Origin of the sequence: Vibrio agarilyticus (assembly GCF_012641465.1) — a bacterium.
Lineage (GTDB): Bacteria > Pseudomonadota > Gammaproteobacteria > Enterobacterales > Vibrionaceae > Vibrio > Vibrio agarilyticus.
In genome coordinates this window covers 1-57,671 of the sequence record NZ_JABAIK010000016.1, presented here as the reverse complement: position 1 = coordinate 57,671, position 57,671 = coordinate 1, and the positions used below count along the sequence as shown (strand labels likewise).

Annotated in this window: 52 protein-coding genes and 1 other RNA gene (1 of these 53 running past the window's edge); 14 read left to right on the top strand and 39 right to left on the bottom strand. The window is 47.4% G+C overall.

What is annotated here, in order from left to right:
- Positions 1-291: the 3' end of a flap endonuclease Xni gene (xni, locus tag HGP28_RS14745; RefSeq protein ID WP_168837242.1), read on the top strand. 486 nt of this gene lie to the left of the window's left edge; only the last 291 of its 777 coding nucleotides appear in the window; its start codon lies off the left edge, out of view; its stop codon occupies positions 289-291.
- Positions 292-576: 285 nt separating this feature from the next.
- Here the strand turns inward: xni and HGP28_RS14740 are convergent, their stop codons facing one another.
- The 7 genes from HGP28_RS14740 to pomA all read right to left on the bottom strand — a co-directional run bounded on the left by HGP28_RS14740 (position 577) and on the right by pomA (position 7,830).
- On the bottom strand, positions 577-1,104 hold the full coding sequence (locus HGP28_RS14740) for an outer membrane beta-barrel protein (protein ID WP_168837241.1): 528 nt from the start codon (positions 1,102-1,104) through the stop codon (positions 577-579).
- A 500-nt stretch (positions 1,105-1,604) separates the two neighbouring features.
- On the bottom strand, positions 1,605-2,696 hold the full coding sequence (gene rlmM, locus HGP28_RS14735; protein ID WP_168837240.1) for a 23S rRNA (cytidine(2498)-2'-O)-methyltransferase RlmM: 1,092 nt from the start codon (positions 2,694-2,696) through the stop codon (positions 1,605-1,607).
- Complete coding sequence (locus HGP28_RS14730) at positions 2,693-3,088, bottom strand: DUF423 domain-containing protein (RefSeq protein ID WP_168837239.1); 396 nt, start codon at positions 3,086-3,088, stop codon at positions 2,693-2,695. Before HGP28_RS14730 ends, rlmM begins: the two co-directional genes overlap by 4 nt.
- Positions 3,042-3,989, bottom strand: a complete 948-nt coding sequence (locus tag HGP28_RS14725; RefSeq protein WP_168837238.1) for a transcriptional regulator GcvA — start codon at positions 3,987-3,989, stop codon at positions 3,042-3,044. The genes HGP28_RS14730 and HGP28_RS14725 overlap by 47 nt, the downstream gene beginning before the upstream one ends.
- A gap of 394 nt (positions 3,990-4,383) precedes the next feature.
- Entirely contained in the window at positions 4,384-5,832 is a 1,449-nt protein-coding gene (gene thiI, locus HGP28_RS14720) for a tRNA uracil 4-sulfurtransferase ThiI (RefSeq protein WP_168837237.1), read from the bottom strand.
- A gap of 274 nt (positions 5,833-6,106) precedes the next feature.
- Positions 6,107-7,051, bottom strand: coding sequence for a flagellar motor protein MotB (locus tag HGP28_RS14715; RefSeq protein ID WP_168837236.1), 945 nt, complete (start codon positions 7,049-7,051; stop codon positions 6,107-6,109).
- 14 nt (positions 7,052-7,065) lie between these two features.
- Positions 7,066-7,830, bottom strand: coding sequence for a flagellar motor protein PomA (pomA, locus tag HGP28_RS14710; RefSeq protein ID WP_168837235.1), 765 nt, complete (start codon positions 7,828-7,830; stop codon positions 7,066-7,068).
- 289 nt (positions 7,831-8,119) lie between these two features.
- Between pomA and xseB the strand changes: the two genes are divergently transcribed.
- Genes xseB through dxs form a run of 3 tightly spaced genes read left to right on the top strand, consistent with a single transcriptional unit; the run spans position 8,120 to position 11,162 of the window.
- A complete protein-coding gene (gene xseB, locus HGP28_RS14705) occupies positions 8,120-8,362 on the top strand; it encodes an exodeoxyribonuclease VII small subunit (protein WP_168837234.1) in 243 nt (80 codons plus the stop codon).
- Between the two features lie 17 nt (positions 8,363-8,379).
- Entirely contained in the window at positions 8,380-9,264 is an 885-nt protein-coding gene (gene ispA / locus HGP28_RS14700) for a (2E,6E)-farnesyl diphosphate synthase (protein ID WP_168837233.1), read from the top strand.
- Positions 9,265-9,284: 20 nt separating this feature from the next.
- Positions 9,285-11,162 (top strand): 1-deoxy-D-xylulose-5-phosphate synthase, encoded by a 1,878-nt coding sequence (gene dxs / locus HGP28_RS14695; protein ID WP_168837232.1) that lies wholly within the window; start codon positions 9,285-9,287, stop codon positions 11,160-11,162.
- Between the two features lie 180 nt (positions 11,163-11,342).
- On the opposite strand, the gene pgpA is transcribed toward dxs, so the two are convergent.
- The 15 genes from pgpA to vcdP form a co-directional block, all read right to left on the bottom strand.
- The gene (gene pgpA / locus HGP28_RS14690) at positions 11,343-11,849 is read right to left on the bottom strand and encodes a phosphatidylglycerophosphatase A (protein WP_168837231.1); all 507 of its coding nucleotides are present in this window, start codon (positions 11,847-11,849) and stop codon (positions 11,343-11,345) included.
- On the bottom strand, positions 11,842-12,822 hold the full coding sequence (gene thiL, locus HGP28_RS14685; RefSeq protein ID WP_168837230.1) for a thiamine-phosphate kinase: 981 nt from the start codon (positions 12,820-12,822) through the stop codon (positions 11,842-11,844). Before thiL ends, pgpA begins: the two co-directional genes overlap by 8 nt.
- 70 nt (positions 12,823-12,892) lie before the next feature.
- Positions 12,893-13,348 (bottom strand): transcription antitermination factor NusB, encoded by a 456-nt coding sequence (nusB, locus tag HGP28_RS14680; protein ID WP_168837229.1) that lies wholly within the window; start codon positions 13,346-13,348, stop codon positions 12,893-12,895.
- 12 nt (positions 13,349-13,360) lie between these two features.
- A complete protein-coding gene (gene ribH / locus HGP28_RS14675; RefSeq protein WP_168837228.1) occupies positions 13,361-13,831 on the bottom strand; it encodes a 6,7-dimethyl-8-ribityllumazine synthase in 471 nt (156 codons plus the stop codon).
- 174 nt (positions 13,832-14,005) lie between these two features.
- Entirely contained in the window at positions 14,006-15,118 is a 1,113-nt protein-coding gene (gene ribBA / locus HGP28_RS14670; RefSeq protein ID WP_168837227.1) for a bifunctional 3,4-dihydroxy-2-butanone-4-phosphate synthase/GTP cyclohydrolase II, read from the bottom strand.
- Positions 15,119-15,141: 23 nt separating this feature from the next.
- The gene (locus HGP28_RS14665) at positions 15,142-15,807 is read right to left on the bottom strand and encodes a riboflavin synthase (RefSeq protein WP_168837226.1); all 666 of its coding nucleotides are present in this window, start codon (positions 15,805-15,807) and stop codon (positions 15,142-15,144) included.
- A 53-nt stretch (positions 15,808-15,860) separates the two neighbouring features.
- Entirely contained in the window at positions 15,861-16,994 is a 1,134-nt protein-coding gene (gene ribD / locus HGP28_RS14660) for a bifunctional diaminohydroxyphosphoribosylaminopyrimidine deaminase/5-amino-6-(5-phosphoribosylamino)uracil reductase RibD (RefSeq protein WP_168837225.1), read from the bottom strand.
- A gap of 3 nt (positions 16,995-16,997) precedes the next feature.
- A complete protein-coding gene (nrdR, locus tag HGP28_RS14655) occupies positions 16,998-17,447 on the bottom strand; it encodes a transcriptional regulator NrdR (protein WP_168837224.1) in 450 nt (149 codons plus the stop codon).
- Positions 17,448-17,649: 202 nt separating this feature from the next.
- Positions 17,650-18,900, bottom strand: coding sequence for a glutamate-5-semialdehyde dehydrogenase (locus HGP28_RS14650; protein ID WP_168837223.1), 1,251 nt, complete (start codon positions 18,898-18,900; stop codon positions 17,650-17,652).
- Positions 18,901-18,915: 15 nt separating this feature from the next.
- Positions 18,916-20,070, bottom strand: coding sequence for a glutamate 5-kinase (proB, locus tag HGP28_RS14645; protein ID WP_168837222.1), 1,155 nt, complete (start codon positions 20,068-20,070; stop codon positions 18,916-18,918).
- A gap of 256 nt (positions 20,071-20,326) precedes the next feature.
- The gene (gene crl, locus HGP28_RS14640; RefSeq protein ID WP_168837283.1) at positions 20,327-20,716 is read right to left on the bottom strand and encodes a sigma factor-binding protein Crl; all 390 of its coding nucleotides are present in this window, start codon (positions 20,714-20,716) and stop codon (positions 20,327-20,329) included.
- 152 nt (positions 20,717-20,868) lie between these two features.
- Entirely contained in the window at positions 20,869-22,116 is a 1,248-nt protein-coding gene (gene frsA / locus HGP28_RS14635; protein WP_168837221.1) for an esterase FrsA, read from the bottom strand.
- Positions 22,117-22,195: 79 nt separating this feature from the next.
- Positions 22,196-22,660, bottom strand: coding sequence for a xanthine phosphoribosyltransferase (gene gpt / locus HGP28_RS14630; RefSeq protein ID WP_168837220.1), 465 nt, complete (start codon positions 22,658-22,660; stop codon positions 22,196-22,198).
- 288 nt (positions 22,661-22,948) lie between these two features.
- Positions 22,949-24,238, bottom strand: coding sequence for an NCS2 family permease (locus tag HGP28_RS14625; RefSeq protein ID WP_168837219.1), 1,290 nt, complete (start codon positions 24,236-24,238; stop codon positions 22,949-22,951).
- 415 nt (positions 24,239-24,653) lie between these two features.
- Positions 24,654-24,740 carry a small protein VcdP gene (vcdP, locus tag HGP28_RS19510; protein WP_500691551.1) on the bottom strand — a complete coding sequence of 29 codons (87 nt, stop codon included), beginning with the start codon at positions 24,738-24,740 and terminating at the stop codon, positions 24,654-24,656.
- Positions 24,741-25,138: 398 nt separating this feature from the next.
- Here vcdP and HGP28_RS14620 point away from each other — a divergent pair, with 398 nt between their 5' ends.
- Entirely contained in the window at positions 25,139-26,611 is a 1,473-nt protein-coding gene (locus tag HGP28_RS14620) for an aminoacyl-histidine dipeptidase (protein ID WP_168837218.1), read from the top strand.
- Between the two features lie 87 nt (positions 26,612-26,698).
- Here the strand turns inward: HGP28_RS14620 and HGP28_RS14615 are convergent, their stop codons facing one another.
- The gene (locus HGP28_RS14615; RefSeq protein WP_168837217.1) at positions 26,699-27,229 is read right to left on the bottom strand and encodes a DUF3332 family protein; all 531 of its coding nucleotides are present in this window, start codon (positions 27,227-27,229) and stop codon (positions 26,699-26,701) included.
- A gap of 431 nt (positions 27,230-27,660) precedes the next feature.
- Between HGP28_RS14615 and HGP28_RS14610 the strand changes: the two genes are divergently transcribed.
- Entirely contained in the window at positions 27,661-28,728 is a 1,068-nt protein-coding gene (locus HGP28_RS14610) for a succinylglutamate desuccinylase/aspartoacylase family protein (protein ID WP_168837216.1), read from the top strand.
- A gap of 67 nt (positions 28,729-28,795) precedes the next feature.
- Here HGP28_RS14610 and HGP28_RS14605 read toward each other — a convergent pair whose 3' ends face one another.
- Both HGP28_RS14605 and purL read right to left on the bottom strand, forming a co-directional pair.
- Positions 28,796-29,104: a DUF3622 domain-containing protein gene (locus tag HGP28_RS14605; protein WP_168837215.1), complete on the bottom strand. Its 309-nt coding sequence runs from the start codon at positions 29,102-29,104 to the stop codon at positions 28,796-28,798.
- Positions 29,105-29,433: 329 nt separating this feature from the next.
- Entirely contained in the window at positions 29,434-33,327 is a 3,894-nt protein-coding gene (purL, locus tag HGP28_RS14600) for a phosphoribosylformylglycinamidine synthase (RefSeq protein ID WP_168837214.1), read from the bottom strand.
- A gap of 644 nt (positions 33,328-33,971) precedes the next feature.
- Here purL and mltF point away from each other — a divergent pair.
- Positions 33,972-35,552, top strand: a complete 1,581-nt coding sequence (gene mltF, locus HGP28_RS14595; protein WP_168837213.1) for a membrane-bound lytic murein transglycosylase MltF — start codon at positions 33,972-33,974, stop codon at positions 35,550-35,552.
- 397 nt (positions 35,553-35,949) lie between these two features.
- Here mltF and tadA read toward each other — a convergent pair whose 3' ends face one another.
- From tadA to HGP28_RS14565, 6 genes are all read right to left on the bottom strand, one after another.
- Positions 35,950-36,468 (bottom strand): tRNA adenosine(34) deaminase TadA, encoded by a 519-nt coding sequence (tadA, locus tag HGP28_RS14590; protein WP_168837212.1) that lies wholly within the window; start codon positions 36,466-36,468, stop codon positions 35,950-35,952.
- Between the two features lie 109 nt (positions 36,469-36,577).
- Positions 36,578-38,137, bottom strand: coding sequence for an AbgT family transporter (locus HGP28_RS14585; protein ID WP_168837211.1), 1,560 nt, complete (start codon positions 38,135-38,137; stop codon positions 36,578-36,580).
- A 474-nt stretch (positions 38,138-38,611) separates the two neighbouring features.
- Complete coding sequence (locus HGP28_RS14580) at positions 38,612-39,133, bottom strand: type IV pilin (RefSeq protein WP_246225748.1); 522 nt, start codon at positions 39,131-39,133, stop codon at positions 38,612-38,614.
- Positions 39,114-40,400, bottom strand: coding sequence for a hypothetical protein (locus HGP28_RS14575; protein WP_168837210.1), 1,287 nt, complete (start codon positions 40,398-40,400; stop codon positions 39,114-39,116). The genes HGP28_RS14580 and HGP28_RS14575 overlap by 20 nt, the downstream gene beginning before the upstream one ends.
- The gene (locus tag HGP28_RS14570; RefSeq protein WP_168837209.1) at positions 40,397-41,038 is read right to left on the bottom strand and encodes a PilW family protein; all 642 of its coding nucleotides are present in this window, start codon (positions 41,036-41,038) and stop codon (positions 40,397-40,399) included. Before HGP28_RS14570 ends, HGP28_RS14575 begins: the two co-directional genes overlap by 4 nt.
- Positions 41,022-41,522: a GspH/FimT family pseudopilin gene (locus HGP28_RS14565; protein ID WP_168837281.1), complete on the bottom strand. Its 501-nt coding sequence runs from the start codon at positions 41,520-41,522 to the stop codon at positions 41,022-41,024. Before HGP28_RS14565 ends, HGP28_RS14570 begins: the two co-directional genes overlap by 17 nt.
- 150 nt (positions 41,523-41,672) lie before the next feature.
- Here HGP28_RS14565 and HGP28_RS14560 point away from each other — a divergent pair, with 150 nt between their 5' ends.
- Positions 41,673-42,086, top strand: a complete 414-nt coding sequence (locus tag HGP28_RS14560) for a type IV pilin protein (protein WP_168837280.1) — start codon at positions 41,673-41,675, stop codon at positions 42,084-42,086.
- 233 nt (positions 42,087-42,319) lie between these two features.
- On the opposite strand, the gene dnaJ is transcribed toward HGP28_RS14560, so the two are convergent.
- The 3 genes from dnaJ to grpE all read right to left on the bottom strand — a co-directional run bounded on the left by dnaJ (position 42,320) and on the right by grpE (position 46,759).
- On the bottom strand, positions 42,320-43,465 hold the full coding sequence (gene dnaJ, locus HGP28_RS14555; RefSeq protein ID WP_168837208.1) for a molecular chaperone DnaJ: 1,146 nt from the start codon (positions 43,463-43,465) through the stop codon (positions 42,320-42,322).
- Between the two features lie 303 nt (positions 43,466-43,768).
- On the bottom strand, positions 43,769-45,676 hold the full coding sequence (gene dnaK / locus HGP28_RS14550) for a molecular chaperone DnaK (RefSeq protein WP_168837207.1): 1,908 nt from the start codon (positions 45,674-45,676) through the stop codon (positions 43,769-43,771).
- Positions 45,677-46,153: 477 nt separating this feature from the next.
- Positions 46,154-46,759, bottom strand: a complete 606-nt coding sequence (grpE, locus tag HGP28_RS14545) for a nucleotide exchange factor GrpE (RefSeq protein WP_168837206.1) — start codon at positions 46,757-46,759, stop codon at positions 46,154-46,156.
- Positions 46,760-46,904: 145 nt separating this feature from the next.
- Here grpE and nadK point away from each other — a divergent pair, with 145 nt between their 5' ends.
- The 3 genes from nadK to bamE all read left to right on the top strand — a co-directional run bounded on the left by nadK (position 46,905) and on the right by bamE (position 50,218).
- Complete coding sequence (gene nadK / locus HGP28_RS14540) at positions 46,905-47,789, top strand: NAD(+) kinase (protein WP_168837205.1); 885 nt, start codon at positions 46,905-46,907, stop codon at positions 47,787-47,789.
- Positions 47,790-48,019: 230 nt separating this feature from the next.
- On the top strand, positions 48,020-49,684 hold the full coding sequence (recN, locus tag HGP28_RS14535) for a DNA repair protein RecN (RefSeq protein ID WP_168837204.1): 1,665 nt from the start codon (positions 48,020-48,022) through the stop codon (positions 49,682-49,684).
- A 168-nt stretch (positions 49,685-49,852) separates the two neighbouring features.
- Positions 49,853-50,218, top strand: a complete 366-nt coding sequence (gene bamE / locus HGP28_RS14530; RefSeq protein WP_168837203.1) for an outer membrane protein assembly factor BamE — start codon at positions 49,853-49,855, stop codon at positions 50,216-50,218.
- A 105-nt stretch (positions 50,219-50,323) separates the two neighbouring features.
- On the opposite strand, the gene HGP28_RS14525 is transcribed toward bamE, so the two are convergent.
- Positions 50,324-50,638, bottom strand: a complete 315-nt coding sequence (locus HGP28_RS14525; protein ID WP_168837202.1) for an RnfH family protein — start codon at positions 50,636-50,638, stop codon at positions 50,324-50,326.
- The gene (locus HGP28_RS14520; protein ID WP_168837201.1) at positions 50,628-51,071 is read right to left on the bottom strand and encodes an SRPBCC family protein; all 444 of its coding nucleotides are present in this window, start codon (positions 51,069-51,071) and stop codon (positions 50,628-50,630) included. Before HGP28_RS14520 ends, HGP28_RS14525 begins: the two co-directional genes overlap by 11 nt.
- Positions 51,072-51,191: 120 nt before the next feature.
- On the opposite strand from HGP28_RS14520, the gene smpB reads away from it, so the two are divergent.
- Positions 51,192-51,677, top strand: coding sequence for an SsrA-binding protein SmpB (gene smpB, locus HGP28_RS14515; RefSeq protein ID WP_168837200.1), 486 nt, complete (start codon positions 51,192-51,194; stop codon positions 51,675-51,677).
- A 67-nt stretch (positions 51,678-51,744) separates the two neighbouring features.
- Positions 51,745-52,110, top strand: a transfer-messenger RNA (tmRNA) gene (gene ssrA / locus HGP28_RS14510).
- Positions 52,111-52,321: 211 nt separating this feature from the next.
- Here ssrA and HGP28_RS14505 read toward each other — a convergent pair.
- Positions 52,322-53,590, bottom strand: coding sequence for an O-acetylhomoserine aminocarboxypropyltransferase/cysteine synthase family protein (locus HGP28_RS14505; RefSeq protein ID WP_168837199.1), 1,269 nt, complete (start codon positions 53,588-53,590; stop codon positions 52,322-52,324).
- 475 nt (positions 53,591-54,065) lie between these two features.
- Here HGP28_RS14505 and HGP28_RS14500 point away from each other — a divergent pair, with 475 nt between their 5' ends.
- Positions 54,066-55,613: an alanine/glycine:cation symporter family protein gene (locus tag HGP28_RS14500; RefSeq protein WP_168837198.1), complete on the top strand. Its 1,548-nt coding sequence runs from the start codon at positions 54,066-54,068 to the stop codon at positions 55,611-55,613.
- Between the two features lie 49 nt (positions 55,614-55,662).
- On the opposite strand, the gene HGP28_RS14495 is transcribed toward HGP28_RS14500, so the two are convergent.
- Both HGP28_RS14495 and HGP28_RS14490 read right to left on the bottom strand, forming a co-directional pair.
- Positions 55,663-56,259 carry an acetate uptake transporter gene (locus HGP28_RS14495; RefSeq protein ID WP_168837197.1) on the bottom strand — a complete coding sequence of 199 codons (597 nt, stop codon included), beginning with the start codon at positions 56,257-56,259 and terminating at the stop codon, positions 55,663-55,665.
- A gap of 320 nt (positions 56,260-56,579) precedes the next feature.
- Positions 56,580-57,449, bottom strand: a complete 870-nt coding sequence (locus tag HGP28_RS14490) for a 5'-methylthioadenosine/S-adenosylhomocysteine nucleosidase (RefSeq protein WP_168837196.1) — start codon at positions 57,447-57,449, stop codon at positions 56,580-56,582.
- Positions 57,450-57,671: the final 222 nt, after the last annotated feature.

The window sequence follows — 57,671 nt, the reverse complement described above, 5'->3', positions numbered from 1 at the left end:
TTTGGCGTAACGCCAAGCCAATTAACCGATTATTGGGGGCTTACTGGCATCAGCTCAAGTAGCGTTCCGGGTGTACCAGGTATTGGCCCAAAGGCCGCGCGCGCCATTCTGACCCAATTTGACAATATTGAAGCAGCAGCTGATAGCGACGCTTTACCGGAAAAGTATCGCAAAAAATTAATCGAACACCTTGATGAGGCGCGTCGCTGCAAACAAGTCGCGACCTTAAAGTGTGACATTACACTTGGATTCAATTTGCAAGACATTCGTTATGAGGAAAAAGGAAGATAACACACTCTATACTTAAGCAACTTGAAAATGCGGGTAAGCAGAAAGCACACAAGTCTCTGAGCACTTCGTTAATATAGACAGACTATGTGATGAGGTTTGTGAGAGCGAGCTAAAAACGCTGCGACTTCTAGTAAGGCAAGGATATAAGTTATCAATTTTTTGTCACGAATATCAGCATAAGTAAGTCAATAAAAATTTTCAAATCACTTGAACCAAGAAAGTATCCACATCAGCTATCGAAAATTCGAATTTAGAAGCCCCATAAGGGGCTTCCTAATTTATAACTTAAAACTTATACCCTGCACTGATCCCCATTGACGATCCTTCGACACCAGCAACATCATGAGTGACAAAACGGGTCCCAATAAGTACTTTTTCACTAAACAAATAATCAATTCCAAACATAAAGCCCGTATTAGTTTCCTCATCTGAAACAGAGGCATAATTGTCCGACAGTTTGGCTTCTACTGTGGTGAAGCTTAATCCCGATGTTAGTCTGATATTGTTATCAAATTGGTAACCTAAATACATTCCTAACACACTTGTATCTAAGGACAAGTTCACATCCATATAGCTCATGGATGAAGATACCAATTCAGGCATGAAGTAACCACCAATGATTACTCCTTGATTTGTCGTGTAATCGTAACTAACGCTAAAGACAGTATCATCAGAAATATTTGAAATATCACCTGAAACCTTAGACATACCGATGGAAAGCGTATGACCGCTTTTATCTTGAGTTGTACTTTCTGATGCAATTGCTGACGTTGACAATGCCAGCAACACTGACAGGGCTAGTGTTTTTTTCATAATTAAATAACCATATTGTATTAATTTGGTTGAATATTAATATCTAACACAAGAAAGTTAAATAAATATTTAACTTTAAGTGAGAATGACATCAAAACAAAATAAAAACACAACAGACAATTACAAACTTACTATGAAATTCGATTAATTTACAAATTGTAAAATATAAAATAAAACCAAAGACCAGAATATATAAAACAGTTCGCACTTCATTTAATCAAATAATAATCCACTTCATTACTATAAACCACGAGCCATATATAAATAATTAACTTCTATGGGCTATTAGTAACCTTAACGTTGAAGTCATGAAATGAAAAACTATTTGAATATTAGATTGCTATTTGATTACGTAATTTTCTTCGCTTTCAGTGCTGTGAATCGGCACCGAACCCTAAATCTTAAAGCGACTTAGGTATATATCAAACTAGTTATTAAGGATAATGCTAACCTCACCGCACTGTAAAAATGTGGCAAGGTTAGGCACTTTAAAAGAGTAATTAATGAGGCGAAATGTGCGACAGCATTTGAATGTGCACCGTGATCTCTTCTCGATCATGGTACAAATGTTTCGCTTGGAGTTTGAATTTCACCTTGTTCTCAATGAGAAATAGTTTCAAATTCTCGATATCTTGAAGCACTTCGTCATAGCGCCCCTTCATCGGTAGTTTTAAGTTGAAGATGGCCTCTTTCGCCCAGCCTTTCACTAGCCACAATCCCATCAAATGAGCCACGCGCGCTGGTTTTTCGACCATATCACACACAAGCCAGGTTACATTTTTGCGATCTGGCTCAAACTTAAACCCATCGACTTGATGATGTCGAATTTGCCCAGTTTCCATCAAGTTTTCAGCCATCATGCCGTTATCGATACAGTGAACAAACATCGAGCGTTTGACTAATTGATACGTCCATCCGCCAGGGCAAGCACCAAGATCGACGGCCCACATGCCGGAAGCCAAACGCGTGTCCCACTCTGCGCGAGGAATGAAAACATGAAACGCTTCTTCCAGTTTCAGTGTTGAACGACTAGGCGCATCAGCAGGAAATTTTAAGCGCGGAATGCCCATAAAGAAGGCGGAGTTATTCCCAGGATACGAGTAACCAAGATAACAATGGCCGGGCGCAACAAAGCAGATATGCAGCACGGGTTTTTTCGCATGATCTTGCTTATACAGCAGTCCCTTACCTCGCAAAGCTTGACGCATCGGCACAGTAAATTTGCGACAAAACTTAAGCAGTTCTTTAGCTTCGTTGGTATCTGGGGTTTCAATACGCAGTTCACCGCACAACGGAAAATGCTCAACGCCTGCCAGCGTGTCTAAGATCGGCGAAATGCGGTCATCGCTCGGTAAAGATTCAAATTCTGCCGCAACCGCAAACATTTGGCGGGCAAAAATCAGTGATTGAAAATCGAGCTGCTGCGCAAGCTTATCTGCATCCCCCGCTTGGTAGCACTCAAATAATACATATCCCGCATTTTTTTTGACGCGCGGAAAACCGTAGACCTCAAGCTGAGAAGCCTTATCTTGAATCTCCCCCGCGCACTCTTTTTCAAAGCCAGCACGGCAATAAAGCATCAAATGTTTCACTTACTAACCTCACGCATTTTCCAAGCAGCCACGGCAAAAACAATCCACCCAACAACAAATAGCGTACCACCTACAGGGGTAATAAAGGCTATCCAACGTATGTCGGTGAGCGCCAATGTGTATAGACTGCCACTAAAACAAAAGATGCCGATAATAAAGCAAATTGCGGCGATGAAAAAATACTTTTGCCCCTGGGCTCTGGCCTGCAACATTAAAATCGCACACGCAATAATCGCAAACGTATGCCAAAACTGGTACTGCACGCCAGTATCAATAATGGCCAGTTGATAAGCTCCCAATATCGACTTCAAACCATGGGCGGCAAACGCCCCGATTGCCACTGACTTAGCGCCGATCATCGCCGCGATCATCAATAAGAACTGACTTCTCATCTAAAACTTCCTCCTGCTCTTTGCGTGCCGTAGCGAGCATCCAATCACGGAACGTCGCAATACGCCCCATATCCGCTTGCTGCTCATGGCACACGACATAAAATGCGTTTTTTGATACCAATACTTCATCAAACGGCGCAATTAAGCGCCCCGCTTCCAGCTCTGGTTTCGCCAGAACATTATTCCCCAGTGCCACACCTTGACCGTGCGCCGCGGCCTGCAGCACCATGGTCGAATGACTGAATATCGGCCCTTGGTTTACGTTAACCCCTTCAATGTGATACTGCTTCACAAACTGCTGCCAATCCTTGCGAGACGTATCATGAAGTAAGGTGTGGTGACTTAAATCACTTAGAGATTCTAATGGCTTGCTACCCAGCAGTAACGCCGGAGAGCACAGGGGAATCAAAAACTCTTGATACAGCTTATCCGCTCGCAAGCCGGGCCAATGCCCACGCCCATAATAGATAGCCACATCGACATCGTCTGTCAGCGATCCTTCATCCATATCAACCGCTTTAATTCGCACGTCAATGTCGGGTTGCTGCTGATGAAAATGGGTCAATCTTGGCACCAGCCATTGAATGGCAAAGCTTGGTGGCAGACTGATAGTTAATGCCCCTTTTTCACTGCGTTCCAATACCTTATCAGTGGCTTCGCTGATGGCACTAAAAATGTCTTTGATGTCGAGAAAATAACTTTGCCCCTCTTCCGTGAGCAACAAAGAACGATTGCGACGGCGGAACAATTTTAACGATAAGAATTCTTCAAGCGCTTTTATCTGATGACTGACGGCAGCTTGTGTCACATACAATTCCTCAGCGGCGCGAGTAAAGCTGAGATGACGCGCTGCTGCTTCAAAAACGCGCAACGCATTCAGTGGGGGAAGACGGCGAGCCATAACTACCTCAACCATTAGTTTTATTAATCTGAAACATTATAATTTGTCCATTGTCGCGTTGCCAGATTAATTCTATATTTCATCCCGCAACGCTGGCCTGAACGGCTTAGTCGGTTCGCGAAGCGCGGTCCGATTAATTGGCTCATTTGTTGCGATGTTGTGTTTGCAAACTCGTATTTCGAGAATTGGGTAGAACTGCCTCTACCGCAGTGTTTGGTCTGATTCAGACGAAGCATTACTTCCTGTATTTTTTGACTGTTTGTCGATTTCTTATACCGCCTCACCTAGGCGGTATTTTTTTATCTATCGCACAGGCGTAGTAATTCGCGGACATAAAAAAGCGCCGAGTAAACTCAGCGCTCATATATAGGTATCGTTAACGTAATATCATCGATTATGGACGATATACCTTAACGTTGTTAAAACCTTGCTCTTGCAAATACAGCGCTTGAAGACGGCTCATAACGCCACGGTCACAGTACAGCAGATAGGTTTTTGACTGGTCAAGATCGCCAAATTGAGTGCCCAACTTGAAGAATGGCAGATGTTTTACGTCAACACCTTCAATCTCCAGTGGATTTTCCTCTTCTTCATCGGCGCTGCGAATATCAAGCACAATCGCATGCTCTTCCACCGCTTGAACTTGTTCCACTTCCGGTGCAGCTTCCTCAGCTTGCTTGGCGATATCGCGAATGTCCATCTGACGTGATTCAAACACCACTTTCTCCAAAATAGAGAAATCGAACTTCGCTTCTTCCGCTTCAAGCTTCGCCTTAACCGCTTTAACTGTCGGTTTACGTGAAATAACGCCGCAGTACTCAGGCATGGTTTTGGCAAAATCTTCGGTGCCAATCTGACGCGCAAGATTAATGATGTCTTCTTTATCCCAGTTAATTAAAGGACGTAGAATCAATGTGTCTGTTACACCATCAATATGACGCAAGTTAGTCAAAGTTTGGCTAGAAACTTGCCCTAAAGCCTCTCCGGTAACCAGCGCTTGAATGCCTAACTTCTCAGCAATCATGCCAGCAGCACGCATGAACATGCGTTTGAGCACAACGCCCATTTGGCCGTCATCAACTTTTTCTAAAATTTCAGCGACAACCGGTTCAAAGTCCACTGAGATAAAGCGCACTTTGGCCGATGAGCCATACTTATTCCACAAATAGTGTGCAACCTGCTTAACGCCAATTTCATGCGCAGGGCCACCTAAATTAAAGAAGCAGTAATGCACTTTCGAGCCGCGTTTAATGTGCAAATAGCTTGATACGCCCGAGTCAAAACCACCGGAAATCAGGCTCAACACATCTTCTTGGGTGCCTAATGGAAAGCCACCAAGCCCTTTGTAACGCGCAATGATTTGGTTAAGTTTTTCATCCGTCACTTCCACTTTTACCGTCACATCGGGGTTGTGCAGGCTGACTCGCGCGCTCTCCACAGCCTGATTCAGACCACCACCAACGTAGCGTTCTAATTCGATTGAGGTAAAGTCGTGCTTACCACGGCGCTTAGCACGCACAACAAAGCTCTTGTTCTCAATCAATGGGCGATTAAGTTCAAGCACTTGCTCATAAATGTCATGCAGATCGGTAAAGCTTGATTGTTTCACTTCCAGCACATGGTGAATGCCCGGAGTGTGAGTCAAAATTTCCAATACCTCGGCAAAGTAAGTGTCACTTTCTGACGTCACCTCAATGTGATCACGACGGTTAAATACCGCAACCGCCTCAGTACGACTTTTGACGATATTGCGAATATTCGACTCCAAAATTTTGGTGAAACGCTTACGCACGGATTCACTTTTAACAAAAATTTCGGGATGAGGTTTTACAATAAATTTCATATTCTTGTTCGCAGTTGAGTTTCGCAATCACTATGGCAAACGCCACATCTGGCGCGCATTATATACCCAAGATCAGCCAAGATGCGAGTCTCGCAAGTTATCAAGGCGTTGGCACCAAGAGCGTTTACTTTTTAACCAGTTACAATTGGCGTCAGATTTTCGCCACAGAGGTGTAAAAAAAGACGAGCAGTCATACTCGTCTTTTTAATCTTAAATTCAATTTAGTTAAATTCGATTTATACCCAAACAACTTCAAGTGGGACGGGTATAGTTGCTACTGCACAATCGGCACCTCATCACTAAACACCGGCTTACCTTGCATAATGCTAATTTCAACTCGGCGATTCGCTGCGCGTTGCAGATCCGTATCGTTCGGGCCTAGCGGTTCGGTATCCGCCATACCACGGACACGCATGCGCTGAGTATCGAATGCGGGCACTTTTTCCATCTCTTGCGCCACTGAAACCGCTCGCTGAGAAGAAAGATCCCAATTTGAACGATATAACTCCGAGTCCAATATCTGATTATCAGTATGCCCGGAGATACGAATAATGCCGGGAACGTCCTTCACCAACTCGGCTATCTGACGCACTAAAGGGCGAAATTTAGGTTGCAAGAACGCAGATCCCTCAGGAAAGGCGCCTTTTTCTCGCATGCGGATCACCAGTTGCTGACCCAAGTTTTCCAGTTCAATCGCGCCCTGTTCAATCTCACGTTGCAGCGCTTGTTGCAACGCTTGCTGCACCGCTTCAATTTCCTCATTACTGCTTGCTGATTGTTGGAGCTCCATCTCGGAATCAACATTATCGTTATTTTTGGTTGACGTGTCAGACGATTGCCCCCCAGTGAGTTGCCCAGCGTCGCGCTTGGTTCCGCCTGCACGGTCTTCTTCTCCCGCGTGGAATTCCAATGTTTGCTGAGTGATGTCCATGGTTTGCTGCATGATGACATCTATCGGTGTCGGTTCAGGTCGCCCAGGACGAAATTCTTGCGCGATGATGCTAGTGCCTTTGGGTATGTCTTTCACTTCCAGCCGATTTTGAACACCAAACGCAAACTTCATTGACCCTGCGATCTGCTTAAACTTAAGCACGTCCATTTCTGAAAAAGAGAGCAGCAGAACAAAAAAGCACATCAACAAAGACATAAGATCGGAAAAGGTGGTCATCCACATTGGCGCGCCAGGGGGTGGACATTTGCACTTTTGCTGTTCATCCATTGCCTTGCCCTCGCTTAATCGCCATCCACATTCAAACCACGTTTGCTTTCATTGAGGTAGTTTTTAAGATAACTATCAATCACTCGAGGGTTTTGTCCATCTTGAATCGCCAACACACCATCCATAATCAAACGACGATTTAACGTTTCTTGATCACGGCGCAGCGCCAATTTGTCCGCAATTGGGAAAAACACCATGTTCGCTAATACCGCGCCATAAAGCGTGGTGAGAAGTGCAACCGCCATGGCAGGACCAATCGCTTTAGGATCATCCATGTTTGAGAGCATGGCCACCAAGCCAACGAGAGTCCCTATCATTCCCATCGATGGCGACACATCACCAAATGAAGTAAAGACTTTACCCCCTTGAATATGACGCTCTTCTGTTAAGGCAATGTCTTTTTGCAGTGCAGCGCGAACCACATCGGCATCGTGACCGTCCACCAAAAGATCAATCCCTTTTTGCATAAAGCTGTTGGGAATGTCCATCTCTTCAAGAGCCAAAAAGCCGCCTTTACGCGCCGCATCGGCCATTTCAACCACTTTTGCGATAAGCACTTCCGGCTCATCGGCTTTAAAGACAAAGGCTTTGCCTGCAATTTTGGCTGCACCAAAAAACTGGCCGACGGTGAATTTCATCAACACCACAAACGTCGATCCGCCGACCACAATCAAAATGGATGTGACATCGACAAACATTGACAAGCTGCCGCCCAGCACCATTGCCATAATGACAAACGCCAGACCGCCAATTAAACCTATAAGGGTTGCTAAATCCACACCGCTCTCCTGATACTCTTGGACCTAAATAGAGTAATCTTGTTATCGACAACAAAGAATGATCTTTTAGTTTTTTCTTGGCCTACAAGTCACAAAATTTCATTTTAACCAGCGCAAAATCGCCACGACAGAGCATTCACCCAACCCCTTGCAGCAACATGCTCACAACTGATTCACACAGCGCTTATCTTGACTGGCGAAATGATGTTATCATGCGCTCTTATTGGGATTTGCCCCGATTGACGCACTGAAGTAACGTGCGGGCACAACAACTTAGGTGAAATGGAATATGGCGACAAAACGACCAGAGAACATGACATTTGAAGAAACAATCAATGAGTTAGAAACCTTGGTTGTTCAATTGGAAAATGGCGATCTGGCCCTTGATGACGCGTTGAAAAAATTTGAACGTGGCATCAGTCTGGCGCGTGCTGGCCAAGGGAAATTAAGCGATGCCGAGCAGCGAGTACACATTTTACTCAGCAACGATGACTCTGCACCACTCAGTGACTTTGACCCAAACGCCAATTAACGCCAATGAATTCAATCATGCTTGATGCGCTCGCCCACTATCAGCAGCGCAATATCCATCACCTTAATCACTGGCTGGCGCAACTGCCGTATCAAGAGCAATCTCTGCTTAAGGCGATGCACCATGGCCTGTTGCTGGGTGGAAAACGAGCAAGGCCTTTTTTGGTCTATGCCACAGGAAACATGCTCGGTTTAGATGAGCAGTATCTTGATACACCGGCTGCGGCAATTGAATGCATTCACGCCTATTCACTCATTCATGATGATCTTCCCGCCATGGATGACGACGCGCTGCGCCGAGGACAGCCAACTTGTCATATCAAGTTTGATGAAGCGACGGCGATTTTAACTGGTGACGCGCTGCAAACGCTCGCATTTACTATACTGGCAGAGGGTGCCCTTGACGCCAATGCCGAGCCGCAGCGAATTCAAATGGTTCAAGCGCTTGCGCGCGCCTCAGGTGCTGCGGGTATGTGCATTGGTCAAGCATTAGATCTTGCGGCAGAAAATTGTCAGGTCAGCTTGGCAGAATTGGAAGCGATTCACCGCCATAAAACAGGGGCGTTAATCTGTTGCGCTGTGACACTAGGTGCTCTCGCAGCCGGTGAGAAAGGCGTCGCAATTTTGCCACAACTTGCGCGCTATTCAGCGGCGATCGGTCTCGCCTTTCAAGTGCAAGATGATATTTTAGACATTATTAGTGATACTCAAACCTTGGGTAAACCACAAGGTTCGGATCAGGCTCTCAACAAGAGCACCTATCCATCACTGCTAGGGATAAACGGCGCCATCGATAAAGCACAAACTCTGTTACAAGATGCGTTACACGCTTTAGATGCGATTCCCTACAATACTCAGTTACTCGAAGAGTTCGCCCGATATGTCATCGAGCGCAAAAACTAACTCGAACAAAGCGCAGATTTATGACTCTTGATATTTCCAAATACCCCACACTGGCATTAGCAGACGATCCGGACGCATTGCGCCTACTTCCCAAAGAGACGTTGCCAATCTTGTGTGATGAGCTAAGAAGTTATTTGCTCAACTCAGTCAGTCAAACCAGTGGCCATCTTGCGTCGGGCCTTGGCGCGGTTGAACTGACTGTGGCACTTCATTATGTTTACAACACCCCATTTGATCGGCTCATTTGGGATGTTGGTCACCAAGCCTACCCGCATAAAATTCTGACTGGTCGCCGTGAGCGCCTTTCAACCATTCGTCAAAAAGAAGGTCTTCATCCCTTTCCATGGCGCGAAGAGAGCGTCTACGACGTATTGTCGGTAGGGCACTCTTCAACCTCTATTAGTGCAGGACTTGGCATGGCTATCTGCGCTGAGCGTGAGGGCAAAAATCGCAAAATCGTCAGTGTGATTGGTGATGGTGCTATTACGGCGGGCATGGCATTTGAGGCCATGAACCACGCAGGGGATGTTCACAGCGATATGCTGGTGATCCTCAATGACAACGAAATGTCGATTTCTGAAAACGTCGGCGCGCTGAACAAACATTTAGCGCAACTGCTTAGTGGCAATTTTTACACCTCGATTCGCGAAAGCAGTAAAAAAGTGCTCGCTGGTGTTCCCCCCATCAAAGAGCTGATGCGGCGCACAGAAGAGCATCTCAAAGGCATGGTGGCGCCAGGTACACTATTTGAAGAGTTGGGCTTTAATTATATCGGCCCTGTCGATGGCCACGATGTGGTGGAGCTGGTCAAAACCTTGCGCAATATGCGTGATTTAAAAGGGCCACAATTTTTGCATGTGATGACCAAAAAAGGCAAAGGTCATGCACCCGCAGAAAAAGATCCTATCGGATATCACGCGGTACCGAAATTTGACCCAAGCCAGCATAAGCTACCAAAAAACAAAGCAAGCAAGCCAACATTTTCACATATCTTCGGAGATTTCCTGTGTGATATGGCAGCAATGGATTCGAAATTGATGGCGATTACGCCGGCCATGCGTGAAGGCTCGGGTATGGTGCGCTTTTCAAAAGAGTTTCCAAAGCAGTACTTTGACGTGGCCATTGCAGAGCAGCACGCAGTGACACTTGCGACCGGCATGGCGATTGCAGGCAACCACCCAATTGTCGCGATTTATTCAACCTTTTTACAGCGCGGTTATGACCAACTGATCCACGATGTCGCTATTATGGATTTGCCGGTCATGTTTGCGATTGACCGTGCGGGATTGGTCGGTGCAGATGGCCAGACGCACCAAGGCGCGTTTGATCTTAGCTTCATGCGCTGCATTCCCAACATGGTGATCATGGCACCAAGCGATGAAAATGAATGTCGCCAAATGCTCTATACCGGCCACCAGCATCAAGGCCCAAGCGCGGTACGTTACCCTCGAGGCAGTGGTACGGGTGTCACGGTTGAAAAAACCTTTACTGCGCTCGAAATAGGCAAAGGACGCATCGTTCGACACGCCACTCACTCGGCGCAACCCACCAAGGTTGCGATTTTGAACTTTGGTACGTTTTTACCTAACGCCCTTATAGCAGCAGACAATCTCGACGCCACGGTTGCAGATATGCGCTTTGTTAAACCGCTTGATGAGTCATTAATTCTTGAATTAGCCCAAACCCATGATGTGTTGGTCACGCTAGAAGAGAACGCCATTGCCGGCGGCGCAGGCTCTGGGGTAGCAGAATATTTGATGGCGCAAAAGTGCCCGAAACCGATATTAATGCTTGGCTTGCCCGATAAATTTATTGCACAGGGCACTCAAGAGGAGCTGCACCACGAGCTTGGGTTGGATGCTCAAGGCATTGAAGCTCGCATTCGTGATTATCTCTGATCTTGCGAGCGCTTGTGTCTTTCAATACGCCTCACCTTCTAACGACGGTGAGGCGTGTTAAGAACTAAAAACAAGTCTATACCCAAACAATTTGAAGATGCAGGTAGGCGGCAAATTTAAGTGGGAAGGGTATAAATCGACCGGCGAGACAAGCTTACGCCGCCACCATTCTCAAGGGCATCAATTTAACCAACCCGCATAAAACCCAACTAAATAAAGCGCTAAACCGGCCATGACACCAGCAATCATGTCATCGACCATAATACCAAAACCGCCGTGTACGTGACGATCAAGCCAGCTTATTGGCCATGGTTTAATCATGTCAAACAGTCGAAATAACACAAAGCCGGTCACGATCCATTGCCACTCACTCAGTGGAATATGACACAAGGGCATCACCGTCATCGTCAGCCAAAAGCCAATGAACTCATCCCAGACAATCGCGCCGTGATCGTGCACTCCCATATCATGTGATGTTACCGCGCACAGCTTAACGCCAAGCGCAAAGCCCACTACCACAATCACCAAATAAACGCTTATTGGCAATTGCGCCAATAAAAGAAAAAACGGCACTGCCGCCAGCGTTCCCATGGTTCCGGGAACCAAAGGGGATAAACCACTACCAAACCCCGTTGCAAGTAGGTGCCATGGGTTCTTTAACGAAATCTGCGCTAATGGGTCACTCATTATTCTCATCCTTAAAGTGATCAAAGCCGGTTAATTGCCAATCCAGCGCGGCGCCATCATCGTGAAGTTCAATTTGCCCTGTCTGAGTAATTTCACCAATGCGAGTGATAGGCACTGACAAGGATTGAGCAATTGCCATAACGGCAGTGTCATGGTCGGCCGCAGCAGTAAAGCAAAGCTCATACTCCTCACCGCTGGTTAAAGCGTATTGTAACGCGCGAGATCGTTCTCGCAAGAATTGCGCCAATGAGGCAGAAATAGGAAGTTGGCTGATATTGATCTTAGCACCACATTGGGAGCGCTCGAGAATATGGCCTAGATCAGCAATGAGGCCATCAGAAATATCAATCGCTGCACTGGCAAGACCGCGCAATGCCTGGCCTATCGCCACTCGAGGTTCACTAAAATAATGAGCATCTACCAAGGTTTGCGCCTCTGTTTCACGGTGCTGATCAGGGTGTAAAATCACGTCCAGTCCGGCCTTTGCTTCCCCGAGCGAACCTGTGACATAGATGCCATCGCCCACACTCGCGCCAGAGCGGCGCAACGCTTGCCCAACCGGCACGAGCCCTTGCACCGTCAGCGTAATCGCCAGTGGCCCTTTGGTGGTGTCACCACCAATCAATTGCAGCTGATGCTGATCAGCAAGGGCAAAAAAAGCGTCACAAAAACGGGAAAGCCAAGCTTCATCGACATTTGGCAAGGTTAACGCGAGTGAGACCCAAGCTGGCGTTGCCCCCATTGCTGCCAAATCACTTAAGTTTGAGGCCAATGCTTTATGCGCAATGGCCGCAGGATCAGCATTCGCCAAAAAATGGGTCCCTGCAACCACACTGTCGGTACTGATCGCCACTTGATAGCCGGCTGGCACCTCCACTAAGGCACAATCATCGCCAGCGGCAAGCACGACATCTGGGCGTGAGGGTTGTCGCCCAACGAAATAACGCTCAATCAATCCAAATTCACTCGTCACAGCACCCTTCCTGTTGTTGGAGAATAAAAAAGGCCAGCAAACGCTGACCTTAGATAATTGTGACTGACAATTATTTCTTACGCACGTGAGGCGCAGCTTTATCCAGTACACCATTAACAAATTTATGGCTATCTTCCGCAGCAAACACTTTTGCCAGTTCAATAGCTTCGTTGATGACCACTTTGTAAGGGACATCATCGCGGCGTGTCATCTCGTACATTGCGAGACGCAGCAGTGCAAGCTCCATCATATCAAGATCTTGCATTGGACGTGATGTATAAGGGCGGATCTTACAATCCAGCTCTGTGTGGCTAAGCACAACACCGGTCAATAAATCACGGAAATAGGCAACGTCAGTTTCTGGCGCAACAAGGGCTGGCTCAGTAGCACGAAGTTCTTCGTCATCGTACTTGTCGCCAGATAAAAATTGTTGCTCGATAGTGGCGACATTCTCTTTAGTAATTTGCCAAGAGTAGATCGCTTGTAGAGCAAATTGACGTGCGTTACGGCGTGCGGCTGGTTTCACACTAGGCCCCCATTAGGAATCAATTTCAGAAAGAACATTAATCATTTCAAGTGCGCTAAGAGCAGCTTCTGCTCCTTTATTACCAGCCTTGGTTCCCGCGCGTTCAATAGCTTGATCGATAGTATCAACGGTCAAAACACCAAATGCCACTGGAAGACTGTATTCCAAAGACACTTGAGCCAAACCTTTGTTACATTCACTACATACATAGTCAAAGTGTGGCGTACCACCACGGATCACTGTACCAAGCGATACGATAGCGTCAAATTTGCCTGTTTTTGCAACACGCTGAGCAACCAATGGTAGCTCAACCGCACCAGGACAACGCACAACAGTGATATTCTCATCACGCACTTGCCCGTGACGTTTCAAAGTATCGATAGCACCTGCGAGTAGGCTTTCGTTAATAAAACTGTTGAAACGAGAGATCACAATCGCAATTTTTGCTTCCGGCGCTGGGAATCCACCCTCGATCACTTGCATACGCTTTCCTTTAACTTGTCATAGTGAGAATCGCCGGATTCTAGCACAATTCGGCGCGCGAATTCTAATGGAAATTTAACTCATTAAAAAGGCGCAATATTGCGCCCTTTTACTGAGTTTTGGTGTGTCACGATACTCGATAAACGACATCACACGCGGTAAGCATGACGTGAATTATTCACACACAGTCTCAACCACATTCAGGCCAAAGCCACCCAAAGCGTGATATTTCTTATCCGTTGATGAAAGTAAACGCATATCGGTCACTCCAAGATCGGCCAGAATTTGTGAGCCTAGACCAACACGGCGTGAGGTGCCCTGCTTTTTTGCCATGGTCGGCGCTTGACCACTGTCTTGCGCTTCAAACATTTTAATGCGGTGAATCAGCAGCTCCGGTGACTCTTCGTTAGCCAAAATCACCAACACGCCGCCTTGTTCGCCAATGCGTTTCATTGCACTTTCGAGTGTCCAACTGCGCTCTGCATTGCGGTCACTGCGCAACAAGTCGGTGAAGGTATCTTGTAAGTGTACACGAACCAAAGGTGGCTGCTCAGACGTAATAACGCCTTTTTGAAGCGCATAATGAATTTGGTTATCGATGACATCACGGTAAGTGACTAAGTCAAATTCACCGAACTCGGTTGGCAAACGACACTGAGCAACGCGTTCAATCGTCGTTTCGGTGTTGTTGCGGTATTCAATCAAATCCGCGATGGTACCCAATTTGATGCCATGCTTTTCAGCAAACACTTCAAGATCAGGGCGACGAGCCATGGTGCCATCGTCGTTTAAAATTTCCACAATCACGGACGCAGGCTCAAACCCAGCTAAACGTGCCAAATCGCATCCGGCTTCGGTATGGCCCGCGCGCGTTAACACGCCACCTTCTTGGGCAGCCAATGGGAAAATATGGCCCGGCTGAACCAGATCGGCCGCTTTCGCGTTAGGCGCAACAGCAGCTTGCACTGTGCGCGCGCGGTCGGCGGCCGAAATGCCCGTAGTCACCCCTTCAGCGGCCTCAATCGATACCGTGAAGTTAGTGGTGTATTGGGCATTATTGTCTTGCACCATTGGTGGCAAGCCCAAATGCTGACAACGGGCTTTTGTCATGGTCAAACAGATCAAACCGCGGCCATGCGTTGCCATAAAATTAATTGCTTCCGGTGTAATGCACTCGGCTGCCATGATCAGATCGCCTTCGTTTTCACGATCCTCATCGTCCATCAAAATTACCATTTTTCCGGCGCGAATATCTTCAATAATTTCTTTTGGCGTACTAATGGCCATAATTACGTCCTATTGATAATGAATTAGGCAAAGCCGTTTTGTTGTAAAAATTCAAGCGTTAATCGAGACGATGAGCTGGATGCATTATCATCGCGTTGAGTGCCAGTAAGCAGTCGCTCCATATAGCGCGCTAGAACATCCACTTCAAGGTTTACTCGGCGCCCCACTGAGAATTGGCTTATCGTAGTTTCATCGCTGGTGTGAGGCACGATTGTCAGCTTAAACGCGTCTTCGCGTAATGCGTTGACGGTTAAACTGATACCGTCTACGGTAATCGACCCTTTTTCGGCCACATATCGGCTCAACGAACTAGGCATCGCGACCCAAAATTCAATGGCGCGTCCCACATGATGACGTTCAATAATTTCACCCACGCCATCCACATGCCCAGACACAATGTGACCGCCAAAGCGGGTGGTTGGCAGCATCGCTTTTTCTAAATTGACCTTGTCGCCCACCTCGGCTTGAGCAAACCCTGTTTTGCTCAATGTTTCCAGCGACAAATCCGCACTAAAGCGCCGCGCGCCAAAATCGACAACGGTGAGACAAACGCCGTTGGTCGCGATGCTATCGCCCAGCTTAACATCACTCATATCGAGCTTGCCCACATCAACGGTCACGCTAATGTCTTCACCTCGAGGGGTGATGGCCGCAAGGGTTCCTACTGCTTCAATAATTCCGGTAAACATTGATCATTCTTACTCTTTAAAAGTGGCTCACGCTAGAGCACAAACCGCGATCTTTACGATGCGGATAAACTGGCGGTTAAACGCAAATCGGGGCCAATTTGACGAATATCACGCCAGTGTAAATCGATAGCCTTGGACATCTGAGTTAAACCAAGCGCGCCAATCAAACCTCGGCCATCGCTTCCCATTAATTTGGGGGCGAGATAAACAATGAGTTCATCGACAAGGCCTGCCTTTAACAGCCCACTTGCCAGCGTTGCCCCCGCTTCAACCCACAGATGATTGATATTGTGCTGACTCACCAAATACTCAAGCGTTACCGCTAAATCAAATCCTTGAGTTGAACAACCCAAGGTTGCAAAATCAGGGTGCTCGGGGGATAAAATCAACCGTTCCCCTTCTCCATCAAACAATTTCAAATCGGCGGTTAAACGCTGTTTGGCATCAAGAATGACGCGCAGCGGTTGGCGCAATTGAGTTTGTGGGTAATGGGCTTGAACATTCAAAGGTAAATCGTGCCAACGCACGTTCAACGAGGCATTATCAGCAAGCACGGTTTGACTGGTGGACAAAATCGCCCCAGCTTGCGCGCGATAACGCTGCACATCTTGACGCGCTTGTGGGCTGGTTATCCATTGGCTGGCACCATTTGCCAAAGCAGTTTGTCCATCGAGACTGGCGGCCATCTTTAACTGCACCCACGGCAGGCCCGTTTGCATTCGCTTAATAAAGGCTGGATTCAACGCTCTCGCGTCGCTTTCGAGTAGGCCGACAGAGACTTCAACACCGGCCTCGCGCAGCATCGCGATCCCTCGGCCAGCCACTTGCGGGTTTGGGTCTTGCATCGCACACACCACGCGAGCCACACCCGCTTCAATCAGACCTTTGGCACAAGGCGGCGTGCGGCCATAATGAGAGCATGGCTCCAGCGTCACATAAGCCGTCGCGCCGCGCGCTTTGTCGCCCGCCATTCGCAGCGCATGAACTTCCGCATGAGGCTCACCCGCGCGGTGATGATACCCTTCACCCACGATGCAGCGCTCTTTCACCAATACGCAACCGACATTTGGATTCGGCGCTGTGGTAAATTGGCCCCGCTTAGCCAACCCAATGGCGCGCGCCATCATTTGGTGATCAAACGCGCTCCAAGGCTCAGCCTGTCGTGAATTTCCTTGAAATTCTGTCATTGCTTAATCTTCCAGTTTCGCGATCTCTTCGCCAAACTCTCGAATGTCTTCAAAGCTACGATATACCGAGGCAAAACGAATAAACGCCACTTTATCCAAATCTTTCAGTTGATCCATCACCAAATTACCAATCATCTCGCTCGGCACCTCACGTTCGCCCGTCGCGCGTAATTGTGATTTGATCATACTGATCGCCAATTCAACCGCATCGGCGCTCACAGGCCTTTTTTCTAATGCGCGTTGAATACCATTCACCATTTTATCTTCGTCAAACGGTTCACGATTGCCATTGGATTTGATCACTTTTGGCATGACTAATTCAGCAGTCTCAAAAGTAGTAAAGCGCTCGTTACACGCCAAACATTGACGTCGGCGACGCACTTGATGACCATCGGCAACCAGTCGAGAATCAATTACCTTGGTGTCGTTTTCACAACAAAAAGGACAATGCATAACACCTCCAAAATTAATTACCGTGCCAGTGTAGCGGAATTGCTATCCCCAAGTCATCATTCACGATAGGTTTGTTTCGTGCTCTTTGGCGAGATCCCATGCCACTCGCATTTAATTGGTAAAACCAAGAAGGGAAGCCGCTCGCTTCCCTTCTTTATCTCGATTGATACTTCAACACGCTACCGTTGAAAGCATATCGCTCTTAACTGCGAATGAGATAGTCGGCTTTGCCAACCCATTTATACGAGGTAAGCTCCTCAAGCCCCATAGGCCCACGTGCGTGAAGTTTCTGGGTCGATACCGCCACTTCGGCGCCAAGACCAAATTGAGCTCCGTCGGTAAAGCGCGTTGACGCATTAACGTACACTGCTGCGGAGTCGACTGAGTTGATAAAGCGCTCTGCGTTGAACAGATCGCGCGTCAAAATGGCATCCGAGTGGCTGGCATTGTGCTCACGCATGTGTTCAATCGCCTCATCAAGTGACGCAACCACTTTGACCCCAAGGGTGTAACTCAGCCATTCGGTATCAAAATCGCCCGCTTGCGCTTCACGTCGCATTGCCACACCTTCAAGTAAGCGGTATGCCTCAGGGGTGGCAACAAACGTTAATTTATCGCTTAAGCGCTCAGCTAACTGCGGTAATAACTGCGCGGCAACCGCTTGGTGAACCAATAAGGTATCAAGAGCATTGCACGCTGAAGGGCGCTGCATTTTCGCGTTGTCTATCACCGCCAGTGATTTGGTTAAATCTGCGGATTCATCGACAAAAATATGACTGATACCAAATCCGCCGATGATCACCGGAATTGTGCTATTTTCTTTGCACATTTTGTGTAAACCCGCACCACCACGCGGAATGATCATATCCACATACTGATCCAGTTTGAGCAGTTGCGATACCAATTCACGATCTGGCTTTTCAATATATTGCACCGATGCGGCGGGTAACTCCGCCTTTGCTAGGGCGTTTTGGATCACTTCAACAAGTGCCATATTCGAGAAAAAGGTCTCTTTTCCTCCGCGTAGAATGCTGGCGTTCCCCGTTTTCAAACACAAGGCTGCAATGTCTATCGTGACATTAGGGCGCGCTTCATAGATCACCCCCACCACACCCAGCGGCACGCGGCGACGCGCCAGTGACATGCCATTTTCCAGCACTCGACTGTCAATTTCGCTGCCCACAGGGTCATTCAGTTGAATCACATTGCGCACATCGTTTGCAATGCCGATAAGCCGAGTTTCATTGAGTAACAGACGATCTAGCAGCGCATCAGTCATACCTGAAGCACGACCCAGCTCAATGTCTTTGGCATTCGCCGCTAGAATGATCTCTTGATGTGCCTCTAGCTCATCGGCAATGATGGCCAGTGCTCGATTTTTTTGTGCGGTCGATGCCGTCGCAAGATGAAAAGCCGCCGACTTGGCCGCTTTACCTAATTCAATTAAATCCATATCGCCTCCTTACGATTATTCGGTGATCACGACCATGTCGTCACGATGAATCACTTCTGCGCCGTAATCGTGACCGATCAATGTGATGAACTCTTTACTGTGACATCCGGCGATTTTGCTTAAATCTTCACTTGAGTAACTGACAATACCACGAGCAATTAAAACGCCTTGAGCATCGGTCACGCGCGCCACTTCACCTCGCGCAAAATTACCCCGTACATGCACCACCCCTTTTGCCAGCAAACTGCTGCCTTTGGTTTGCATCGCTTTTACCGCGCCTTGATCAACGACAATGTCACCCGAGGCCGCAGGCCCAGCTAAAATCCAACGCTTACGGTTCTCCAATGCTTCTGAGCAAGGTAGAAAACGCGTGCCTTGTGGTGTTTCACTGAGCGAGTCGAAAATCACGTTATCACCGCTGCCTGCCGCGATAATCACTTCAATGCCAGCACGACGCGCAATATCAGCCGCTTGCAGTTTGGTTGCCATACCACCCGTGCCCAATGTGGTACCACTGCCACCGGCAATCTTGCGCAGGGTGTCGTCGATGGTTGTCACTTCTTTGATGAGCTCAGCATTTGGGTCTTTGCGCGGATCGGCGGTAAACAGCCCTTTTTGGTCAGTCAGCAGCAGCAATTTGTCTGCGCCACATAAGATTCCCACTAACGCAGAAAGATTGTCATTGTCGCCAACTTTGATTTCGTTTGTCGCCACGGCGTCATTCTCGTTCACAACAGGAATGATGTCATTTTCGACTAACGCATTGATGGTATCGCGAGCGTTCAAAAAGCGCTCACGATCGTCAAGATCAGCGCGAGTCAGCAACATTTGGCCGATCTTCAGCCCGTAAATCGCAAACAGAGACTCCCATACTTGAATCAACTGACTTTGCCCCACCGCAGCCAAAAGCTGTTTACTCGCCATGGCATTAGGCAACGCCGGGTAACCCAAATGTTCACGACCTGCGGCGATAGCGCCAGATGACACCACAACGACTGCGTGTCCCTGCTTTTTCAGCTCTGCGCACTGACGGACTAAGTCGACCATACGCGCTCGGTCTAAGGCGAGCGTGCCGCCCGTCAATACACTGGTGCCCAATTTGACCACAACGGTCTTTGTTGCCGTCGCACTTTGCGTATCAAGCGCAGCATTGTGTTGATTCGTTGCCATTATCTCTTCTAACGTGAAACAGAAAGTGAGACGTTGTTTTAACAATCAATAGCCCAATTCACAAGCAGAAAAGGTGCGATAAACGCACCTTTTCTATTCTAAATTTGGTTTTGCCGTCAATAACTCAGCGATTTATGGTCAAATAGCGTGTTATAGCCAAACGACCTAGAGTTACAGGTAAGCAGCAAACGAACGAAGTCTCTGCGCATACAGAAACTATGTGATGAGAAACGCTGCGACTTTAAATCGAAAAGGTTTAGTCAAATACCGCCGATTTATCGTGAACCTCAACCGTCAACCTAAAGTGCGTATTCAACATTTGATCAAGCTTATCGTGAAACAGTTGTTGTGTTTGCGTCACTTCCTTGAGTACGTTTTTAGGCAGTTCAAGCGCCTGCCACTCACCATCGATATCGTATTTGCCGATACGATAAAGTGCTTGAAATCCGCCTTCTACGGCGGTTAATTCCATCCACCAGCCAAAAAATTCGCGGCACTCTGGCGACTGTTTATCGTCGACGCACACCGACAAGCAGTCAAAATAATAATTCCCTTCTTGCGATTGAGGGTCGCGTAAATACGGCCCAATCGCACGCATTTTCGCTAGCAAGCGATTATGCGTTGGCGCTTTAATCTCATCGGTCATCACTGAATCTCCGTATACAACTGGGCAAAGCCCCTTTAAGTCACCGCCTAGGCAAAGGCCCGACTTCCTGATGTATTCAGTTAATGACATGAAACTCAATCATTCAACCCAATATGCATCTTGTTTCAATTTTGAGCATTTCATTGGAATTGTCACGCAACTATTTCATCTTCAAGCCACTTTATCGCTAAATCGAGGGCTTGCTCATATCCTTGTGTAATATTGTCTGACGGGATCTGCTTCGCTCTGCCATATCGGCTATACGTTGCCACCATGCGATTATCACTCAGCGATGAAACGGGATCGCCTTCAATACTGAGCGCCAAAATCGGCACTGGCGTTTTTCGGTTGGCAAGAAACCCTTGCAATTTAAGCGACCATGCCAGCATTTGACCGGCCAAACTGCCAATATCGACGCCATTTTTGCCTAAACGTGATGCGAGCACATCTAAGTACATCTTGGGCATGGCCTGCAAACGCTGTGGCGCGACAAACAGTTCATGAACTGGCGCGCCTAACACCGCGCACGCTTTGACCTTGTCTTGCTCTAAAAACGCCAAACGGGTCATGGCATGGCCGCCAAAACGAAACCCTAATAATCCGACGCGATGGTGATCAACCCAGGGCAGTTTCGCTAACTCACACAAAACCGCTTGGTGCAGCTCGCTGCTGTTTTCGGTTAATGGCCAGTGAGCGCTGTGGCCAAGTGATGGCATATCGACGGTGATCATTGCAAAATCACGCGGCGCTAAGTGGTCGTGAAATAATCGCCACATATCAACTTGTAAGCTCTCCAACCCACCACTCACCAATACGGCGGGTTTGGGGTTGTCGGTATTCGGCAAGTGAAGATAGGCGAGCACCTTGCGATTTTGATACGGCACTTCGATGGTTTTAACAATATACGGGCTCTGCTTTGCTGCCTGTTCGTAGGTTTCAAAGGCTAATATGCGCGCTTGACTTGCAAGATTGTCGTTTCTTAAATGAGGGTAGCTGGCAATGCTATAACAGAGCGCGGCTTGGAAAAGCGCTTGTGCCGCTGGTTCATTGGTTAATGTGGCGCTTTCTGCTCTGTATTTCGCGCCTAACCGTGTCCACTCAAACGCCCAGTTACCACCGCGAAACCCCATTACAGTATCCAGCCACTGCTCCTCACTGCGCGAATGCGTTGAGGAGGCAATACGAGCAAACACCGCTTCCATTTCAATCGGATCAACGCCTTGCCAAGTCCACAATAAGCGACGCAAATTGCGATACCAAGCTTGCCCCTGAGCTTCACGCTGCGTCACCAAACGCTCTTCACTGCTTGGCATATAACGGGTTAATGTCGAGGTTTCTTTGGCTTGTTTGTGATTGACAAATAAGGTTTCCGAGAGATTTTTACTGATCTCATCGTTCATAAACGGCACTCCGTGGTCGCAAGCGTGACAAAGAAAAAATGACCCAAAAGTGGGTCATTTTTCAAATTCAAACTGTCGATTATTTTTGTTTACGATTGATAGGCTCAACGTATTGGATAGTGGTATCCCAAGGTTGCTCAATCCATGTTTCTTGTGGAATATCGACAATGTACTCGTCTAAAAGTGCTGCGCCAGACGGTTTCGCACACACAGCAATCAACTTTGCTTTCGGGTACATTTCACGTAATTTACGCGCTGTATCACCACTGTCAACGAGATCTTCGACAATCAAATACCCTTCACCATCGCCTTCAGGTGCTTTTACAACCGTCATATCACGTTGATGATCATGATCGTAGCTCGAGATACAAATCGTATCGACATAACGAATGCCCAGCTCACGTGCCAAAATAGCACCAGGAACAAGACCACCGCGGCTCACCGCCCAGATCCCTTTCCACTGCTCTGCTGGCATCTGCTTTTCAGCAAGCTGACGGCAGTAAGTCTGCATGTTATCCCAAGTGATGATGAATTTGTTGCTCATTATAATAACCTAATAAATTAAAAACTGGCGTGCCCAAGTCTGTCGACGCGGCGCTAGTGCGATGGGTTTGTGGCACAGGGTAGACCCCGACGCAAACGTTTATTCTACCGAAACTGCACGCTAATACCAATGATCGAGGGCAAAAATAAACGCCAAGCAGCACAGGCCGCTATGGCGTTAGAATATTCGATATCAATTCACTTTCGCTGTTTGAATTTTGCTGTTTCAACGCAGCTCGCAAATTGTTAGTCAGTCAGTGCGAACCATTGGTTACGCGATTGATGGCATTTATTGAAGCGCGTATTTTGCGACAAAAATCGCCGATAGCACCCAAACGCTAGCAGAAACTTCACGGCCTTTACCGCTAAGCAGCTTGATCACAGCGTAAGAAATAAAGCCAAGCGCGATACCTTCCGCAATTGAGTACGTTAGAGGCATCAATAAGCAGGTCACTACCACCGGCGCCGCTTCTGTCAAATCACGCCAATCAACCGCGACCAAGCCAGACATCATCAAAATCGCAACATAGAACAGAGCGCCAGCGGTCGCATACGCGGGGATCATGCCAGCCAATGGTGAGAAAAAGAGCGCCAATAGGAAAAGAACGCCAACCACAACCGCGGTCAAACCCGTGCGGCCACCGGCAGCAACACCTGCTGTGGATTCGACAAAAGAGGTCGTGCTTGAAGTACCTAACACAGCACCCACACAGGTTGCCGTTGAGTCAGACAATAGTGCTTTATCCAAACGTGGTAGCTTGCCATCTTCTTTAATAAAGCCTGCTTTGGTTGCAACGCCCACTAGGGTTCCAGCCGTGTCAAAAAGATCGACGAACAAAAAGGCAAACACCACTGAAATCATGCCAACTTCAAATACATCAGCAATGTTCATCTGCATAAAGGTTGGCGCAATGCTTGGTGGCGTCGCCATTAAGCCGCCCCATTGAACATCACCAACGGCAATACCAATTGCGGTGACAACAAGGATTGCGACCATAACAGCGCCGCGCACACCGCGATACACCAACGCAATAGTCAAAAATAGACCTAATGCTGCAAGCGCAGGCTTAAGGCTGGTGATGTCGCCACGGCTCACAAGCGTTGCAGGGTTATCAATGACCACACCCGCGTTTTGCAAACCGATAAACGCTAAGAAAAGACCGATACCCGCAGAAATCCCGGTACGCAGAGATAATGGAATTGAGTTAATGATCCATTCACGAACCTTAAAAATACTCAAAGCCATGAAAATTACACCCGAGACAAACACGGCGCCCAGGGCGACTTGCCAAGTGTGGCCCATGCCCAAAACAACACCGTAGGTGAAGAAGGCATTTAGTCCCATACCCGGCGCTTGTGCAATCGGATAGTTGGCAACAAAACCCATGATGAAACAGCCAATAGCCGCAGCAAGACAAGTCGCGACAAATACCGCGCCTTTATCCATACCCGCATCTGCTAGCATTGCAGGGTTAACGAAAATGATGTAAGCCATAGTCAGGAACGTAGTGATCCCGGCTAGAACTTCAGTCCGCACTGTTGTGCCGTTTTCACTGAGTTTAAATAGCTTTTCAAGCATGATGGGGTCCTAAAATGAACAAGAAGAAAACGATTGCGTAAACGATTGGCTGTGCATTATAGAGAGATCCGTCATTAAATTCCAGATAGAATTTTCACTCTAAACATGCTCATCATCACGAGTTATCACTGAAAAGAAACTGCCGTAACTCATTAATTAAATTTGATAAAGTTCTGAAGGCACGGCAGATTCATGCATTTTTTGTCCGGTGCAGTACGAATCAATGTCATTTTTTGCGACGTAAATTGCGGCAAAATCGAAAGAAACTTACGTAATTTTTATCAATGGTAGAGTTTGAGGCAAAAAAAACGCCACTCGATGAGTGGCGGTGAAATCAGACAACCCCATAGGGTTGCATCGAAATTTCAAAAAAATATAGGGGTGAACACTAATGTTCGATCACATGCTTTCGCTATCAATAACCAAAGCTCGTGGGATACACAAAATTGCTGATATATACCGTTGAGGTATTCCAGAACATTGCACTAGGTAAACCTTTCATCGCTATCACCTTATAAAATCAATTGAATACATGCTGATTTCTCGGTTCCTTGGAGGCGATAAATCGGACTCGTCCTTTGAGCATTTGATCTTCGACGCTGAAGACCAAACAAAAATACCATAAAGAAAATAAATTACAATCAATAACTCATCAAGATCACATTTTTCACCCAAATTAGCCATGAAGGCACTGTAAAATGTAATTTAATTACAGAATTATGAATTTCAACTTTCATTAGACCAATTTATGTCGCTAAACGTTTACCCACGGGACTTACCATCGCTACTCGACATACCACGACAGTGATATGCTTAAACAACTTGAAGGTCCAAGTCGGCACCAAACGAGCAAAGCCTCTGAGTACATAACTGGTGCTACCATCGAATAAGGAGTTTTACATGTTCGAATCCCAAACCTCAATTCGTCAACTCACGCCAACCGCTGTTTGGCAATATTTTGACGACATTTGCGCCATTCCTCATCCTTCAAAACATGAAGAAGCATTAGCACAAGCGATTGTGACTTGGGTGACTGAATTGGGACTACCAGTCCGCCGAGACGCGACCGGTAATCTATTTATCAAAAAACCAGCCACATCGGGGATGGAAAATCGCAAAGGTGTGGTTTTGCAGGCTCATATTGATATGGTGCCACAAAAGAATGAAGAGACGGTTCACGACTTTACGCGTGACCCTATCAAACCCATCATTGATGGCGATTGGGTCACAGCTCAAGGCACAACCTTAGGCGCCGACAATGGCATTGGTCTTGCCGCCTGCTTAGCCGTCCTTGCTGCGACTGATATCGAACATGGCCCGCTTGAAGTGTTACTCACTATTGACGAAGAAGCGGGTATGACCGGAGCATTTGGTCTTGAGTCGGGTTGGCTTGAAGGTGACATTTTGCTCAACACCGATTCAGAGCAAGAAGGTGAAGTTTACATGGGCTGCGCTGGGGGTGTTGACGCATCACTGACGTTTCGCATGCAACGCGCGCCACTTACCCAAGGGTATGAGACTCGAAGGCTGACGCTCAAAGGGTTAAAAGGCGGTCATTCTGGTTGTGATATTGATACTGGCCGCGGTAATGCAAACAAATTGATGGCGCGTTTTCTTGCCGATCACTGTGATGATATTGACTGGCGTTTAGTGGATTTTCGTGGTGGCAGCTTACGCAACGCCATTCCACGTGAAGCCTTTGTGACGCTCGCCGTGACTAAAGCGCAGCAAAACCAGTTGGCAGAACGGTTTGATGCTTATCAAACGCTATTACAGCAAGAGCTTGGGGCGATTGAAACCGGGCTCACCACACTCAATGAATCTGTTGATGCGGCCACACAAACTTTTACCCTTGAGGATCAGCGCCGTTTTATCGCCGCGTTACATACGTGTCCTAATGGCGTAATTCGCATGAGTGACGAGGTGACAGGCGTGGTTGAAACATCACTAAACGTGGGCGTTATCACCACTGAGAGCGACGAGATCACGGTATTGTGTTTGATCCGTTCACTGATTGACTCTGGTCGTGAACAGGTTGAAGGAATGCTACGCGCTTTAGCGCAGTTAGCGCACGCTGAAATGGCCTTCTCCGGTGCCTACCCAGGTTGGAAACCCAACCCCGACTCAGCCATCATGGCAAGCTTTCGCACTATGTATCAGTCGCTCTATGGCCGACTGCCTAATATTATGGTCATTCATGCAGGGCTTGAATGTGGTCTATTCAAAGAACCTTATCCTGATATGGACATGGTCTCATTCGGCCCAACGATTAAGTTTCCTCATTCGCCCGACGAGAAAGTAAACATTGCTAGTGTCGCGCTCTTTTGGCAACAGATGATCGCGTTGCTTAAAGCGATTCCCGTCAAAGCGTGATTTGATTAAGCGATCAAAAAGGGGCCTTTTCGGCCCCGATACCCAAACAACGTAGCAAGAGTATATTACTCTGATGTTAGGCGAGTATTATGCACGAGCGGCAGCGTAGGCAGCCAACTCGTCCATGGTTGTCTGTGCAACAACATCACCATCAAGGTAATAAGTAACGGTTTCGCCGTCACGCACACCTAGTAGGGTCGCCGTTTCACCAGTGTTGTAGGTGATGTGCATTTGCAAGGTATTTTGATCAAGCTGCTCAATTTGGCCTTGTTCAATTACGCGGTTAGCAAGTGGTTTAATTGGCGCTGTGGTCAATGACTTATCCAGCTTATGATTCACATCGATGAAAGTTTTCATCTTGGTATCAAAGATGTGCGATGAACCCGATAGTGGGTTTTTACCAGTCCAAAACTCAAGTGAGTTAAACACAATGTAATCCGCCGCAACTGTGATGCCATACACAGGTGCCAAAAGCATGTTAAGGCCACCACGCGCGTAACGGTTATCAACCGCTTTCAAGTTCATTTCCATCAAGTAACCGGTCACCGCGTTACTACCAACACAGCCCGACAGTGAGCCCACTACTGCGACAACTGCCGCTAATTTTGCCATGCGCATGTGTATTTTACCTCTAAATGCACTACCTCTTTCTCTGTTGCGATTGTTGCGAGCATCGTTCTAACGTTGTTTATCAATGAGTCACAAAGCCATCGTATAAACCGCGTTAGTATCTACCGTAAAACAAACAAAATAGAGAAAGACGTTAAAAAATAGGCGCGAAGTTTACTGTTTTTGTCCAGATGGTGCAAAAGCATACGAATGCCAAATAATTAAGCGAAATATTTTTCAACACTCCCCATTAAAGCGCACAGTCACAGCACAAAATAAAGTTTTTATAAATTAATTAGTTATAAGTTAATTCTCAAATTTAGGCGCAAAATAATCATCATGACGATAGTGTTTTTTTGTCGTCATCACTTGAAGGTTGATTAGGGAGATCATTTCGCCAGTTGTTACAGTTTGGAAAATTTTTACGGATGAGATGTACTATGACTGGAACAAAAAACAACAAATCCTTTCACATTCTTGGTCATGAAATTAAGCCAGGATCGCGCCTTGCGACGGAAATGGACGTCGCTCAGCTTTATACTCACTCGCCGCTTTCCATACCGGTTGAAGTGATCAATGGCAAACTTGAAGGCCCTGTACTCCTTATCAATGCCGCGATTCATGGCGATGAACTGAATGGCGTTGAAATCGTGCGTCAAATGATCAACTTGCTTGATCCGAAAAAACTCAAAGGCACGGTGATTGCGGTGCCGATTGTTAACGTATTTGGCTTTATTCATAAATCCCGCTACCTGCCTGACCGTCGAGATCTCAACCGCTGTTTTCCCGGCAGCGACAAAGGCGCATTAGCCTCTCGTATGGCACACGCGTTTTTTGACACCATAGCAAAACGCTGCGATTACATTTTGGACTTACACACTGGTGCAATCCACCGCACTAACTTGCCACAAATTCGTGCCAATTTAAGCAATGCAGAAACGCTACGCATTGCCAAAGCATTTGCTACTCCTGTGATTATCGACTCTGCGCTACGCGATGGCTCTTTACGTAGTGAAGCTGAAAAGTGTGATATTCCAGTGTTAACCTATGAAGCGGGCGAAGCGCTGCGTTTTGACCCCCTCTCTATCAGTGCAGGGGTGCTTGGCGTGCAGCGCGTGATGCAAGCGATTGGCATGCTGCGTCCGAGTCGCAAACAGTTACCCGCGCCAGTGATTGCGAAATCAACCAGTTGGGTGCGCGCTCCCGGCAATGGCGTGTTGCGCACCCAAGTGAATTTGGGTGACAAAGTGGACGAAGGGGAAACGTTGGCCTTTATTAGCTCACCACTGGGTCACGATGAAGTGGCGCTTACCGCGCCAAAAGGCGGCATCATTATTGGTCAGCAAACATTGCCGTTAGTGAATGAAGGCGACGCGATTTTCCATATCGCCTATTTCAAGCAAGATGATGAGTTGGTTGAACATGTCGTTGAAAGCTACATCGAAGAGCTCGGTGAATACGATGTAGAGCCCCTTACAACAGGGCAGATCCCGCTAGAGTCTCTTTAGGGTCTATACCCATATATGAGCATAACAAAAAGCCCTGATAATTCAGGGCTTTTTACATCATCGAAGCTTATTCGATATCGTCGTCTTCATCATTTTCGTCGGTAGCTCGCTCGGCGCGCGGGCGTTTGGCACTCGCCAAAGCCGCCGCTTCGCGCTCTTGACGCTGAACCGCTTTACGCTCATTACGCACGACTTGATTTTGCACAAACTCTGCCAACGTGGTTTCACCCCACGCCTGCGCTGCCGCTTCGCTATCAAAACCGGTTTCACGCTTTGACACGACAACTTTACGAGAAGTAACTTGACGGGTGATTTCGGCACTCCATCCGTTACGCTTTTCTATCACGCGAATCGCAAACTTTTTGTTTTTAGACATGACTGATGTTCCTATGGAGAGCGGAATAAACTATTCAAAAATGCATATACCCAGACCACCTTGTATCTTCAAGCAGAAAGGATATACACCCAAACGGTTTGGCATTGCCGGTAGACAGCAAGCAAAGCCTCTGAGCACTTCGTAAACATAGATAAACTATGTCACAAGCTTTCTAAGAGCAAACCCTTAATTTGCCCTGAAACTTCAAATAGAACGGGGATAGCGCAAAAAAAGACGCGCCCTGTTCAGGCGCGTCATTATACTCAACTGACCTTAAGTTGCTACTGACTTTAGATCATAGCTCGGTAAGGCTTATCATCGCATGCGCTTTAGCCAAGGTGCTTGCGTGCATTTTGGAACATACGCATCCAAGCGCCGTTTTCTCCCCACTGGCTTGGGGCCCAAGAGTTCGCTACCGTACGGAATACGCGCTCAGGGTGCGGCATCATAATCGTGACGCGGCCATCTGCGGTCGTTAAACCGGTAATGGCGTTTGGCGACCCATTGGGGTTATTAGGATAATGCTGAGTCGGACGACCAAAATTATCCACATAACGCAGCGCAATCGTACTCGAACTTTCTAACGCGGCTAAATGCTGCGCATCGCGCACTTCAACGCGACCTTCACCATGAGACACGGCGATTGGCATACGTGAGCCTGCCATACCGGATAAGAACAGTGAGTCTGATTCCTGTACTTCCACTAAGCTAAAACGCGCCTCAAAGCGCTCAGATTCATTGCGCACAAAACGTGGCCACAAATCAGCCCCTGGGATCAACTCTTTCAGGTTTGATAGCATTTGACAGCCGTTACACACCCCTAACGCAAAGGTATTGTCACGAGTAAAGAAGCCTTCAAACTCCGCGCGAGCTTGCGCATTGAACAAAATCGATTTCGCCCAACCTTCGCCGGCGCCCAGCACATCACCGTAAGAGAAACCGCCACACGCCACCAAACCGTGGAACGCATCCAACCCAACTGAGCCTGAAAGGATGTCACTCATATGCACGTCTGTGGCTTCAAATCCAGCGCGGTCAAACGCTGCCGCCATTTCGACATGGGAGTTAACGCCTTGTTCACGCAAAATCGCCATTTTCGGCTTAGCGCCTTTAAGAATGTATGGCGCAGCAATGTCTTCATTCACATCAAAGCTCAATGACACATTCAAACCGGGGTCGTTATCGTCTTGCTTAGCGGCAAACTCTTGATCCGCGCAAGCTGGGTTGTCACGCAGTGCTTGCATTTTATGAGTGGTCTCAGCCCAAATCGTGCGAAGTTCAGTGCGCGAACGGTCAATCAATGGCGTGCCATTTTGTTTGATCAGCACTTGATTCGAGTTCGCAACAGAACCAAGTACATGAGAGCACGCCTCAAGACCATGCGCCGCCAATGTCGAGAGCACGGTATCAAGATCGCTATTTTTCACTTGGATCACCGCGCCAAGTTCTTCATTAAATAGCGCCGCTAGCGCGTCTTCACCCAATGCTGCGATGTCGGCTTCAATGCCACAATGACCGGCAAACGCCATTTCAGCCAGCGTCACCACCAAGCCACCATCGCCTTTGTCGTGGTAAGCCAGCAGCAGCTCCTGTCGCACAAGATGCTGCATCGCATCAAAGAAACCTTTCAATTCAGCGGCATTATCCACATCAGCTGGTTTATCACCTAACTGCTTATACACTTGCGCCAGCGCGGTGGCACCTAGGCGATTTTGGCCGTTACCTAAATCCACCAGCAATAATGATGTGTCGCCTTGATCAACACGCAGCTGTGGCGTTACCGTTTTACGCACATCTTCCACTCGACCAAACGCTGTGATGATAAGTGACAGTGGTGACGTCACTTCTTTTTGTTCACCGTCGTCTTGCCACTTGGTCTTCATCGACATTGAGTCTTTACCGACCGGAATGCTTAAACCCAGTGCCGGGCAAAGCTCTTCACCAACCGCTTTAACCGCTTCATACAAGCCAGCATCTTCGCCTGGGTGACCTGCTGGAGACATCCAGTTTGCCGACAGTTTAATGCGTTTAATATCGCCGATATCCGTCGCGGCAATGTTGGTTAACGCTTCACCAACAGCTAAACGCGCTGACGCGCCAAAATCAAGCAGAGCCACAGGTGTGCGCTCGCCCATTGACATCGCTTCACCGTAATAGGTGTCATAGCTCGCGGCAGTCACAGCGCAATCGGCGACAGGCACCTGCCAAGGTCCGACCATTTGATCGCGCGCAACAAGACCTGTTACCGTGCGGTCACCAATGGTGATAAGAAACGTTTTTTCCGCCACTGTTGGCAAACGCAGCACGCGATCAAGCGCAGCATTTAACTCGATGCCTTGACGATCAAGTGCTGGGCTAACCACTTTTTGAGTGGTCGCCTCGCGGTGCATTTTCGGTGGCTTGCCAAGTAAAATATCCATCGGCATATCGATTGGCGTGTTGTCAAAGTGACTGTCTTCAAGGCTCAAATGACGTTCTTCAGTGGCGACACCAACAACCGCATAAGGCGCGCGCTCACGCTGACAAATCGCGTCAAATGTCGCCATATGCTCTGGCGCGACCGCCAATACATAGCGCTCTTGTGATTCATTACACCAAATTTCAAGCGGGCTCATACCCGGCTCATCATTTGGCACATCACGCAGTTGGAAACGACCGCCTCGCTCGCCATCGTTCACCAGCTCAGGCAACGCGTTAGAGATACCACCGGCGCCCACGTCATGGATAAACGCGATAGGGTTCGCCTCGCCCATCTGCCAGCAACGGTCAATCACCTCTTGGCAGCGACGCTCCATTTCTGGGTTTTCACGTTGAACCGAAGCAAAATCAAGATCTTCCGCTGACTGTCCCGACGCCATTGAAGAGGCTGCGCCACCGCCGAGACCGATGTTCATTGCAGGGCCACCCAGTACAATCAAACTTGCGCCAACGGGGATCTCTTTTTTCTGAACATGTTCATCGCGAATGTTGCCCATACCACCAGCAATCATGATCGGCTTGTGATAACCACGCACTTCTTCACCCGCGTGAGAGGTGACTTTTTCTTCGTAAGTGCGGAAGTAACCGAGCAGATTAGGACGGCCAAATTCGTTGTTAAACGCCGCGCCACCAAGTGGGCCTTCCAGCATGATATCTAACGCATTCACAATGCGACCCGGTTTACCAAAATCCGTTTCCCATGGCTGCTCAAAGCCTGGAATACGCAAGTTCGAAGTAGTAAAACCGACCAAGCCCGCTTTAGGCTTACCGCCGATACCCGTAGCGCCTTCATCGCGGATCTCACCGCCAGAGCCCGTTGATGCGCCTGGCCAAGGAGAAATGGCGGTTGGATGGTTGTGTGTTTCCACCTTCATCAGAATGTGTGCATCTTCTTGATGATAGGTGTAATGGCGGCTGTCTGGATCAGGGAAGAAGCGGCCCACAGGCGAACCTTCCATCACCGCCGCGTTGTCTTTGTAGGCCGACAGCACGTAATCCGGTGTCTGCTCAAACGTGTTTTTGATCATTTTGAACAGCGATTTGGGTTGTGCTACGCCATCGATGGTCCAATCGGCGTTAAAAATTTTGTGACGGCAATGCTCTGAGTTAGCTTGGGCAAACATCATCAGCTCAATATCATTTGGATTGCGCCCCAGTTTGGTAAAGTTTTCCACCAAATAATCGATTTCATCATCGGCCAATGCCAAACCAAGGGAAACGTTTGCTTCTTCAAGCGCTGCGCGGCCACCGGACAAAATATCCACATGGGCAACTGGCTTTGGCTCTGCCACCGTAAACAAAGCGGCTGCCGCGTCCATATCGCTAAAGACCACTTCCATCATGCGGTCATGGATCAATGCACTTACGGTTTGAATTTGCTCGGCTGAAAGTGGCGCTGAGGATTCAACATAATAAGCCGTGCCGCGCTCAAGACGCTTAACCGCGTTCAAGCCACAGTTACGTGCAATATCAGTCGATTTAGAAGACCAAGGCGAGATAGTGCCTGGGCGAGGTGTGACTAATAACAAAAGACCTTGTGGCTCGTGCTCTTCGATCGTTGGCCCATAAGTCAGCAATTTCGCCAGCTTTTCGGCATCACTTGCCGCCAATTCGGCATTTAAATCCGCAAAATGCATAAACTCAGCATAAATGCCAGTTACAGGCAGATCAGATTCACGACAAAGTTCAAGCAGTTTGTTAACTCGGAACTCAGACAGAGCTGGGGAGCCGCGCAAAATTTTCATGTGCTTAGGTCTCTTGTGCAATTAGTTAAGGTGATATTGGAATAAATTCACTGGGCTTACTACTGCGCTTCGAACTCATACCGATGTCACCTTGGCCTGCGTCTCATGAGTGTGTAAACATCGTCTAAAAATCAATCGGATATTACAGATAAAATCTCAGCAGCAGCCATTGCGGGCGCATTATATCGAATTTATTTTTGTGATGTAACACCAAAAGCAACCGTTTGCGTCACTTTTTTTACCAATTTTGAAATCAAGCCAAATTGATCTTGCTTAGAAGCATGTATACCCAAGTGACCTCAAGATGCAGGATTCAGAGCCGACTCACTGGGCTGAGTGCAAGGCAAACAACGTAGCGAAATAGCCAGTCTATTTTCAAGTTGTTTAACGCAGCCATCAGTTCAGTGATCGGCTCCCAAAGGGCGAGCTGTCTTGGTTCATCAGCTTTGTTGACGATTTTCGATTGAGGGCCACTCAATCTTCAAATCCTCGCCTCACTGACAAACCAAGTCATTCTCGCTGAACCTCGCATCTTGAGGTTACTTGGGTATACAATAGGCAGCGCTATTTTTGCCCACGTATATGAGATCTGTGATTGAATGAATAAGCCTTCATTTTCCACCCATTCACTTCGGTGGTCGGCAATGACCCGTTATGCCGTTACCTTGGGTAGTGCCTGCCTGGCGCTACTGCTCAGCGGTTGCCAAATCGAGTCAAAACCGCAAAGTGAATTTGAACAGATCAAAGCTCGAGGGGTACTCCGCGTTGGTACCCTAAACAATCAGCTTTCCTACTATATTGGCCCAAATGGCCCAGCCGGACTGGATTACGAACTCGCGCGTCAATTTGCCGATGAGCTTGGCGTAAAGCTTGAACTCATTCCGGCCTATCGCCAATCTGAACTCTTCCCAGCCCTCGCCAATCGAGAAATTGACATCATTGCCACTGGGCTAAAACAGTCTTCTCAAGACAGTGACCAATTTCGCGCAGGCCCTGCTTACTACTACATCAGTGAACAGCTGGTATACAAAAAAGGCCAACGCCGCCCACGCAACCTAGAACAGCTCATTGAAGAACAAGCAAAACTGACGGCGCAACACCATGAAAGTCAAAGCGACGTAACGTCAGAAAATGCCTCGCAGCAACCTCAAACGCTTCCTGATCAACTTTTACAAGTGGTTGAATACTCACCTGCAGCAGCCACGTTAAGAGTATTGCAATCACAACACGCCGAACTGCAATTTAAGACGGTCAATGCCGACAGTTTTGATTTACTAAAACAAGTTTCTGAAGGATCGCTGCGTTTTACTGTGGCAGATTCGGTGGAACTGTCGCTGGCGCAGCGTATCGCTCCCGATTTAGCACTGGCCTTTGAACTGACCGAAGATCAACCGGTTTCATGGTTTGTCCGCCGCTCAAAAGACGAAAGCCTCTATGCCATGCTGATTGAGTTTTTTGGTGAGCGCAATCAATCGGGTGAACTGGCGTTGTTGGAAGAGAAATACATGGGCTATGTCGACAGTTTTGACTATGTTGATACGCGAGCGTTTATACGAGCACTTGATAAAACTCTGCCCAAATGGGCGCCACTGTTTGAGAAATACGCAGAAGAGTTCGACTGGCGACTCATCGCGGCCTTGGCGTACCAAGAGTCTCATTGGAACCCGCTGGCAAAATCACCAACTGGTGTTCGAGGTATGATGATGCTGACTTTGCCGACGGCCAAAAGCGTCAATGTGACCAATCGGCTTGATGCGGAGCAATCGGTCAGAGGTGGGGTTGAATACCTGCGCCGCACGGTGAATCGCATTCCCGATTCAATTGTCGCTCATGAAAAAATTTGGTTTGCCTTGGCTTCTTACAACGTTGGCTTTGGTCATGTGATGGATGCCAGACGTTTAACGCAAAAACAGGGCGATGATCCCAACGCATGGTCCGACGTCAAAGAGCGTTTGCCGCTACTGCGACAAAAGCAATATTACCGTCAAACACGCTACGGTTACGCTCGGGGCGATGAAGCGCTCAATTATGTGGAGAACATTCGTCGTTATTACCAGAGTATTATTGGCCACGTCAGCCAAAAATCACTGGTCAACGAAACATTAACCCCACAAGAGCTTTTGGTCATTCCGCCGCTAAGTGAACGAGTACCGTCAGAAGCGCTCAATTCACCCGTTGCAGATTTGGAGAATAAGGTTGCTGAAACCAACGTGGTAACGCCTTAAAACGGTTTGCATTTATGCCCTAACCCCACCTACAATCGAGCCATACGCTAAGGCACGGTTTCTCCGTGCCCTAGTAGAATTCGAATATTGCAGGTTGTTATATCCAAACAACTTCAAGTGGGCCCGGTATCCGGTATATAGACAAAGCCACTTGACGATGCAGGTAGGCGGCAAGCGACACTCTATGATGAGGTTTGTGAGCGTAAGCCAACAACACTGCAACTTCAATTGAGACGGGTATATGCGCAGACGCAAAGTACATTCAAAACGCTTGAACAAAACCGTTGCCGCCACTCGGCGCAAACGTAAGATGATGAGCATTAAACGTAAGATCACATCGCGAAATCGTATTTTTGTTCATCTTGTTAATCACTAAAAGATTGAGCGCCTAAGGCGCTCATTTTTCTTTATCCTGACGTTTTAGCTGTCGCGATTGTTTGAGTGCTTTATGCTCTTTGCGGCGACGCTGAAAAAAGGCCTGTAACTGAGCTCGGCACTCCTCCTCCAACAAGCCGCCGTGCACCTCAGCGTAGTGGTACGCTGCCTGACTCGCAAACAAGTTCAATACCGTTCCCGCCGCGCCCGCTTTAAGATCGGGCGCACCATACACAATGCGTTTTACGCGGCTGTGTAGCAAGGCGCCAGCACACATTGGGCACGGCTCCAACGTAACATAAAGTGTGGTATCTAGGAGGCGATAATTTTGTTCGTGCTGCCCAGCCGCTCTTAACGTTTCAATCTCGGCATGCGCGGTGGCATCGTGCGCACCAATCGAGCGATTCCAGCCCTCGGCAATGATTGCCCCCTCTTTGACTAGCACCGCGCCCACAGGCACTTCACCAGCGCGTTCTGCTTGCTCTGCCAGCTCAATAGCTCGACGCATAAACTGGGTATCTTGTTCGCTAAATGGCAACATGTCTGACTCACAAAAGTAAAAAAACCCGCCGAATTGGCGGGTTTATCCTTTCAACTCGGCGACTGAATCATACCTCAAGCCTACCGAGCTGTCTGTGTCACTTCGCAGTTTACATTGCGTAAGTGTATGGCGCTTGGATACCCAGAGGAATACCAATCATCCAGTACGCAACAAGGAACAATGACCAACCGATCAACATTGCAATCGAGAATGGCATCATCATTGACGCTAGAGTACCGATACCCGTGCTCTTAACGTAGCGTTGACAGTAAACCACAACCAATGGGAAGAAGACCATTAGTGGAGAAATGATGTTTGATACCGAGTCACCCACGCGGTACGCCGCTTGAGATAGCTCTGGCGAAATGCCCACTGCCATCAACATAGGCACTAGGATAGGACCAATTAGAGCCCACTTCGCCGACGATGAACCGATCAGCAGGTTAACCGATGCGGTTAGCAAAATCATACCAATGATGGTTGCTTCACCTGGCAGATCCAGTGCTTTAAGGCCTTCTGCACCGTAAAGTGCCAGCAATGTACCAATGTTTGATTGACCAAATGCCGCAAGGAATTGCGCGCAGAAGAACGACATAACAATGTATGCGCCCATGGTCGACATAGTGGCAGACATCGCTTTGATGATGTCATTGCTCGTTTTAAAGGTTCCTGAAACTTTACCGTATACATAACCTGGAATGATAAATAGGATAAAGATCAGTGGCACAATTGACTTCATCAATGGCGCAGAGAAGGCGGTAATTTCACCTTGAGGAGAACGTAGCGCTGATGACTCAGGCCATACGGCTGCGATAAGTAGCGCAATACCCGCCATCATTGACCAGCCAGCTGCGCGGAACGCTTTTGACTCAAGTTCGGTAAATGAACCAAGATCAGGCGCTTTTTCAGCGTCTTCATCAACTGGTGTTTTCGCCAAACGCGGCTCAATCACTTTCTCAGTCACATACCAACCGATTAGGATGATAATGATTGACGAGAAACCGGTGAAGAAGATATTGGCAAGTGGGTTAACCACATAAGCTGGGTCAAGGATCTGCGCAGATGTCTGAGTAAAGCCAGCCAATAGCGGATCGATACCAGAAGGGATAAAGTTTGCAGAGAAACCGCCCGACACACCTGCAAATGCCGCCGCAATACCCGCAAGTGGGTGACGACCTGCCGCGTGGAAGATAATACCACCCAGTGGGATCACGAGAACGTAACCAGCATCTGCCGCAGTGTGCGACACAATCGCCACCAAAATCAGCATAGGGGTAAGCAACTTAGCTGGCGTCACGTTAAGCATTTTCTTAAGTGCTGTGGTGATAAAACCAGACGAGTCGGCCACGCCCACACCTAGCATTGCAACCAGTACAATACCGAGTGGTGCAAATCCAGTAAAGGTGGTCACCATGCTCGCTAAAAAGCTAGCAAGTGCTTCACCGGTCAACAAGTTGCTGACTTGTAGTGCTTCGCCCGTACGAGGATTGATAAGATCAAACGTGACGTTTGATAAAAGGGCAGACGAAACCCAAGTTAAAATTAGAGCCCAAAAGAACAAGATCGCTGGATCTGGAATTTTGTTGCCTACACGCTCAATGGCGTTAAGAAAGCGATCCATCCCGCTCGGCTTAGAGGACGACGCTTTGTCGATTGATTGGTTACTCATAGGTAACTCCATTAATTGATGTTGTTGCCTTAGGTCTCACCCTTTTGCCAACCCGCCTTCCCTTGTAATGCATTCATCTTTGACGCTGATTTTGCGATCAGTATCAAAGCGCGAAGACAATAATAGAGAAAGGAGTCAATAAAATGGGCTTTTTTATCTATTTTTTAGCGACCTATTTTTCACGTTTCATTCTATTCAAAGCGCAATCAAAAAGCACATGATTCTATTGTTTTTTCAATGCCTAGTGACTTATTTTGCAAAAACACCAAACCACCGCAACACCCATTAAACAATTGAAGCACAAAAAAACCAACGTTAAAGAAACATCTTTATAAAATTCGGCCAATTTTCGTTAGTTACTGATAAATCTGATGATATTTTACTCACCCCAAATCGTACAACTTGAGTCAAAACATCATGGGTATCGATAGGCAGTGACATCGAGCGTCAATCAGGTCATTACGCACAGCTCGTTTAATCAAATTCACTATACTGGCTGATGATTGTAGTAAGAGAGAGGTGATGTGAGGGTTCTGAGCAGTCGAGGCAGAAACGGTCAGGCCAGCTTACGCTGATCACGATTTTTTTCGCCTCATTTTGCGCGCTCTCCTCCAAAGGGGAAGTACCAACATCCAATTCGGTCACGCGCCAATCGATTTGAAACATTCCGTGAGTCTGTTGCCCTGTCGTAATATCGTCATAAGCTATGGGAGCATAGGTACCACCACTGGCCCCGCGAGTGCGAAACGCTTCTAGCTGCGCCTCAGCCATCGCCAAGGCGGTGATACTTTGCTGAGCAAAATTGCTTTGCTGCTCAACAAACACGTGAAGTTTCGTCAACCCAAGTAAACCCACACTCAGCAGCACCAATGAGAGCAGTACCTCAACCAAACCGACGCCACGCATGTGCGACTTAGTAAGACGCGTACCTCGATAAGGCGCATCGCTGGAATCGAATTTATCCATCCCACAATGATTACTCTGAGTTTTGGTCATTCCATGATCCTTTTACCCATATCGCTGTTGTTGGCGTTGGATGGAGTTTATACGTCTCTTCGTATTTAATTATTTTTGCTCCGATGATTTTTACGCTGCCCGCGGGCGCATCATAATAACTGCCGCCTTTGGCGTAGAACGAGCCGGTTTCAATAAAGACGCTATCAGATTCAACGTGAATCGGAATTTCACCGCCGGGATTCATCGCACTCCAGTGATTGGCCAGCTTAGTTTCATCAAATTGCTTGGTTGCCGCATCGTAAAAGTCCGCTTTATGAAAAAACTGCAAGAAGGATCCGGCAAATATCATAGGAGAATACGTCGCCATTAATCCATCTTGCAGCACTAAAGAGCGTGGTTTATCAGGAAACTGGATGTCCACAGGCCCATTGATATAACAATCTCCTGTCATCCAAACTTTGTCGTGTGTGGCAAAAGCGATCGCCAATTGACTCGAACAGTCATCCGTATCACTTAAATTAATCGCGTGATAATCGGCCTTTAACGCCGCAATCGAACTGTCGCTTTTTCTCACGCCAAAGTAGTTGTAAAACGTATCGACATTCGGTTGATACTTGTAGTCATCTTGAAATGGTGAACTATCGCTCGGCACTCCTTCCAATAACGCCTTATCAGTTACCGCACTGGTGCTCTCGCATGTGATCGCATCGGGTGTCGTCAACAAGGTGTCTGTACTCACAGTGGGAGTAAAAGAGACCCGGCGAGCGAACCTCAGCGCGGTGCAGTCATACTCTCCTTTGGCATTACTGAGCGTGCTATGCGCGGGAGTAATGTCAAAATCGCCACGAAAATCAATATTGGCACTGCTTTGAATCGCGCCAAGAAACGGTGAGTTATCCTTAATTAAAGTTTTGCGATGAACCGCTCCCCACCCATCACTGCGCGCCGCTGCTCGAATCTCGAAACTGTCGTTTGGCGCGTTATGACGGGTACTGGCTTGTGCGGTGATTTCGCCCATTCCCAAAATTTGACGGCACTCTTTATCAAAGTAGGCCGCTGAATTGGCGTCTGTCAGTTGGCTGTAATCCTGTTCAACCACGACTTTGGCAAACGCACACTCCAGACCACCTTCAGCAAGCCAGTGCTGTTGCCGCGTTTCAAGCTCATTATGCGCGCGCTTAATTTGATACAAGGTTGTGCGCTGCGCAACCAGCGCCCCAACCAGCGAAACAATCAACATAAGCGCGGTAAGCAATAACAGCGCCGCGCCGCACACTTTCCTCTGGCAAGCAAAGCGTTTGTTCATTGCCAGTTCCTCAACAAAAATGTGCGTTCAATACGATAGTGATTACTGACATCAGCGTTCGAATGGCCTTCTAATGCCAAAGTCAATCGCTGAGTATTGGCACTGGCCGAGATTACCGTTTGCGATTCAATCTGAAAATCACTAATAGTCATAACGTTCTCATCAAATAGTCGGCGGCAATAACGAATATCAGACGCTGCTGGTGGCTGGGCAGAAACACAATTTGCCGAACTTGTAGTCGATTGATGAGTGCAGTGCCATAAATTGTTGTCACGATACTCATAGCGGACGCTGTCATAGCGATAACACACGTTTTCGTTCGTATCTGTAAACTCATAGCGCATCGTCAGCGCGAGCCACTGCGCATCGGTATCAAACTCAACAAGGCGCGTTGCACCAGCTAAGGTTGCCGCCGCCAAACCACCATGCCCTGCACGCTGAACCTCTTCAACGAGGATTTGCATGTTGCCGGTGATATTTTGTTGCAGCATCAAGGTTTGAGCGTTTTTTTGGCTGTTGATAAAGCCAGACAAAAATACCGATGTCACACTACCGAGCACCACCAATGACAATGAACTTGCCACAAGGAGCTCGACCAAACTCACCCCTTGAATCGCTTTTTTATGGACATTCTTCATAGTGCCCCACTGGCTGCGACGCGCCACACAAACGAATTCTACCGGGCGGATTAGAAAGGCGCACTTCGACTGTATGACTTACGCTTGCTAATGGAGCGATGTTAAACGCCCCTCCCGTCGGCCAACCGCGTACATTATCGAAAGTGATTTTTTTTGAGCTGTAATTATGGGTAAAAGTGGTGTTAGGAAAATTCACCCCACTGACTTGCTGCAGCTCCTTTCCACTAGGGTCTTGCAAAGACAGTACCCAGCCACCATCAGACACCGTCGTCTCTTTTGTACTACTAATCGCAACAACAAGATCTTGGTTTCTCAGCGCAGCCTCAGATTTTGCATTCAATAAGAAGCCGTTCAGCTCTTCTGCAAGGCGGGTGATCTGAGCGCGCTGCTGAATATCGCGAAAGCTGGGCACAGCAAAACTGAGAAGCGCCGCAACCACAACGCAGGTTATCATCAGTTCAATTAAGCTAAAGCCGCGATTCATTTCGCATTTTCCTTTTAACTCTGAGCATTTGGCATGCTTTTAATAAGAAAAATACTATCATCGAACACACAGCTTGAAGATGCTGAAAGGAAATGCCTCGTGAGAAGTCAAAAAAAATCGTGCAAAGTAACAAGGGTTGCGCTTAGTGGAATGACCCTAATCGAATTACTGCTTGCAGTCGCTATCGTGGCAATTTTGTCGACCATCGCGTACCCAAGCTTTCAAGACTACCTGGTGCGGTCCCACCGCCATGTTGCACTCGCCGATATGTTACGTATGCAATTGGTGATTGAACAAAATTACGATGGCGCCACAGGAACATTTGATTGGAGCGCGGTTTACGACGGCAGTGATTGCTTGATTTGCGACTCGGACCCAAAACGCTTTCAATTTACTGTTGCCAAAGAAAGCGAAAGTGATGGTGCCCCCTATCGTATCAGTGCGGTGGCACAAAATGACCTTTCACAACACACAGATGCTTGCTTTTCAAGCAGCGACTCTCCCAGCAACACCATATGGATCAATGCCATCAATAAGCGTGCACCGACCGCTTGTTGGCAGTAACACCTCTTTTCGATATCCCCGTCCTACTTGAAGGTGCAGCGCTTTTCTTTGAAACATTAAGGGGCTGACTCTCACAAACCTCATCACATGGTTAGTCTATGCTCAGAGGCTTTGCTCGTTTGCCGCCTACCTGCATCGTCAAGTTGTTTGGCTATAGTTCGAAAAATATCGCGCATAAAAAAACCTCGCAATGCGAGGTTTTTATGACGTTCAACTCATTAAAGAGAAAGCGCTTAGCTGGTTAGGTCATCAAAGAACTTTTTCACACCATTGAAAAAGCCTTCAGCTTTAGGCTTGTGCTTGGTCGCAGCATCGCCACCACAAGATTCTTCAAATTCACGCAGCAACTCTTTTTGGCGGGCGCTCAAACTCACCGGCGTCTCTACCACCAGCTTGACAATCAAGTCACCAACACCACCACCACGAACGCCTTTCACGCCTTTACCACGCATACGGAACATACGACCGGTCTGTGTTTCTGCTGGCACTTTCAAGCTCACTCGGCCGTCAAGTGTTGGTACTTCCACTTCACCGCCAAGCGCTGCCATACTGAAGCTAACGGGCACTTCGCAGTACAAGTTGTTACCGTCACGCTCAAAAATGTGGTGTTCGCGAACATGCACTTGAACGTACAAATCGCCAGCAGGTGCGCCAAGCTCGCCCGCTTCACCTTCGCCCGTTAAACGAATACGGTCACCCGTGTCGACACCGGCTGGAATTTTAACATTGAGGGTTTTGGTTTTCTGCTTACGACCTTGACCATGGCACACATCACAAGGCTCTTTGATGATTTTGCCTTTACCATGACACGTTGGACAGGTCTGCTGAACCGCAAAAAAGCCCTGACGCATTTGCACTTGGCCAGAACCATGACAGGTATTACAGGTTTCAACCGCGGTGCCTTTCTTCGCGCCAGTGCCATCACAGGTATCACACTCAACCAAAGTGGTAATCTGGATCTCTTTCGAGACGCCGCGCACCGCTTCTTCAAGAGACAATTCCATGTTGTAACGTAAATCAGCACCACGTTGTGCGCGAGGTTGACCACCGCCACGACGGCCGCCACCAAAAATATCGCCAAACACATCACCAAAGATGTCGCCAAAATCAGCACCACCACCAAAACCGCCGCCGCCGAAGCCGCCGCCACCTTGTTCAAACGCCGCATGACCGTACTGATCGTACGCCGCTTTCTTTTGTGGATCGGTTAAGATTTCATACGCTTCTTTAACTTCTTTAAATTTATCCGCCGCGGTTTCATCACCCTGATTACGGTCTGGGTGGTATTTCATCGCTAGGCGCTTGTACGCCTTTTTGATGTCGCGTTCAGCGGCGTCGCGTGCGACACCTAATACTTCGTAAAGATCACGTTTTGACATGTTTCGATCACCAATGTTTACTGCAAACAACACACAAACTGCATGTGCCGTTGGGTGTTTTTATCTCGTTCTAGCTAAAAGCTCTCGCGGTATGATATCAACTCGCACTCGCAAAGTATTTAGCTAGAAAGACAACCAAATTTACAAACAAACGGGCGTAAGAGTAACCTCTGACGCCCGTTGAAATAGATATAAGATTAATTCTTCTTAGCTAGGGATTTAATTTCCAGAAAGAAATGCACAATCTACCGATGTAAATGAGCACATCTAACAGCGAAATCCGATTTCCCTAGTGAGGAAAAATTACTTCTTATCGTCTTTTACTTCTTCAAATTCCGCGTCAACAACGTCGTCGTCTTTCGAGCCAGCATCATCACCTTGAGCTTGCTGCGCTTGAGCTTGTTGTTGTGCGATTTCCATTAGCTTTTGTGATGCTGTCATCAGGGCTTGCACTTTCGCGTCGATAGCTTCTTTATCATCACCCTTACGAGCGGTTTCTAGCTCAGAGATCGCAGCTTCAATCTTCTCTTTTTCATCGGCTGGTAATGCTTCACCGGCTTCTTCAACTTGTTTGCGAGTGCCGTGAATCATTTGGTCAGCTTGGTTACGCGCAGTAGCAAGCTCTTCGAACTTTTTGTCCGCTTCTTTGTTTGCTTCTGCTTCTTGAACCATTTTTTCGATTTCTTCATCGCTCAGACCGCCAGACGCTTGAATGGTGATCTTTTGCTCTTTGCCTGTTTGCTTATCTTTTGCAGAAACATGCAAGATACCATCAGCATCAAGGTCAAAAATAACTTCGATTTGTGGCATGCCGCGTGGTGCTGGTTGAATGCCTTCTAAGTTAAATTGACCAAGCGATTTGTTGTACATAGCTTGCTTACGCTCACCTTGTAGAACATGGATCGTTACCGCATTTTGGTTATCTTCTGCAGTAGAGAAAACTTGATTCGCTTTGGTTGGAATCGTGGTGTTCTTCTCAACCAATTTGGTCATCACGCCGCCCATGGTTTCAATACCAAGAGACAATGGCGTCACGTCAAGTAGTAGAACGTCTTTCACATCACCAGCTAGTACGCCACCTTGGACTGCTGCGCCCATTGCAACGGCTTCATCTGGGTTCACATCACGACGTGGCTCTTTACCAAAGAACTCAGTAACTTTCGCTTGTACCATTGGCATACGTGTTTGACCACCAACCAAGATAACGTCAGTAATTTCGCTTACCGATAGGTCTGCGTCAGCCAGTGCAACTTTCAACGGCTCAAGTGAGCGTTGTACTAAGTCTTCAACCAGTGATTCCAACTTAGCACGAGTCACTTTCACGTTCATGTGCTTAGGACCGGTTGCGTCTGCCGTTACATACGGTAGGTTAACATCAGTTTGGGTTGTTGAAGACAGCTCAATTTTTGCTTTTTCAGCTGCTTCTTTCACACGCTGCATTGCCAGTGGATCGGTTTTAAGGTCGATACCTTGATCTTTCTTGAACTCATCAACCAAATAGTTGATCAGACGGTTATCGAAGTCTTCACCACCTAAGTGAGTGTCACCGTTAGTAGCCAAAACTTCAAACGTCTTCTCGCCTTCTACTTCATCGATTTCGATGATTGAAATATCAAATGTACCACCACCTAAGTCATACACCGCGATAGTGCGGTCACCGCCTTTCTTATCAAGGCCGTATGCCAATGCCGCAGCAGTTGGTTCGTTGATGATACGTTTTACTTCAAGACCAGCAATGCGGCCCGCGTCTTTTGTTGCCTGACGCTGCGCATCGTTAAAGTAAGCCGGTACTGTGATAACCGCGCCAGTTACTTCCTCACCAAGGAAGTCTTCAGCGGTTTTCTTCATTTTTTTCAATACTTCAGCAGAAACTTGAGGAGCGGCCATTTTTTGACCTTGCGCTTCAACCCAAGCATCACCATTGTCTGCTTTTACGATTTTGTAAGGCATGATAGAAATGTCGCGTTGCACTTCTTCATCTTCAAAACGGCGACCAATCAAACGCTTAATAGCAAATAGCGTGTTGGTAGGGTTTGTAACTGCTTGGCGTTTTGCAGGCTGACCTACTAGCGTTTCACCGTCGGTGTAGCCAATCACCGATGGGGTGGTGCGCTCACCCTCTGCGTTTTCAATAACACGTGGTTTGTCGCCATCTAGTACAGCAACACAAGAGTTCGTAGTACCTAAGTCAATACCAATGATTTTACCCATCTGGCTATCTCCGAATAAATTCTATTTTCGTCTGGTTATGCCCCCTATGTGGGGCGGCGAGAATCGGGTTTCAAGCCCTGCTCGCAAACAAAAATAATCAATGTTTGCTTCTCTATGCCCAATAGATAAGGGCGTCCAAGTGCTTTTCAAGGGCGAGCGAGAAAAAAATTACGATTTTTTCTTATTTCGCCGCCTTTTCCCTAATTTGCTGACTCTATATCCAAACAACTTGGTGTTGTGGCTAGGCGGAAAATGAACAAAACCTCTGAACATAAACGAATTATGTGATGAGGGTTGCCAAAGCCAGCACTAACCTAGTTAACAACAAGCGCCACAACTTCACGAGGGGCGGATATAGCAAGGTCAAAACAGACGCTCAATCAAAAGAGTGCGCCTTTGACAAGATTAGCGGCACAAAAAAGGGGCTTACGCCCCTTACTCAGTTTTATTGCTGATTTCTCATCAAAGAAGCAGCGATTATTTCGCAACCATTACCATCGCAGGACGAATGACGCGACCGTTCAATTCATAACCTTTTTGCATGACAAACATTACCGTATTCGGTTCGTGATCTGCGCTTTCTTGGATAGACATCGCTTGGTGGTATTCAGGGTTAAATGCTTGACCTTCAGGGTTGATTTCTTGAAGGCCAAACTTGTTCAATGTACCAACGAAGGTTTTGTGAGTTAACTCTACCCCTTCAATAATCGGTTTTAGCGTCTCATTGCTGGCATCGGCCGATTGAATGGCTCGCTCCAGATTATCAATCACTGGCAGTAACTCTTCAGCAAACTTGCTCAACGCGTATTTACGCGCTTTATCAATTTCTTGCTCAGTGCGGCGGCGCATGTTTTCCACTTCCGCTTTTGCACGTAGCACGCTGTCTTGCTGTTCTTTTACTCGCGCTTCGCTGGCCAAAAGTGCCGCTTCTAGCTGAGCAATTTTAGCCGCTTGCTCATCGAGTTCGGTCTCTTCATTCCATTCGATATCAGCATCGCTACCGACAACTTGCGCGTCTGACGCTTCTTGTTCGGCGGCTTGTTGTAGCTCTTCGTCTTTGATCTTGTTCTCTTCGTTGCTCATGATATCTCCAGAATTCAAACATTTATCCTTAAACCGATTCACGTTTTAAGGGCTTGATAGTCACAAAAATTCGCGTAAAAAGGTAACTTGCCATTATTATGGGGATGATACGTGCCGATTCAAGTCTCCAAGACACGGAAATACTATGAAAAGACCATTTAACGTGATCGCCATTATTGGTAAGCCACGGAATCAACAAGCCGTTCAAACTCATCGAGATCTCTACGAGTGGCTGATCGCCATGGAATATGAGGTGTTGATTGACGATCGCCTAGCGAACACGCTGACTGATGTGCCTAAAGCTCACTTTGCCAGTTTAGTCGACTTAGGCCAACGTGCCGACTTAGCGATTGTCGTCGGTGGTGATGGCAACATGCTGGGTGCTGCGAGAATCCTCTCGCGCTTTGATATTTCAGTGATTGGTGTCAATCGAGGCAACTTGGGCTTTTTGACTGACTTAGATCCTGACAATTTTCACCAACCGTTGCAAACGGTGCTTGATGGTCATTTTATCGCTGAAGAGCGATTTCTGCTTGAAGCGGAAATTCACCGTCATGATCAAGTCAAAAGTCGTAATGCGGCATTGAACGAAGTGGTACTTCATGCAGGGCAAGTTGCCCATATGATTGAATTTGAAGTGTACATTGACAACAGTTTTGCGTTTTCTCTGCGCGCCGATGGTCTCATTGTCGCCACACCGACAGGTTCAACTGCGTATTCACTTTCTGGTGGTGGCCCAATTTTATCACCCAGCTTAAACGCGATGTCACTCGTTCCTATGTTTCCCCATACCCTCTCAAGTCGACCTTTGGTGGTTGATGGTAAGCGGCAAATAAAATTAGTGGTGTCACCAGAAAATCGCGGCACGCAAGAAATCAGCTGCGATGGTCAAGTCTCGCTGCCTGTCACCCCTGGCGATGAGATCTTGATTTTTCAAAGCCCTAATGTGCTCAAACTGATTCACCCACAAGGCTACAGCTATTATCACGTCTTGCGAAATAAACTCGGCTGGTCAAGCAAGCTCTTCTAGGCGCGCTACTCACCAAGGCATGAAACAAACGCGATGGCGGTGATAAAGAGCCCGTCACCGCGTTATTAGCTCAACTTTGCATCTTAGCTTTTCGATAAATATCAATAGGGTGAACGTAAATCACTTCCTGTGATCATTCGCAATTTTTCTGCTTGACAGATCTTTACTGTATAAAGAAACAGTATATACTGAACTTATATACAGTATTGTTCTTTCATACAGGTAAACCCATGCTGGCTCATCTTAGCGTTAACAATTTCGCGATTGTAAAATCACTGCAACTTGAACTTTCTAAAGGCATGACGACGATTACAGGCGAAACAGGCGCGGGTAAATCGATTGCGATTGATGCGCTAGGCCTGTGTTTGGGTGGGCGCGCCGACGCCAATATGGTACGTCAAGGCGAAGAAAAAACCGAAGTGAGCGCCGCGTTTTTACTTGAGAACAACCTGCATGCAACGCGCTGGTTAGAAGACAACGATCTGCTTGATGGCAGTGATTGTATTCTACGCCGAACCATCACCAAAGACGGTCGCTCACGCGCCTTCATTAATGGCAGTCCGGTGCCACTTTCTCAGCTTAAAGCGGTTGGTCAACTGCTGATCAATATTCACGGCCAACACGCGCACCATCAGTTAATGAAGAGTGACCACCAACTGGCCATGCTTGATCAATACGCAGGCCACCATAACCTCTTAAAAAGCACCCGTAACGCTTATCAAAAATGGCGTCATGCTGATAACGCACTCAAGCAACTTAAAGAAAACAGCCAACAGAACTTAGCGCAGAAGCAACTGCTCGAATATCAAATTAAAGAGTTAAACGAGCTGGCCATTGCAGAAGATGAGTTTGGCGAGCTCGAGCTCGAGCACAAACGCCTCGCCAACAGTGGTGAATTGGCAGCAACATGCCAGCAAACTATCGAACTGCTGTACGAAGGCGACGAGGTTAACGTGTTGCAGCTGTTGCAGTCGGCCAGTCATTCATTGGAAAAACTCGTCGAAATGGATGAATCATTGCGCGAATTGCCTAATATGCTGGCCGAAGCAGTTATTCAAGTCGAAGAAGCCAATACTGAGCTGCGTGGTTACCTTGACAATATCGATGTCGATCCGGCTCGAATGGCCTTTGTTGAAGAACGTTTTTCCAAAGTCATGTCGATGGCGCGCAAGCATCATGTGTTACCCGAAGAGCTTTACCAACATCATCAAGATTTGCTCGCGCAAGTCGCCGCGCTTGACTGTTCAGATGAACGCCTTGATGAACTGGCTCAAGAAGTCACGCAACTTTTCGCCACATTTGAAACAGCAGCTGAAAAACTGCACAAATCGCGCGTACGTTATGCAAAAGAGCTGAACAAACTCATCACCGCCAGCATGCATGAGTTAAGTATGCAACACGCGCAATTTTGTATTGATGTTGATTCCAGTGCCACTCGTCCTTCCCCACTTGGCATGGATTTAGTGACGTTTTTGGTCTCGACCAACCCAGGGCAGCCACTACAACCGATTGCGAAAGTCGCCTCCGGCGGTGAGCTTTCGCGAATATCACTTGCAATTCAAGTCATTACAGCCCAGAAAGTTGACACACCCAGCCTTATCTTTGACGAAGTCGATGTCGGGATCAGCGGCCCTACTGCTGCCGTGGTGGGTAAAATGTTGCGTACGTTAGGCGAGTCAACCCAAGTGTTGTGCGTCACTCACCTTCCTCAGGTCGCCGGCTGTGGCCACCAGCAAATGTTTGTGTCAAAACATAGCGAGAAAGGACACACTGAAACCCAAATGCATTTGTTAGAAAGAGACCAACGCGTTGCAGAGCTTGCCCGTTTGCTCGGAGGCAGTGAAATCACAGCCTCAACATTGGCCAATGCCAAAGAGTTGCTGATTGCAGCCTAATGCCATAGTGGATACTTCAAACGAGAGCGATTGATAATCTTCTAACGACATAATGCAACTCAACTCAAAATTCGTGGTCTCAACTCACAATGAGCGAGGCGAACTTTTTTACTTCTGAGTCAAGCTTGTTTATTATCAGCGCACGAATTGAATAGGTTACAAAGATTAATGAAGCAATTTAGCAAGTGGTTAGTGGCTGCGCCGCTGGCGGTTACCCTGTTAACAGGCTGCTCGGTTCTTGAACGTTTGGTTTATCGTATCGATATCAACCAAGGTAACTATGTTGAGCAGCAAGATGTCGATAAGCTCAAATTTGGTATGACGAAAGATCAAGTGCGCTATGTCCTTGGCTCTCCCATGCTAATTGAAAATGGCTACCCTAATACCTGGTATTACATTTATCACCACACTGAGGGTCACAACGAATCGGTTCAGCGTAACCTTGTTGCGCGCTTTTCAGACAGTGATGGATCTCTATCAGAAATCACAGGCGATTACCCTGTGAGTGAAAGCTTCTTTGAAGCCATCAAATAACGCTCGAAACGGCGTGTTCGAGTCAAACAACACGTCTCATGCTTTCCAAATAAAAAAACGCTCTTTAACGTAACCATCCGTTAAAGAGCGTTTTTTATTAAACCATTACTCGGGTTTCGTGGCGGCTAGCTTGGCCTGTTCCGCACGTTTGCGACGGATTTCTTTTGGATCCGCCAGCAAAGGTCGATAAATCTCGATGCGATCGCGCTCTCGAACCGTTGCATCCAAACGCACGTTTCGACTAAACACACCGACCTTATTTTTGCTCAGGTCAATCTCAGGATAACACTCTAAAATACCCGATTGGCGAATGATCTCTTCCACCGTCGCATTACGATTGACTACTAACGTCACAACGCGCTGCTCCAGTGGTAAGGCATAAACCACTTCAACGTGGATCATCTCTGATTCAATACTCATAGCAGGCGTAAACCTCTTTGGCTCGCAGTGTAAAGGCGTTGACCATGTTACTGGTCAGCTCATTAAAAATCTGACCAAACGCAAATTCAATCATCTTGCTCGAAAACTCAAATTCAAGTTTCAACTCAACTTTACACGCACGCTCATCAAGTGCAGTAAAAAACCACCCGCCACGCAGCGTTTTGAAAGGCCCATCGACCAAATTCATGATGATAGCTTGACCGGGAATCAACTCATTATTGGTCGTAAATGTCTTGCTTATGCCCGCTTTGGCAACATCCACCGACGCCACCATGCCAGTCTCAGACGAATCCATCACTCGCGCTCCCGAGCAACCTGGTAGAAACTCAGGGTACTTGGCAACATCATTGACCAGATCAAACATCTGATCAGCACTGAACGATACTAACGCAGTCCGACTGACTTGCTTCATAAACACTCCCGTTTCGCACTATTGTACGGTAGAACAAGGTTATCGATTTTACTTTTATTCTCACAGAGCGCAAACAAAAGCATTTCCTAAGCGAAACTCACACCGTATAATGGCAAGATTATGGCAAAGAAAAATTCAAAACCAAAAGCGGGTAGTAATACTATCGCGCTGAATAAGAAAGCTCGCCACGAATACTTCATTGATGATGAAATTGAAGCTGGCTTGGAGCTACAAGGGTGGGAAGTGAAAGCACTCCGCCAAGGCAAAGCCAACATCGCAGAAAGCTATGTGTTTATGCGCAATGGCGAAGCCTTTATCAGCGGCATGACCATCACTCCTCTTAATCAAGCGTCCACTCATGTGGTTGCCAACCCAACACGGGTTCGCAAACTGCTTATGAGTCGTCGTGAACTCGATAACCTTCTCGGTCGCATTAACCGCGAAGGTATGACATTAGCGGCATTGTCACTTTATTGGTCTCGCTCTTGGGTGAAAATCAAGATTGGTGTTGCTAAGGGTAAGAAGTTGCACGACAAACGAACCGATCTAAAAGAAAAAGATTGGGCACGTGAAAAAGCGCGTGTGATGAAAAGTTCATTGCGCTAAACTTAACCACTTAAGCCGCAGAGTACTAGACAGCTTGGCTGTTTCTGTTACTATGCGCCAATACCTTGGGGCTGATTTAGGATTCGACAGGAATTTTGAAGTCTGAGGTGCATGCCGTGGTGCGGTTGGCCACGTAAAAAGCCGCAAAAAAATAGTCGCAAACGACGAAAACTACGCACTAGCAGCTTAATACCCTGCTCAGAGCTCTCTCGCCCTAGCTTCCGCACGTAAGACGGGGACCAACGAGGGATCAAACCCAAACGCGCTAGCCCGGATTCTCCCGCTTGAGAGATGAACGGCGAATTCTAATTCAAGCTAGCTATTCACTGGCGTGTCAGTTCGCAGGTGGTAGTGAAATTAAAGACTGACTAAGCATGTAGTACCAATGATGAATGATTTTTGGACGGGGGTTCAAATCCCCCCAGCTCCACCAAACGTTTGGAAAGGGCCAACTCGCAAGAGTTGGCCCTTTTTGTATCTCAATTTTTTGAATTTTGACTGTAAAATTCAATTTGTTCATTCACTAATCAACGGGGCCTCACCCCATCGTTCAGTAACCCTATCGCCTTGAAAACGTTATCGAAATGACGATTCGCGCCGCAAGCGCATTTCAATACGATTGCGGCGCGGGATTAACTGAAAAGTTACGCGTTTAGAGCTTGTTCGAGATCGGCCAGAATGTCGTCGATATGTTCAATTCCGACAGAGAGACGAATCATCTCAGGCGCAACGCCGGCTTGACGCTGCTCTTGCTCTGAAAGCTGACGGTGCGTCGTGGATGCAGGGTGACAGGCTAACGATTTCGCGTCACCAATATTGACTAGGCGCTTAAAGATTTTCAGCGCGTCGTAAAAACGAACGCCAGCCTCATAGCCCCCTTTCAGGCCAAAAGATAAAATACCGGAAGGTTTACCACCCATATATTTTTCCGCCAATGGGTAATAAGGCGATTGTGGCAAGCCACCGTAACTCACCCAGCTCACGGCATCATGCTCGGCCAAATAGTGAGCCACGCTCAGTGCATTTTCTGTATGACGCTCCATGCGAAGCGATAATGTTTCTAACCCTTGCATTAACAAAAATGCGTTCATTGGCGAAAGCGCAGAGCCGGTATTACGAAGTGGGACTGTGCGCGCGCGACCAATAAATGCGGCAGGGCCAAACGCTTCGGTATAAACAACGCCATGATAAGACGGTTCGGGCTGGTTTAAGACTGGAAAACGATCTTTATGATCAGCCCAAGGGAATTTGCCCGAATCAACAATAATCCCGCCTAATGTGGTGCCATGGCCACCAACGTACTTGGTCAGTGAATGCACCACAATATCAGCGCCAAACTCGATGGGTTTACACAACGCAGGCGTTGCAACAGTGTTATCCACAATCACGGGCACGCCTTGTGCGTGAGCAAGCGTTGCAACACGTTCAAGATCGATAATGTTGCCTGCTGGGTTACCAATACTTTCGCAGTAAACCGCTTTGGTTTTCTCATCAATTAGTTCTGCCAAACTCTCTGGTGCATCATCTTTAGCAAAACGCACTTCAATACCAAGGCTTGGTAACATATGAGCAAACAGGGTGTACGTACCACCATAGAGCTGCGGTGTCGAAACGATGTTGTCACCGGCTGCAGCTAGAGTCAAAATTGCGTAATGAATCGCTGAGCTACCTGCACTTACCGCAAGCCCTGCAATGCCACCTTCAAGCGCCGCCATGCGCTTTTCCAATACGTCATTGGTTGGGTTCATGATCCGCGTGTAGATATTACCTGGTACTTCAAGGTTGAATAGATCAGCACCATGTTGTGCATTATCAAACTCATACGCGACAGTCTGGTAAATTGGCGTTGCCACTGATTTGGTCGTGGGGTCCGTTTCATAGCCAAAGTGAATGGCCAGCGTTTCATCTTTCATCGTCTTTCCTTAGTTCGAATGATATACCCATACATGTTCTTAAAAATAAGCCACATAATTAGCATTGATGCAAGCCGTATTGACTTGGTGCGAATAATTTCGCCCTTTCGCGAGTCAGTACCACCTACTTCATGTACCCAAACGTTCATAACAGCTGATTCCATCTGCGAAAAGCGTTTGTGGCACGTTTATCTATAAAGGCAATCAAAATCAACCGATCGCATTAAAACCCCATGTAGAGTATAAGTTCAAAATTTAATCCACATACAGAGAGTTAAACCCACATTTGACACAAAAGGCCAAATTAAAATAAACGTCTGAAGTTAATTGATAGATTTAATCATCACATTTTGTGATTTTTTGAGTTCACGATCATATCTCAAAACAAAACCATTAACCAAAACACAACCATAAGCCACCAATCTTGTTACACTCCCGACCGGAATTATTTGTTCACAATGACAAGGAAGACGTTATGGAGTCGTTTGTAAATTTGGTTAATGGGATCATATGGAGCCCTGCCCTGATTTATCTCTGCCTTGGTGCAGGATTATTTTATTCAGTGATGACGCGCTTTGTGCAGCTGCGTCATTTTTTCGAAATGTGTCGTCTACTCTTTTCCGGCAAAAGTTCTAGTAAAGGGATCTCTTCTTTTCAAGCACTCTCTGTGTCCCTTTCTGGTCGTGTTGGCACAGGCAATATTGCTGGCGTCGCCGCCGCTATCGGCTTTGGTGGTCCGGGCGCGGTGTTTTGGATGTGGATGGTGGCTTTTTTGGGCGCTGCCACCGCGTATGCCGAATCAACGTTAGCGCAGATTTATAAGGAAGAAGACGATGGTGAATTTCGTGGTGGACCAGCCTATTACATTGAAAAAGCGTTAGGTCAAAAGTGGTACGCGTGGCTTTTTGCTATCGCCACTATTTTTGCGTGCGGCGTTTTGCTGCCCGGCGTGCAATCCAACAGCATAGGTAATGCGGTTGAAGCGGCCTTTGGCGCCGGCCCTATGATTGATACTGGCATTGGTGAATTCAGCTTTGCTAAAATTTTAACCGGCGCCATCATCGCACTAATGCTAGGTTTTATTGTTTTTGGTGGGGTTAAGCGTATTGCTCACTTCACTCAAATTGTGGTGCCATTTATGGCGCTCGCCTATGTGATTTCGGCGTTCGTGCTGATCTTGCTCAACATTGGCGAAGTGCCTCGCGTGTTTGACATGATCATCAGCGACGCCTTTACTCCAATGGCAGGATTTGGCGCAGCGATTGGTTGGGGGGTCAAACGCGGCATTTACTCCAACGAGGCCGGACAAGGCACCGGGCCGCACGCCGCAGCTGCAGCCAATGTTGACCACCCAGCTCAGCAAGGTCTGGTACAAGCCTTTTCGGTTTATATTGATACCTTGCTGGTCTGCTCTGCAACCGCGTTTATGATTCTCATCACTGGCGCCTACAATGTGCACGGCGCTGGCGAAGGTGCCTTCTTAGTCCAAAACCTCGCGGCAGATGTCAGCGCAAATGGGCCCCTGTTCACGCAGTTTGCGATTGAAAGCGCACTACCGGGTGTCGGAAAATTCTTTATCGCCATAGCGCTATTCTTTTTCGCCTTTACCACTATTTTGGCCTACTACTACATCGCAGAAACCAACGTGGCGTACATTCGCCGCACCCTAAAAGTACCAGGCCTGATGTTTGGCTTAAAACTGGTGCTGATCAGTGCCGCTTTTTATGGCACGGTAAAAACTGCGGCCTTAGCGTGGTCCATGGGGGATATTGGCGTGGGGTTAATGGCTTGGCTAAATATCGTCGGTATTGTGGTGATTTTCTTTTTGGCCAAACCATCGCTTAAAGCTCTGCACGACTATGAAGCGCAACAAAAAGCGGGAGTAACACACTACACTTTCGACCCGATAAAGCTGGGGATCAAGGGCGCTGATTTCTGGGAAGCTCGCATCGCACGTGAGCATGTCAAGGCATCAAATCCTGTTGATGAAGCGGATTTAAAACCCGCGACTCAACAGAGTTAGATCAAAAAAGGGCTAGCATCGTGCTAGCCCTTTTTATTTGCAGACGAAATTACGCAGCAAGTTCTTGCACAGCAGCCACTTGAGGCTTTTTCTTTGCGCCAATAGGCAAAACGGTGCGACCAAATTCATTGTTGATCACTTGCGCCATAGCAAAGTAGATAGCGCTCGCGCCACAGAAGATCCCTTCAAAGCCAGCAATGGTGCCGATAAGCGTGCTGCCGGTAAAATCGCGTGCAGCCAAAAGGAAGAATAGAATGGTCAAAGAGCCAAAAACCACCTGCTTTGCCACTGGGTAGCACAAAGAGCCGATAAACATAAAGCCAGTAAAAATACCCCACAGCAGCAAATACCAACCCATGAACGCGTGTGGGCTTGCCGGTAGCCCCATGTAAGGCATCACCAAAATGCCGACCAACGTGAGCCAAAACAGACCATATGAGGTAAACGCTGTGGTACCAAAAGTGTCACCACGTTTAAAACACATGATACCCACGATCACTTGGCTCAAACCACCGTAGAAAATGCCCATCGCTAAAATCATTGAATCGATTGGGAAAAAGCCTGCATTGTGAATGTTGAGCAAAATGGTGGTCATACCAAAGCCCATCAAGCCAAGTGGCGCTGGGTTTGCCAGTTTCGTTGACATGTCGCGTTTACCTTAAAATGGATTAAAAAAAATCAGTAAAATTTACGCGCGAATTTTAGTGCTATTGACTAAAAAGAGAACTACCCGTTATAGGAAACTAAGATTGTATTTATAGTGAGTGTTTTATATACCCAAACAACTTGGGGATGCAGGTAGGCGGCAAACGAGCAAAGCCTCTGAGCATAGACTAACTATGTGATGAAGTTTGTGAGAGTCAGCCAATAACGCTGCAACTTCAAGTGGACCGGGTATAACACCGTAGAGGCTTCTACGGTGTTGACCTAGCATTAGACAAGCAATTCGACAAAAAAGCCGCCACTCTATAGTGAGGCTATGTAATGAAGAACGATGTCTTTCACATATTGTTGGCAATCGTTCGCGGTTGATGGATCGTATTTGCCATTATTGGTTAAATTATTTGAAAGTACTCGTACGCCAAGGAAAGGAACACCATAAGCATGAGAAATCATTGCGGCAGATGAGGTTTCCATCTCTTCAACACTGGTACCATAATTTTCGTGCAACCATTCCATACGGTCGAGTTCATTATTCCAAAAATTACCACTGCCAATGGTTCCTTCAACGACTTTGCCACGCTTATATTTATGTTTTACCGCGTTGGCTGACGCGAGTAGAGCTTCATTACCCAAATAATAACGCACTTTCTCTGCATCTTTTGCTGATGAACCTTCGCCCGCACTCTCCTCTGACGCCATAATATCCATTGGAATCCAAGTCAATGGCTGTGAGCCTTCGCCTTTTTGCAGACGTTGAGTTTTAAAGTTATTCGCATTGAATGAACGCTTTCCAAGAACAATATCACCCACGTTTAGTTTTGGATCATGACCACCAGAAGTGCCTTGGTTAATGATCGCCCGTGGTTTATAGCGCTCAATAGCAACAGCGGTCGCCGCTGCGGTATTTTCAAGCCCTTTACTGGTCTGAGCGACAACAATTGGATAACCATTCAAATTACCCAAATAAAATTTAGCGTTCCCTGATTGCTCTACGCGCACATCTGTCAGTAAATTAGCAAAATATTGCGCCTCGATTGGCATTGGGCCTTGGATCATTATTGGTTGCTGCGCATCACTTATTGATGGCACATCGACACTTTTAACTTTTGCCCAAGAAGCAGGCGCCAAACAAAGCAGGCCAATTACAGCCATAGAAATTTTAACAATTCTCATTTTTTGATAACTTTATCACTAAATTAAAACCGCATGCTATCATGCACATTCCAGTCACGCAAACGTTTGCTTTTTATTGTAAATCTTCTTGTCTAAAAGAAGCTATGCCCAAACAACTTCAAGATATAAGTAGCTAGCAAATGAACAAAGCTGTAGTTGCCCCCACTAAAACGGACAGTTTAACTCGCCACTTTAAGAGCTCGGTACTCTCTCGGTGACATC

Excerpts from the sequence above, each read along its gene's own strand:
- HGP28_RS14490 (WP_168837196.1), bottom strand. The coding sequence starts at position 57,449 with ATGAGAATTGTTAAAATTTCTATGGCTGTAATTGGCCTGCTTTGTTTG.
- recN (WP_168837204.1), top strand. The coding sequence starts at position 48,020 with ATGCTGGCTCATCTTAGCGTTAACAATTTCGCGATTGTAAAATCACTG.
- pgpA (WP_168837231.1), bottom strand. The coding sequence starts at position 11,849 with ATGAGTGACCCATTAGCGCAGATTTCGTTAAAGAACCCATGGCACCTA.
- nrdR (WP_168837224.1), bottom strand. The coding sequence starts at position 17,447 with ATGCATTGTCCTTTTTGTTGTGAAAACGACACCAAGGTAATTGATTCT.
- dnaK (WP_168837207.1), bottom strand. The coding sequence starts at position 45,676 with ATGGGTAAAATCATTGGTATTGACTTAGGTACTACGAACTCTTGTGTT.
- HGP28_RS14560 (WP_168837280.1), top strand. The coding sequence starts at position 41,673 with ATGACCCTAATCGAATTACTGCTTGCAGTCGCTATCGTGGCAATTTTG.
- proB (WP_168837222.1), bottom strand. The coding sequence starts at position 20,070 with ATGGCAACGAATCAACACAATGCTGCGCTTGATACGCAAAGTGCGACG.
- ribH (WP_168837228.1), bottom strand. The coding sequence starts at position 13,831 with ATGCAAGTGATCGAGGGTGGATTCCCAGCGCCGGAAGCAAAAATTGCG.
- ispA (WP_168837233.1), top strand. The coding sequence starts at position 8,380 with ATGCTTGATGCGCTCGCCCACTATCAGCAGCGCAATATCCATCACCTT.
- HGP28_RS14505 (WP_168837199.1), bottom strand. The coding sequence starts at position 53,590 with ATGAAAGATGAAACGCTGGCCATTCACTTTGGCTATGAAACGGACCCC.
- HGP28_RS14565 (WP_168837281.1), bottom strand. The coding sequence starts at position 41,522 with ATGAATCGCGGCTTTAGCTTAATTGAACTGATGATAACCTGCGTTGTG.
- HGP28_RS14575 (WP_168837210.1), bottom strand. The coding sequence starts at position 40,400 with ATGAACAAACGCTTTGCTTGCCAGAGGAAAGTGTGCGGCGCGGCGCTG.
- HGP28_RS14725 (WP_168837238.1), bottom strand. The coding sequence starts at position 3,989 with ATGGCTCGCCGTCTTCCCCCACTGAATGCGTTGCGCGTTTTTGAAGCA.
- HGP28_RS14730 (WP_168837239.1), bottom strand. The coding sequence starts at position 3,088 with ATGAGAAGTCAGTTCTTATTGATGATCGCGGCGATGATCGGCGCTAAG.
- HGP28_RS14525 (WP_168837202.1), bottom strand. The coding sequence starts at position 50,638 with ATGAGTATTGAATCAGAGATGATCCACGTTGAAGTGGTTTATGCCTTA.
- thiI (WP_168837237.1), bottom strand. The coding sequence starts at position 5,832 with ATGAAATTTATTGTAAAACCTCATCCCGAAATTTTTGTTAAAAGTGAA.
- ribD (WP_168837225.1), bottom strand. The coding sequence starts at position 16,994 with ATGACAGAATTTCAAGGAAATTCACGACAGGCTGAGCCTTGGAGCGCG.
- grpE (WP_168837206.1), bottom strand. The coding sequence starts at position 46,759 with ATGAGCAACGAAGAGAACAAGATCAAAGACGAAGAGCTACAACAAGCC.
- HGP28_RS14495 (WP_168837197.1), bottom strand. The coding sequence starts at position 56,259 with ATGTCAACGAAACTGGCAAACCCAGCGCCACTTGGCTTGATGGGCTTT.
- HGP28_RS14520 (WP_168837201.1), bottom strand. The coding sequence starts at position 51,071 with ATGAAGCAAGTCAGTCGGACTGCGTTAGTATCGTTCAGTGCTGATCAG.
- crl (WP_168837283.1), bottom strand. The coding sequence starts at position 20,716 with ATGACCGATGAGATTAAAGCGCCAACGCATAATCGCTTGCTAGCGAAA.
- mltF (WP_168837213.1), top strand. The coding sequence starts at position 33,972 with ATGACCCGTTATGCCGTTACCTTGGGTAGTGCCTGCCTGGCGCTACTG.
- HGP28_RS14625 (WP_168837219.1), bottom strand. The coding sequence starts at position 24,238 with ATGCTTGAAAAGCTATTTAAACTCAGTGAAAACGGCACAACAGTGCGG.
- frsA (WP_168837221.1), bottom strand. The coding sequence starts at position 22,116 with ATGAACGATGAGATCAGTAAAAATCTCTCGGAAACCTTATTTGTCAAT.
- nadK (WP_168837205.1), top strand. The coding sequence starts at position 46,905 with ATGAAAAGACCATTTAACGTGATCGCCATTATTGGTAAGCCACGGAAT.
- dxs (WP_168837232.1), top strand. The coding sequence starts at position 9,285 with ATGACTCTTGATATTTCCAAATACCCCACACTGGCATTAGCAGACGAT.
- bamE (WP_168837203.1), top strand. The coding sequence starts at position 49,853 with ATGAAGCAATTTAGCAAGTGGTTAGTGGCTGCGCCGCTGGCGGTTACC.
- dnaJ (WP_168837208.1), bottom strand. The coding sequence starts at position 43,465 with ATGTCAAAACGTGATCTTTACGAAGTATTAGGTGTCGCACGCGACGCC.
- HGP28_RS14610 (WP_168837216.1), top strand. The coding sequence starts at position 27,661 with ATGACTGGAACAAAAAACAACAAATCCTTTCACATTCTTGGTCATGAA.
- HGP28_RS14715 (WP_168837236.1), bottom strand. The coding sequence starts at position 7,051 with ATGGATGAACAGCAAAAGTGCAAATGTCCACCCCCTGGCGCGCCAATG.
- HGP28_RS14615 (WP_168837217.1), bottom strand. The coding sequence starts at position 27,229 with ATGCGCATGGCAAAATTAGCGGCAGTTGTCGCAGTAGTGGGCTCACTG.
- vcdP (WP_500691551.1), bottom strand. The coding sequence starts at position 24,740 with ATGAAAGGTTTACCTAGTGCAATGTTCTGGAATACCTCAACGGTATAT.
- smpB (WP_168837200.1), top strand. The coding sequence starts at position 51,192 with ATGGCAAAGAAAAATTCAAAACCAAAAGCGGGTAGTAATACTATCGCG.
- HGP28_RS14500 (WP_168837198.1), top strand. The coding sequence starts at position 54,066 with ATGGAGTCGTTTGTAAATTTGGTTAATGGGATCATATGGAGCCCTGCC.
- HGP28_RS14580 (WP_246225748.1), bottom strand. The coding sequence starts at position 39,133 with ATGACCAAAACTCAGAGTAATCATTGTGGGATGGATAAATTCGATTCC.
- HGP28_RS14585 (WP_168837211.1), bottom strand. The coding sequence starts at position 38,137 with ATGAGTAACCAATCAATCGACAAAGCGTCGTCCTCTAAGCCGAGCGGG.
- HGP28_RS14570 (WP_168837209.1), bottom strand. The coding sequence starts at position 41,038 with ATGAAGAATGTCCATAAAAAAGCGATTCAAGGGGTGAGTTTGGTCGAG.
- HGP28_RS14620 (WP_168837218.1), top strand. The coding sequence starts at position 25,139 with ATGTTCGAATCCCAAACCTCAATTCGTCAACTCACGCCAACCGCTGTT.
- ribBA (WP_168837227.1), bottom strand. The coding sequence starts at position 15,118 with ATGGCCATTAGTACGCCAAAAGAAATTATTGAAGATATTCGCGCCGGA.
- HGP28_RS14665 (WP_168837226.1), bottom strand. The coding sequence starts at position 15,807 with ATGTTTACCGGAATTATTGAAGCAGTAGGAACCCTTGCGGCCATCACC.
- gpt (WP_168837220.1), bottom strand. The coding sequence starts at position 22,660 with ATGAGCAACAAATTCATCATCACTTGGGATAACATGCAGACTTACTGC.
- tadA (WP_168837212.1), bottom strand. The coding sequence starts at position 36,468 with ATGTTGCCATTTAGCGAACAAGATACCCAGTTTATGCGTCGAGCTATT.
- HGP28_RS14605 (WP_168837215.1), bottom strand. The coding sequence starts at position 29,104 with ATGTCTAAAAACAAAAAGTTTGCGATTCGCGTGATAGAAAAGCGTAAC.
- purL (WP_168837214.1), bottom strand. The coding sequence starts at position 33,327 with ATGAAAATTTTGCGCGGCTCCCCAGCTCTGTCTGAGTTCCGAGTTAAC.
- HGP28_RS14650 (WP_168837223.1), bottom strand. The coding sequence starts at position 18,900 with ATGGATTTAATTGAATTAGGTAAAGCGGCCAAGTCGGCGGCTTTTCAT.
- xseB (WP_168837234.1), top strand. The coding sequence starts at position 8,120 with ATGGCGACAAAACGACCAGAGAACATGACATTTGAAGAAACAATCAAT.
- HGP28_RS14740 (WP_168837241.1), bottom strand. The coding sequence starts at position 1,104 with ATGAAAAAAACACTAGCCCTGTCAGTGTTGCTGGCATTGTCAACGTCA.